We start from the raw sequence: 57,671 nt of genomic DNA, 5'->3' as shown, positions 1-57,671 counted from the left end.
AAGTAATTTGTCCAAAATAATATTTGTCAGTAGCACCTCAATTTACGGAAAAATAGATGGAGAAGTTAGCGAAGAAACCGAACCATGTCCAGTTTCAGAATCTGGGAAGCAGTTATTGGCCAGTGAAGAACTTTTAGGCCAAGATGGGGCTTTGAAAACAGCCATTGTACGATTTGGCGGTCTCATAGGTCCTGATAGAAATCCCGTAACCATGCTTTCGGACAAACAAAACCTATCCAACGGAAATCAACCTATAAACCTTATTCATTTAGAGGACTGCATACAAATGCTAGATGCAATAGTCACAAATAATTACTGGAACCAAATCTTCAATGGCGTATACCCATTACATCCTACCAAAAGAGAATATTATACCGCCGAAGCTCTTAAAAGAAACATTCCTCCACCTGCTTATCAAGATGACTTTTCCAGTAAAACAGGAAAAATTGTAATAAGTAAGAATTTTCTTGATAAAAATCATTTTTTCTATACCTCTATCGTTTCTTAGTTTACCATCAAAAATTGAGATTTCACAACAATTGGGAGTATTTTAAGTTAATAAATCAAGTGATATTCAATACTTGGAATTCATACTTCTACCTTTGTATAAATTTATTTATTTAATGTGATGGGAAATTCAAGATTAACGACAAAAATCTTGATGGAAATGGATAATTTGATTACAAATAGTAGTACAAGAAAAAACATAACCTCAAGATTTCAAGATTTACATAAATCTATTTTAAGGAAGCACTACAACGCAGCCGACGTAGAAATAGATTATCATAGGCACAGAATAAAAATGGATGTGGTGTTGGACGATTATGATTACGATCCAAAAATTATCAATACAGTCGTGCCCACAGTTCCTGTAAACCTATTTTATAAAGACCTGAGCGCTTTTTTAAAATCCTGTCTTATGGAGGACATAAAAACACTGGCATTCTATGCAGGTTTATTGAAACAGTACACGGGCAAGAATGTAGCCATGTTAGCGCTTTAAAATTTCCATTACGGATAAAAAGATTTTTTAGAACATCTTTTTGGTTGGATTCTTATTGTATTCTTTAACAGCCTTATACAAATTATTTTTTTAGTTTTGCCGCACCAAACTCGGAATAAATGAAAAAAATAGTTTTAGTCTCTATATTGTTTATAGGTTTTAGTGGGGTTGCGCAAAACAAAAGTGATCTTTTAAAACATTATGAGGCCTTTTATAAGGAAATGCGATTGCAAGGTGATGTCAATGGCGTCATTAATTCGTTGACCCATCTTAATGTGCTTGCTCCTTCCAAAGAGCGCAAGGATACTTTGGCCTTTGTATACATGAACAATAAACAGCATATGCAGGCCCTAAATACCATTGGGATCGAAAAAAAGGCAGATGATTCCAATTTGGCGGTCCAAGTAAAAGCGGTTTCTTTAAAAGCACTAAATCAGCCTAAAAGGGCATTGGAACATTTTGAAACTCTTTTTTCGAGGACCCCATCAGCCTACCTAGCTTACGAACTGGCAGATCTTAAAATTCAGACGGGTGACAATGCAGGTGCGGCCACCGATATTGAATATGGCATTGCAAATGCCAAAGACGATATGAAATATGCATTTTACGAAAGGCAACAACCTTATGAAGTACAATTAAAGGCAGCTTTTTATCACTTGAAGGGCCTTGTGGAGTACAATCAAGATAAAGAAAATATTGATAGTGCCATCGCATCAATTGATGAGGCCTTAAAAATTGACCCCAACTTTAATTTGGCCAGTTTAAGCAAACAGGCATTGGAATCCAGAAAGGATAAGCCCGAAGGTCAGAAATAATCAAAATTATTTTTTCTTTTTAAGTTCAATAAGCAACAAACTATCCCTTTCTTTTTTAATCTGGATAAGTTCAGAAACATTTTCGTTGGGTACAGCTATGGAAAGTACGTAGTGGGCAATCTTCCAATACCCATTTTCTTTCTTCAATACGCCAGAACCTCTACAAAGTTCCATCTGTGTATCCAATAATTCATCGAACCACGCAATATCCTTTTTATCGTTCAGGTAAATATTTCTTTCGACCGCTGAGAAACTCCAAGCCTTGCCCTTATCAAAATACGGTTTCGAAAACTCCTTGAATGCTTCATTTTGCCAATTTTCCGTAGCATCGGTACCAATAAAAACCCCATCATTTGTCATTTTATCAAAATAAGAGTCAAAATCTGCATTGGCGGCCGCAAGATGCCAATCGTCCAATAATGTATTTACCTTTTCCCTTTCGGTGGTCTGTGCTTTTGTAATTAATGTAAAAATTAAAAGCAGACAACTTATAAAATTATTCCTCATCCAATATCAGTTTTTTGTCCAACGGATTATTTACGATTACATTGAACTGGTTACGAAAAGCATTATATGCCTCCAACATTTCTTTTGTGGGCTCTGTGGTATCGCCATTGTTTAAAATAGTGGCCTTTACTTTTATCAAATATGTTTTGAGAACACGCTGTCTACTTTTGATCTGAAATTTATCAAAAAGTTGTGGGTACTTGCCCTTAGCAAGAAGTTTTTCTTTTTCAATGAGGTCATCAATGGCCAAAATCAAATCTTCATCATTTTTCGCTTGGTACAGCACATCAAAACTGCTTGACAAAGCCTTAAACTCGGGCCACTTTTCTAACGTATCGGTCGCAATCGCATTTATAGCAAGTTTTTTTGGCATTTTTTGATAGTTAAAGAACTGTTGTTTCACTTGGACATCCTCAGTAGTATCAACATCTTTTCTGCATCCTGAAAACAGCATAAGAATAACCAAAAGGCAGGACAATTTTTGCATAGGCGAATGTACAAATTTTAATAAAAGCTATCTTTATGGCCAAATGCAATTAACTCCTTTTTAAATGCAAAAATCCATTCTTATTCTTGGCGCTTGCGGCCAAATAGGTACAGAACTGACCATAGAGCTTAGAAATAAATTTGGTTCCGATAATATTGTGGCCAGTGATATTAGAGAGGGCAGTGAGAGCTTGATGCAGTCAGGACCATTTGAGCTCTTGGATGCCACCAACTACGAAGCCATTGAAGATGTGGTCATGCATTACGAAATCGATGAGGTTTATTTAATGGCCGCTATGTTGAGTGCCACTGCCGAAAAATTCCCCATGAGAGCCTGGAACCTGAACATGAACTCGCTTTTCAATGTCTTAAATTTAGCCAAAGAGAAGAAAATCAGTAAGGTTTTTTGGCCTTCCAGTATAGCTGTTTTTGGTCCAAATACACCAAAGGAGAACACTGGGCAGAGCACCATAATGGAGCCGAGCACGGTTTATGGTATAAGCAAACAAGCAGGGGAACGTTGGTGCGAGTATTATTTTAAAAAGTTTGATGTTGATGTACGCAGTGTACGCTATCCAGGACTGATCAGCTGGAAAACCATGCCAGGTGGAGGCACTACCGATTATGCGGTTGAAATATACCACCAAGCTTTGGAAAAGGGGCTGTACGAATGTTTTTTGAGCGAAGAAACCAAATTGCCCATGATGTATATGGAAGATGCCATTAAAGCTACCATAAATCTAATGGAAAGCCCAGCTGAAAACCTTACCATCCGGTCTTCATATAATTTGGGAAGCATGAGCTTCAGCCCAAAAGAAATAACCCAAAGCATTCAAAAGCACATTCCCAATTTTAAAGCTACGTATGTTCCGGATTTTAGACAACAAATCGCAGATTCATGGCCGAGCAGTGTTGATGACAGCGATGCCAGAAAAGATTGGAACTGGAAACCCAACTTTGATCTGAACAGTACTACAGCGGAAATGTTGGATAATTTAAAAGGTATTTAAATTAAAAAACGGCAGAATTAATTGAAATGGAATCTTGAAATGAAAATTTGTTATTCTTCTTCGTTGGAATTGAGCTCAGTAAATGGATCTACAACAGCTTCAGGATCATTGTCATCAAAATCTTCATAATCGTTCTTGTCATAGTTCTCCATGGTGTACTCGAGCTTCTCACTGATCTTTACCAAATATTTGGTGTCATCGGTCAAAACTTCAACAGCTTCGATGCGTTCACCCTTTGCATTACGGAACGAAATGATATCTCCATCCCCATATCCATCGGGATAACGCTCTACAGTGAGTTTTAAAACTTCTGGGGTCAATTTTTTAAAATCGACGATAACTCGTTTGAGGTCGTTCATTTTTTTTGGATTATTACCTAATCAATCTAAAATTAAAATAAAAAACATTTGATAGCGAAGTTTTTAAAGAAAAAGTTACGCTCTTTTAATATCGGATTTTCCCCCTGTTTTCGTTAAAAGTTTTATGTTGTGGATTTCTACGCCTTTATCTATGGGCTTGAGCATATCGTACATGTTCAAAGCAACGACACTGGCACCGTGCATGGCTTCCACTTCAACGCCTGTTTTGTAGAACGTCTTTACCAAAATTTTTATAATAATGTCCAGCTCATCTATTTCATATTCGATACTGCAATGTTCAACGGGCAAAGGGTGACAATCTGGCAATAAATCAGCAGTCTTTTTCACTCCCAAGAAACCTGCAGCCCTACTCATGGAAAAAACATCTCCTTTGGGAACAGCATCTTTTTTTATGGCATCTATGGTAACCATAGAACTTACTTTGACCACGGCCTGTGCTATGGCCGTCCGTTGGGTAGCTTGCTTCTGTGTAATATCTACCATAAAACTATGTATTTACTTTCCACTGGTATGAATCATCTTCAAAAAGTTCTTTTCCAAAAACCGGTACATGGGCCTTAATTTCCTCGACCACATAGTGCAGTGCTTCAAAAGCAACTTTACGGTGCGGAGAAGAAACGAATACAAATAGGCAAAGTTCTCCCATACCCACTTTCCCCAAACTATGGTAAATATGCATACAAGTAATGTCAAATTTAGAGAATGTATTTTCCCTTATTTCATCAAACTTTAGGTTGGCCATTTCTTCATATGCTGTATACTCAATGGCACTTACTGTTTTACCTTCCATTTGATCCGCCCGTACCTGTCCCAAAAAAATGTCGTGGGCCCCTATCTGGGTTTTGGATTGATGCTTGGCAATAGAATCTGCTATAAAGTTGGGATTTATGGCTCCTTTTACAAATACATTTTTGACTTTCCGCTCCATATAGAATGAGTTTTTGCTAAGGTAGTTAAGAAAAGTTGAAAAGAAATGTGGTTTGTAGCCACAGCAAAAATCGAATTTGCTTCTAAAATAAATACCCTGCCTACCTTTGTAGCCCTACCAGGGCTTAAATTTGAATTTAAAAATATAAAGCTCATTTTAACCCGTAATATCATTAGATAAATGGGCTTATAAGAGAAATTCAGTGCAATGTTAAATTTGTTTAGTTATATTTAAACAGTTTTCTGACCCTGAATTTGACCCCAATTTAAAGACTATTCAACCTTTATAACAGGAATTAAATTAATTCTGTTTAAAAAACATGTTGAATGCTTCAAGTTTCTTACAATCTTAGATATGAGAATATTAATAAGGATGGATTGGTACCAATCCGTCTAATTGTATCCTATAATTCGTGTAGGGTCAGAAAACGTGTCCCTGATGTAAAAGTACTTCCCAAAGATTGGAAAGACCAAAGAATCAAACCCAACCTAAAACACGAGTGCTATAATTACCACTTAGAATACAATCTTGTTCTTGACGATTTAGAAAATAAGATAAAACAATTATACCGTCTTTCCCTTATCAATGGAAAAACACTCACGAATGAAGCCATAAAGCACTGTCTTGAAGACAAAGCTTCCATTCTGATTAAGAAGGACTTTTTTCAATCGTTGGAGGAGTTCGTGGAAACCCATAAATCTGTTAGAGCGAAAGGAACCATAAAAAAATACAACTCGTGTATAGCGTTTATTAAAGCTTTTGAAAAATCAGTAGGATATGGTCTTGGTTTTGAAAGTATAAATCATAGATTTTTAGAAGCTTTCCGGGATTATGCATTTTTGGAGCGGAGCACTATGAACAATTATTATAGTAAACTGATTGCCTTTATTAAAACGTTTATGAACTGGTCGCTGGAAAGGGGTTACCATGATAATTTGGAGTTTAAAAAATTCAAAAGGAATGAGGATGACATTGAGGTCATTTACCTCACTATGAAAGAATTGATGGTTTTATATCATCATGTATTTAAATCCAAAAGACTTTCGAACGTAAGGGATATATATTGCTTCGGGTGTTTTACAGGCCTTCGTTTTTCCGATTTACGAAAATTACGGCCTTCGAATGTACGCGGTGAATTTCTAAGTCTGACTATACAAAAAACAAAAATGACAAATCACGTCATTCCATTAAACAAAATGGCCAAAGAAATTTTGGCAAGGTATAAGAACACAATCTATGAACCATTACCCAAATTATCTGGCCAGAAATTCAATGAGTATATAAAAGAATGCTGTCAGGAGGTTGGATTGAACGAGCCCATTACTATAACCAGATATATTGGTAGGAAACGAATTGATACGACCAGACCTAAATATGCACTAATTACTAGTCATACGGCGAGAAAAACTTTTGTGACCAATAGCTTAATCTTAGGAATGAGCGATAAGGTAGTAAAAAACATAACAGGGCATAAGGACGAAGCTTCCTTTATGAAATACGTAAAAATAGCTGAGGATTTCAAGGCCAATGAAATGTCAAGAACATGGGATAAAATAGAAAAATAAGAAATAAATCAAATAATTAATTAACTCGTCAAATTCAAGAACAATGGATAAACAAAACACAGTATTGTATGCTTTTTCTAAGCAGGACTTGGAAAGAATTGTTGAAAATGTAATTGATCGAGTCCGTAAGACGGAACTCATCGGTGAAACGCACATCACACCTGAGGAAGATAGGTTAACTCAATCAGAGGCTTGTGAACTCTTAGGGGTTTCAGTACAAAGCATTATTCTATGGAAAAAAAAGGGCTTAGTCCCTTTTTATCAAATTGGAAGATCTATCTTCTATTCCAAGACAGAATTATTGAATGTAGCCAGGAATAATCCAAAACTGGCCAAACTTCCTAAGGATTAACTGAAGTATATCATGAATAAATCGAACCGAGTGCTTCAGCCAATGCGGTTTGTGGACGCATATTGTGATTTCACACCGCTTCAGAAAGATTTTATTATGCTTGTGCAGCATAAGACTAGCAAACAAAAAGAGATTGTAAGTGATTTCACAATTGATTTGAAACCATATTTTTTAGCTAAGGGACTTAAACTGGATAGCATTAGACAAATTCATTATAAAGAAGTGACCGATGATTTGATGAAATCCAAAGTTACCTTTAAATATCTAAAAGGTGATTCTTTATATTCAGTATATAATCTATTTAGAAAATGTAAGGTTAACCAAAATCTGTCTTTAGAAATTTCCATTATTGATGACGTACTCCCTTTATTTTACATTAATAAACTGGAAGAAGGACATTTTCAGGGTAATCGATTGGTAAAAGAGCTTTTCCAACAGAGTTATCCAGAATACGACAAATACATATCATATTACCCTAAGACATATGTAAATTTCAGGGAAAGTCAGACCAAAAAACTTTTTGAAAAATTATTGCAGTTTCGAAGGTTGAAAAATTATACTTATGAATTTGCTAAAGACGAAATTTATTTGCTTTTAGGCTATGGCTATTTACGAGATAAATCTGAGGAATCGTTGCAGCAACAGATTTTCCAGATAATGGACCAGGAATTTGTCCAAACATCCTATAAAGGTATTAATGGCTGGAAGAATTTAAGGTCGAAGTTAAATAAATGGTTAAAAGAAATTTCGGAGAATAAAGAAACTGGAATTAAGGTCTTGAAAAGCGGTAATAACTATTTTACTACCAAAGGGCGACCCATAAGAAGTATTTTTATTCAGGTGGAATTTGACCAGGATTTAATGGTCTTGACAGCAGAACAACAAAAGTCAATAGAATTTTTAAAGCGCTATGAGCTTTCAAGCAAGCAAAAATTTAAAATCGTTTGTGATTTCGATTACAAAACGATTGTTTCAAGAATAAATAATATGATTATTGCTATGAATGATAAGGGTAATAGATACTTTGGAGATAAAAGAACCCCCAACTATAATAGAATTCAGAATGTTCCTGGCTTTGTCTATGGAATCATTTTTAATTATGGTAAGAAAACTAATGCATCTAGTTATAAAAGGTAAATGAGAACAATAAAGCTGCTGAATTCGTAGAGGATTTAAAAGGACGGTTTTTGGGTAACATAATCATGTTTTTATTATTAAAGATATACCCATCATATTATATGGATATATTATAACAAGACAAATCAGGAAGATGACTACCTTCCTGATTTATTAGAAAAAAGTGCTATTCTTCTTCGGTGGAAGGGGTGTCCTTAGGGTTCTTAGATAAAAAAGAAAAATGATTTGCAACCACTTCGGTATAATACTTTTTTTCCCCGTTATCTGTATCGTACGAACCAGATTTAAGTTTACCAGTTAAAGCTACGAAATGACCTTCTTTAAGATAATTTTCCACAAAATCTGCATTTTTTCCCCAAGCAACGATTGTGTGCCAATTGGTGTCGGTATGCTTTTCTCCCTTTTTATCCTTGTAGCCTTCATTAGTAGCAAATGAGAAGCGAGCAACTTTTTTCCCGTCGTCAAGGTTTGTAATTGTAGGAGCTTGCCCTACGTTTCCAATTAATTGAACTCTGTTTTTTAATGAACTCATACTATGAAATTTAATGATTATTTGATATATAAATATAAGCATTACTATATTACTGTGCAATATTATATTGCATTAATTATATCTTTTTTCCCTTCCATGCCGCGCATGGGTTTGGGAGCCCTCAAGGGCGTTGCGCTTCCCCCATTGGTGGAATTGGTCGCCCCGTCGATGCCGTGGCAATTGAACGCTGCCCGTGGACAAGGGGTTTTTGTGAGCTTGCGAGCGGATCTTAAGATCGCGGTGGGTTCCCCTGGCAAGGGGGATTCCCGATCTTCGGAAAAAACATTGACGTCCACGTTAGGGCAGCGGGCTATATTTGCCGTCGATGGTAGATAATTTCTCCAAGGGGAAAGGGAAGCCAACATTGTATTTCGGAGTTCCCCGCAGTGAAGGTCTTTGCCCCACATGGCAAAGAATGCCCCCGGCGTGCGTTTTTGAAACAAAAACCATGACGGGGCAGCCCCTTGGGCCGATCGTCCCCGGGGAATGATTCCCTTCTTCGATTTTCTTAAGCACCCTGGAACAAATGCACGGACCGTACAGATTCGGGTTCGTCCACAAATGTTCTCCCCGCAGGGGAAGACCCGGGCGCGGACCAAGAATATTTGTGGACGTTCGCCACCGAAAGCGACAGCTGCGGCCACTCAGGCGCACCCGTTTTTGTAGATAAGCCCGCCCGGACCAAACGAGGAAAGATGATGGCAAGTAGGGAAAAGCGGGCTATTGCCCACTTAATAAATTTATAAAGTACTTTTCTTTTTTTGTGAAAACGGCCTCACCATCATTGAAGAAAAATTCTGGATTGTTCTCTAGCAGCTCATAGCGTTTTTCCATTTTTCTAAAACCAGGGCTGAATTTCCTCAGAACAATTATCTGAAGTTTAGATAGATTTTTTCTCAAGGGTGAAGGCTGAATCAAGTTTTCCGTGCCAGTCGATTGGTAATCTGATATTTGATTTTTCATCATTTTTAAATTTTAGATTAAACAATATTTGCTGACGTCTAAATGCTAGGTAAAATTTCGGCTCAAAAGGAAACGGAATAAAAAGAGGGAGCTCGCGACCCTGGTTATGCCGTAGTCTTTTGATGGGAACATTTTACGGGTTTACCTTTGCATTCATATTGTATTGATATTTTGTATGGAAATCTCCATTTCCAAATAGATAATTTTTTATTTCTACTAACTGGAATTTTTGTGGGTACACATCCTAATTTGTAATTATCTTAAATGTCCGTCGGACGTCTTTGTGCTATAAGAAAAAGATAATGATACATTTTTCCTTATGTAAACCTAGGTCAATGCCCAAGTTCCCTTGCCTAAGTTTTGGTGTAATTCACTTAGTGAAGAAGTAAATTGTTTTTCACTATTTTCTATATTCCAGAAATATAGCTTAACATCTTTTCTTACGGAGTAAATTTCAAAAGTTTCTTTACCTATAGTTATTTTAGTGTTAAGCATTGTATTCGAATTTAAATTGAACATTTAATTTCTTTTTTAGATGCCACTCTAATGTATAAGGGCTATTAAATGAGGCAAATAAAATCGTGGTGGGTTCCCCTGATAAGAGGGATTCCCTATTTTATTTGATGTTTTAATAGTTCTTATATTCATTTGCAACCTAAAAAATGGAAGTGATAAATTTTTTACTTCAGCCTTATACATTTTCAAACTTTAATAAGAAATCCAACTATTTGTACAATATTTTAAACTAATTACACATACTTTGATTTGATTCTATGTCAAGTGTTTATCTTCTATTAAATTTTTGAAAATGAAATGGATTATTTGTTTTGTACTAGCCATTTTTTTTTGTTTTGGATGTCGTTCTAGACTAAATGTTCATGAATATGGAAGAATTCAAATCTCTGAAATAGAAGAGCAGGTTAATTTTCTATACAGATTAAATAAGCTTTCAACAACAGATGAAGTAGAATATATCGCTCTTAATATCAAGATATTGGACTTTATAAATAGTGTTCCAATATATCAACTTGATGAATATACTACTAAAATTTTGGAAATACTGGAAGGGAATCACAACCAAAATTTCGGTAATGTTTTATTTGATTTAGGCTTTAGGTATAATCAGTTAAATTCAGTTCATTCGTTAATCTTGTTTAAAAGGCTACGTAAAGTTCAATCATTGATTAAACAAGAAGAATATAATACAAAGCTTCCTTCTTTAGTTTTAAATAAAGGTAGATTTTACTTGTTTGATAAGTCAAAAATCGAGGTTCTGAACCACCTGCTATTTTCTAATCTTTCGCAAAATTTCAAAAATCTTGCAGTTTATGATAAAATTGATTTGTTAGAATTATCGGAATCCATTTCTCGATTGAACCCGTGCAACACTAATCTGGATGAGTTGAATGATAAACAGTTAGCAATTAAAAATTTATTAGTTGACTCAGGTATTTTGGAAAACAATAATTCCAAATTGATAGACAACCGTGCTAACATCAACTTTTGCGAAATCTTAAATCGAGTAAATCAAAATAACAGCCGAGCGGGGGCGTGTATTAGGGAAGCATTTGATAAATATGAAATGAATAATAGTGACCTCAAGGGTGAAGTTAACCGTCTTGAGCAATCTATGTCCTGTCTTTACGATGAATACATAAGTACTCAAAGCCCTTATGTTTCAAAGCTCAACCAACTAATAGAAGACACCCAGGTAGATATAGATGAAGAACACAAAACTGATGTTAAAAGGGGCCAAACTAAGGATACTGAAATCGAGGACGAAGATGGCAATATTATTAAGACAATTAGAGAAAAAAGAGATCGCGACGGGACACTAACGATTAGAGTTAACGATGTAAAAAATAAGACGTATAGAATCACAATAGTTTCAGCTGATGGCAAAGTTATAAGAACTCAAATTAACACCTCTGAAGGAGAATATCATTCTAAAATATCTATTGATAAAGATGGTAATTATATTGAACAAGAAGCTTTTATCGAAAAAGATGGGAAAACAGGTTGGATTAGTAAAAAAGAAGGTGGTATAACTTCAGAAGCACAGTTTTATATTGATACTCAGACTGGTGAGTATAAATATATTGGTTATACTTATACAGGAGATAATTATGAAAATTTCACTAAAATAGGTGAGGGGAATGTTGGTGGTCCAGTAAAAGCATTAAGAGATAGGGTTCCTAACATTATAACTCCTGACCCCGATAAGGCCAATTATGGCTGTGCTCCGAGAGCCTTCGCCGATGTTGATTTATATGGCAAGAATTTAGGTCCTTATATTATGCCAAACCCTAATGATAATGAAAACTACGCAAAGGCTCAAGAATTGCTTGATGATTTGAGCCAGTGCCTCAGGTCTCCTCAATATTTTGAGACTATTGAATGTGATTATTTAGAAAGATGTTTTAAAAATGGATTGGAAACATGTGATTGCGGCAACACCAATTATTCTAGCAGCATAATAGATAGGTTCAATTGTGGAAACTTAATTGAGTGTCCAATAGATTCGTATTTCAATCCTTCTACATGTAATTGTGAATCTGGGCCTAGAACAAATACGGGCCTACTTGGAAATAGGATGATGAATTTATCAAATATAAAAATTGATTCTTTATCTAATGTAAGAAACCAAATTTTTGAAAGAGTTTTAGGTTCGAATTAAAGTTGCTTTACTAATAAAATCTTTTATTGTATAACATTATTGGTAATAATGTAAGATTTTATTCAGAATGATTGATCATATTGAAGTCTTTAGCAACTTTACATAAACAATACCCTACAAAATTTTGTAGTAATAATATTCATAACGAAACGGTGCATTTAAACGGTAATTAAAGTACACATAGTCCACCCTTTATTTGAACTTTTATTAGTTCACATGTTCATTACTTTCAATAAGTTTAATTTACCGTAGCAATTAAATAGTTTATATTTTGACCTTAATTTAAACTATTAGCTATGGTTTTTGGATATGCTCGAGTAAGTACCACTGAACAAAATCTCGATTTACAAATTGACGCCTTTTTAAAGGAAGGAATTGATATTAAGAATATTTATACTGACAAGGTATCCAGTGCTAGAGAAGATAGAAAGAGTTTGAGTAAACTTATTGAGTATGTTCGTGAGGGAGATACGATTGTAGTTTGGAAATTGGACCGGCTGGCCAGAAGTCTAATACATTTTACAAATTTCATTAATCAACTTAACGAAAAGGGAGTTAAGTTTAGAAGTCTTACCGAACCCTTTTTAGATACTACAGACAAGTCTTCTCATTCACAGTTCATAGTAAACATCTTTGCTGCCTTAGCTCAACTGGAGCGAGATATTATTATTGAGCGAACCAAGGCGGGGATGGCTTCGGCAAGAGCAAGAGGAAAAGTTTTCGGTGCCCCAAAAGGAATTAGTAAGAAAAATCATCAAAAATCCATACTTTGCGCTCAATATTTTAAGGAGGGAAAACTTACAGTTAATGAAATATGTGATCGGGTGGGTGTTTCTCGCGCAACTTACTATAAGTATTTGAGATATCAGGGTCTAGATGGGAAGTTGAGACCATATAAACAAGATTAATATGAAAAAATGGGCTTTTGCTCAATGGTTATTTTCTCGTATTATGTTTCATTTTGAGATAAAAACAAAGATTATTTAATGAGTAAAATATTTTCAAATTGGTTTAAGGTAGACTTACATATTCATACGGATTGTAGCAATGTTACGAAGACTAATGATTATGATGGCGAATTCAATTTATCCACTTTAAAGGAGAAACTGGTTGAAAATGAAGTAAAATTATTCTCCTTAACTGATCATAATATTATTAATGCAGAATGTTATAAGGAGTATTATCAATCATGGAATGAAGGAGACCCTGTGCTGATTATCGGTTGTGAATTTGATATTGAAGTTTTACAAGACGATGGTAGTCTTCGTACTTATCACACATTATTGATTTTTGATGATAGCAGCATTGCAATGGTTGATGAACTTTCCGGCTTAATTGAAAAACACTTTACTGATAAAGGAATTAATCCAGTAGATAGAAAGCTAACTGTTGACGAAATATTTCAATTGTTTGGAAAATATCACTTTTTCTATATTCCACATGCCGGGGGGCATAAAAATATTATTGATGGCTACAAAAAAGCAAACATCACCAAAGCTCAAGAAATGGTTTTGCTAATGGAAAGTGCACATGAAAAGGTCAAAGAAAAACACAGGGAAAAGCATAGACAAGGATTTGACAAACTTAAAAATCCCGATTTTAGGAATAGAAAAGATGAAGCTTTCATAAATTTTTCTGACAATCATGATTGCTCTGTTTATCCCAAACCTAAAAGCGGAGCTGAACATGAATTCTATTGCTTGAAAGGAGAGCCTTCTTTTGAGACTTTACGATTTGCATTTATAGATCCGGAATCCAGAATTAAAAAACAATCTGATGTTGACAGAATAACTAATGTAAAAAAACATATTACTGCTATAGACATAAAAGGTGTTGAAAATATAACTGATAACTTGATTCAATTAAGTCCAAATATGAATGTAATTATCGGAGGAGCTTCTTCTGGAAAAAGTTTATTGTTTAATATGATTGGTGAAAAGATTCAAGCATCCAAAAGGGATTTTACTAAATATGGAAAAAACTCGGAAAATGTAAAAATAAAAGCATCCAACAGTAATACGTTTCAACCTAACTTGCCCTTTAATGTAGATGAAGTAGTATATATTAATCAAGGTGATATTGTAAGGTTTTTCGAAAAAGGTGATTTGAGGAAATTAGTTAATGACTCAGGAAAAGATGAGGAGTTCACTCAACTAAAAACTAAATTAAATAACCAAAAGAGAGATTATATTGAGGAACTAGAATTATTTAAAAATCAATTTGACCGTTTCAATTCATCATGGAAAAAAGATTTTATTCTAAGAGAAGATGACATATCAAATATGCTTAGTGATAAATTTCACTTTATCCAAGTAGATCAGACTATCAGCGAATATGACTTTGAGGACAAGTATGAACTTCTACAGGATATAACTGAAAATGTTGAAGAATTCAAAAATGAAAATTTTTTTGATATTAATGCTGAAGAATTAACTCTAATTGAAAAGTTTGAAGAGTTAATCATTAATAAAAATAGGCTACTCCAACATAAAGAGAAAATATTTGATGCCAAGATTAACTTTTTAGAAAAAGTTTCTACTATAGTAAACAATAAAAATGACGAATTAGAATCTTCTTCGAGAGCAAAGAGTGAAGCATTCAAAAGAAAATCAGTATTGGTTGTATCATGTTCTAATATCTTTTCAGAAGCAAATACGTTTAACGAACATTCTAAATGTTTAGAGGATTACAATTATAGTAATCAAGAAAAATTAGAATTAAATGAATCTGTCGTCCTTGTACTTGAAGTGGAAAAAAAGAAAGAATCACGAAACTATATAATTAACTGTTTAAATCAAGGAAACACCGATGAGACTATATATCAAAACTTCTTGAAATTAGTAAAAGACAATGACGGATTAAAGGATTATGGAACATATACTGAATCTCGTCTTTTACAAAAACTAAAGAAAGAATCCGAGGAAATACTAAATCAGTTTGAAGATCTAAATAATTACTTGGATTACGGCGATAATGGTAATTCTAAAAATAAATCTCCTGGGTATAATGCTGAAATGTATTTAAAAACAATACTTGAACAAGACACCTGCAATTTAGTAATGATTGATCAACCAGAAGATAATCTTGGAAATACATTTAAAAATGAAGATCTCATAAATTTATTGCGAGACTATAAATTCAAAAAACAAATTATACTTGTAACACATAATCCATCAATTGTAGTTTATGGCGATGCTGAAAGCATAATTCTAGCACAAAACACACAAGGTCAAATATCCTATCAACAATTGGTCCTAGAGAACAAAGATTATCAAAAACAAATCATAGATAATTTGGATGGAGGTAAAGTTATTTTTGACATGAGATCTAGAAAATACAACATAAAAAAACTTTTGAATTCATGATTGAAGCCAAAACAAAATTTGAAAAAAATAATTTGATTATTGATATTAATGTTCCAGACGTAGATAATCATCGATTAGAAATACCTATCGCGAATGATGTCAACTTTAAGGAATTGGTAGAACTTCTAATTAAAATAATCCCGGTTCAAACTAAAATATCTATAACTAATGAAGAAATTCCAGAAGGTGATACCGCCGATAAACTTCAAATTATACAAGATACAGTAAATGAGATATTTAAGGGGTTCAATTCGAGCATGGACGAATTACTTGAAGAACCAAAGGAAGATGAAAGTAAAGTTGAAGTTCAAGAGGAGAGTTCAATTGAAAATGACGACCTTCCTTTTTAAAAAAGTAAAAGCGAAGTAAAACAAACGATAAAATTAAAAACAAAAACTATGGCATTGAATAATTTCTTTAAAGTGAATCTTCCGTATGGAATGATGAAAAATGAAAATAGCGAGTGGACTTGCTTTAATAGAGAATATAAGCCATTAAGCAGTAATGACAGTTTAATTGAAGTTGACCAAAAAGATTTTATTTATACCAAATATAAAGGTCTAACTGAAAACGTTCTCAGAAAACTAGCCGATACAGAAGATTCGTTACGTATTGAAAATGGAAAAATCATAAAAGTTTTCTTTTATAGTGATACCACCAACCCATCTAACTTTTCAAACACAGCATTGTATAAATCTTATTTTAAAAAATTAGAAATCTTGTCAAAATTAAAATCTAAATAAACGATAAATACTATGGTAGTAACTACAGCAAATATTATGCTTCTAGCAAGTCAAGGAACAAACTTAGTAATAGATGCGGAGACCAAATCTACGGCTGAGCTAATCAACATAGCTGGGGCAGTCGGAATTGCCGAAGGTCATTTAACAATTAAAAATTGCGGCAAGAAGCAATTTGCAGATTTACTTAGCATTAAGACTGTATACCCAAAGAATATTACATTTGATTTTACTGAAATTAAAGTCTAAATAAAGTATGAATATAATATAACAAATCATATTGCAATTCCTGAAGACGATTCTCTTTGTTATTTACTTAAAAGTAAAAGACCGCGGGAAATGGAAGGTAATGTAATTGTGCAATAGCAACTTTTGACTATTCTGTAATTCAACCAAACCAAAAATTCAATAAAAACGATTATTAATGGTGGTATTGTCAATCACGAATTTGACATGAATTCAAAAAAAAACAGTTCTGAAGTGACTTTTAATCTAATAAAAACCAAACGCAAACTAAAATGAAGAAAAGAGAATCAATCATTGTTTTAGCATTGACCATGCTTATATTTTTAAACAGTTGCGCTTTGTTTCAGGGAGGAGGAATGACACATAGAAGCTTTGATAAAGCGACTGGGGTTACAAGAATTTCTCAATTTGAAAAAGGTGGCACGCTGACATGGGCACATCATGATGCTACTAAGCGACAGTCGCTTATGTTCGTTGATAGCCAAGGAAACGTAAAAGTTTTAGCAGAACAGTCACCAGACGCAGGCATATCAAAGATTACCGAACTATTGGCAAAAGGACAAAAAGACTCGATAAGTGCTGAATTGAATCTAAGTTTTCAGAACACTCTTGAAAAGTTGACTGACAGGACTCCATCGCTGATGATTACCAGAGAGAGTCTTTATACTTTAAGAGAACTTCATTTTAATGGGGCCCTCGATAGTGTAGGCGTAAAGGATTTGTATGAGAAGTACTTGGATAAATTGGTTGAAATCGTAAAAGAGGATTCAAAAACCGTAGAAGCTAAGGCAAAGGTATTGATGCTAGAAATAGAGAAAGAAAAATTACTTGCTGCAAAAAATAAGATGGAACAACCAAAAAATAATAAGGAGGGCTCGAAAGGTCCAGGAACAACCAAGGAAAAACAAGATAAAGAAGCTAGTGATTCCATAAATAAAAAGTAAAAAACCCGTTCCAGATACTTTTCTGATTGCAATAATAAAAACCATAAATGACCAAAAAAGAAATAAGTGTCTATGATATTTCTTCATTCGATGACTATCTAGAACAGATAGCGAAAATGGATAATAATCTCATTAAAAAAAATAGCAGTCATTTACTTTTATTCAGAGGACAGAGCAATCAGTCCTGAGACCTCATTCCAAGAATAGCAAGATTAGGAACTATCAAAGGGGTCATCGTGGAGAAGGAAAAAAGTATTATTGACGATTTTAAATGAAGAGCGATACCATACCTTCCCAATAATTTCAATGCTAACTCCGAATGGGATTGGCTTGCACTAGCACAACATTATTAACTGCCAACAAGGCTCTTGGATTGGACGGAAAATCCTCTTGTAGCCCTATATTTCGCATTTTCAAATTCGAACGATGGTAGCGATAGAACTATTTGGGTTTTCGTAACTTCAAATGGAGATTTCGTGGATTCAAGGGATAACACACAAAATCCATTCGATCAAATGGGTACTAAGGTTTTTATACCAAACCAAATCACACAGAGAATTACGGTTCAAGCAGGGTGGTTCACTCTTCATAGATATTTTAAAAATAAGTTTACTCCATTAAATAAAAATGCGAAGTATTACCAAAGGGGGGTAAGTTTATATTGCCAAATTCACAAAGAGAAGAAATCCTTAGAAGATTGGATAGACTGGGAGTTAATGAATATTCAATTTATCCGAATTTGGATGGATTGAGCAAATTTCTTGCTTGGAAACATTTTATGAAATGACTCGATAACAATATGAATAGTTTATGATATTATATTTAAATAATAGGTAAAGTTTGAAAAAACGATAAAAAATTTCCTTGCCGGCGCGTATAAAATGCGCTATATTGCATCAATATTACTATTAAATGCGCATTCTTATGACTACAATTAGAAAATCCATCACCTTTACGGAACAACAAGATAAGTGGATAAAACGGCAAATCGAGAAAGGAGATTACACAAATGATAGTGAATATTTGAGAGACTTGGTACGCAAAGACCAAGCCGACCGGCAAAAATTAGATGAGCTCAAAGCGGCCATTCAAGAGGGTCTTGATAGCGGAATAAGCGACAAGACAGTTGATGAGATATGGAGGGAAGCGGAAGAGCGACATGCTAAAAAGCATGCTTAGTTTTCAACTGACCACAACAGCGGAATCGGATATAGCATCGATAGCCGATTATACTATTTTCAAGTTTGGTATTGGACAGGCTAGAAAATATAGGGATGGTTTGATAGATTCGTTTGACCAACTGGCTTCAAACCCTTTATTGGGCCGAACTTTTATAATGGAAAATCAACCCGGTCTAAAAAGATTCAGATACAAGTCTCATGTAATATTTTACAGAGAAACCAATTCTGGAATTTTGATTATAAGAATTCTTGGCGGTATGATGAATTTTGAAAGACACTTATAAAGTTCAAATAAACCATGAGTAGAGTTGATATTCCAAAAGATTATCCGAAAGGTTGTTCAGATGATTTGATTAAAAAGGTGGTAGAAGGATGCCAGAATAAAATAGCAAGGGTGAACTATGCCACGAATGTAGTTTTAGGCACAACTTATTATACACAAGTGGCTGAACAAGGTAATGCAGAGTTGAATCGCAGACTCAATGAAAAATTAATATCAAACCTTGAAAAGTCTTCTAAACGGCAACAGGAATTGACTTGGTCAATTATAATTATTGGAGGTTTAAATCTGATACTAGCGATTTTGAAGCTAATTAATCTAATATAAATAAAGGATAAACAAGATAATTTATCAAATGGGAAAGAGAGTGTCAATTATTGATAGATACGGTGTTTTGGAACATGAATTGGAATTGACTTGGAAAATCTATGAATTTGCTCTAAAGGCTTATCACCATGCGGACTATTTATTTATTAATGCTGGGGAGAAAGAAATGAAAATTATAGCTAAATCTAATTCTCTTAGATATTTAAGAGTGGTATGTGCAAGAACTTGTGTGCTAGAAATATCAAAATTGATAACTAAAGGACAAAACAATCATTATAGTTTCTGGAATCTTGTTCAAAGGATTAGGAATGAAAGGTTTGTTGGAAACATTAAAGTGACCAACAAAGTATTAAGTGAAATTGAAAATATTTTGGAGAAGAATGGAGCTAACATTAATAAATTTATAGTTATACGAGATAAATTAATAGCACATGATGATTTTGATAATTATCAGATACCAAGACCCATTTTAGGTGATTTGTTGCCGATACTAGAAATGACTTATAATATACTTTGCAAATTATGTGTTGTGCAATATGACAAAGTGTGTCCTCCTGAACCTAAGAATCTGGGCGGTATGGATATAGAGTTTATATTAAATTTTGAAGGCAAAGTTTAATAAAATGATTAAGAGATTGAAAGAAACTCACTGCCCACTTTGTTATTCGAAACTTGAATTTAGAAATGTAACTCCTTGTGGTGAATGTGGGACAGATGATTCGGAACTCGACCATTTCAAGGAGCATAGATATCATGAATACATTTTATATCATGGTTTAAGATTGGTCCTATGCGATTTTTGCGACGTCGATTTTGGTTCCTACGACCCAACTTATTTTGGTTTTGAAAAAGGTAAAAGAATCGGATATGAGGATTTTGAGCTTGTTCGAGAAATTGTAGATGTTAAAATAAACAAAGGCAAATACTGCTCCGAATGTGGTTATAATTTACCCTTCCTTAAATTCGTAAAAGAATGTAGGTTAGCAAACGGAAAGGAATAACTAAAGCTCAAATAAACGATGAAAACCGAGTATGTGGTTAACGGGACTCGAATAACAAGTGAAAAGGTCTTTTATAATGAAATTGAAAAGCTTTTAACATATGGGTTGAATTGGAAGATAGGAAGAAATTTAAATGCTTTTGCTGATGTTCTTAGAGGTGGCTTTGGCACTTTTGATTGTGATGAGAAAATTGTTCTGAAATGGAAAAACTTCTCAAAGAGTGAAGCACATCTAAAACCTGTATTCTTAAATAGAGTATTAGAAATAATCGAAGAGAGTGAAAATGTTACTCTTATAAAAGTTCATTAAAACGATGATACCTCGGATTACATATTTTTTGATGGGATTATTTCTGTTCTTCTCATGTAGCGAAAAGGATGAAGAACCAACGGCGGTAAACTTTACGGTCTTTTTTGAATCAGTATGTTCCGAAACGTTTTCAAGACTTTGTGTTTCACAAGATGAATTTATTCGTCTCAGAGAAATTTTTGAAGACAATCAAAATGAAGACGATTTGGATTGTTTACCAATTACCGTGACGGATTTGGATGGGACGATTCACGAGGGTTTTCTTAGAGGCCTCAGTTCTACCGGAGCTGATATACCTTGTTTTCAAGAATTAGATATTCTTTATTTAAAGTTCAATTTAACGATTTAATCAGACCAAACAAATGGCCATGAAAATTCTGTACATTGGTTTTTTGCTTTTACTAGCTAGCCTATATTCTTGTAATGGCATTAGTCAACCCAACTACCATTTCGTAGATATCAAGGGAAAAAAACAACATGTTTTGACCTTGGGCAAAGGTGAACCGGTAGTTGTATTTATCAGCGGTGGTGGAAGCGACCTGGAGGATTTTGAGCCTGTTCAAAAAGAAATTTCCAAAATCACCAAGACCATTTCATATGACAAGCTCGGAATCGGGAAATCCGAGCTAGCGGATTCTCCCAGAACACTTGAGAATGTTTCAATGGAGCTTAGGGAACTTATCAAGAAAGAAGGAATCTTGAAATCACCGATAATACTTGTCGGTCATTCCATGGGAGGTTTTGTAGCCCGATATTATTTGCGACTTTACCCTGACAATGTGAAAGGGCTTATCTTAATTGACCCGGGAAGCGAATATTTGGAAGACGAATGGAGAAAGATAAGGACTGAAAAACAGCTAAAATCGGAAGATAGCCTTCTTACCGCACAGATCAAACTAATACCCGAAGGATTTAAAATGGAAGTCTTCGCTTACCCACAGCATGATTCAATTCTGAGGACTTTTGATATAGATACAGATATTCCCGTAGTCCTCATGGAATCGAACATGTTTGAAAAGGGGGACGAATCGGACAGTTTACATATCGAACTGCAAAAAAGACTTTATAGGGAATTTGTGGCGACAGTACCTCAGACAAGGTTGATTTCAACAAAAAAAAGTGGACACTTTATACAATTGGATGAACCAGACTTAGTGATTGAGGCTATAGAGGATATCATACAAAAAGTTCAATAAAATGATTAATTCATAAATTAACTAGATACACTGAATGGAAAATATCGCACCTATAATAATAGGAGGGTCTGCTATTATAGCAGCTATCATTGGTGGAATAATTAATAGGTATGGTTTTGAATTTTGGAAAAATTGGAAAACTATTAATATTCAAGGCTATTTCAATTACATCGGGAAAATGACATTTGAGGGGTCAGAAGAGTTTGAAACAACTATAAAGGAACAAAAACTTACAAACGGTATTCTCAAAATCAGAGGCAAAAAGGTTATTTTTAATGGTTCTTATATTTTACATTTAACAACAAGGGATACTTTTTTGGGGAGCATCAAAGCCTCAGGAACTAGTGATGGTAAGAATATTTATCTAGTATATAATATTGAGCTTGAAAAGAACAAAAATCAATCTTGGCCAGGTATAATGATATTTAATCTTTCTGACTGGGATGACATAACAGGGTATTATATGTCAAAATCACAAAGTGGTGAACACAATCATGGAATAGGTTCAATTATTTTTAAACGTGATTAGTAATCTTAAAGTTCAAATAAACCATATTTCTACTTAAGACGTCAGCATAAAATAATGAAGAACAAAAGAATTGTATATGTATTTCTATTGGTTATTTGCATATTAGGATTCTCCAGATGTGCAAGCACAGGTTTTTTAATGGCTAAAGCAAAAGTCACGCATTTTGGTGATTCCTATCCGCCTAAAGAGGAAGATTCAAAAATTGATGTCTATGTAACAAATAAACCTACTCAAGAGTACACTGAATTTGCACAGATTACATGTGGTGACACAAATGACCAATGGAGTTTGGAACAGATTACAAGAAAGGCACGTGAAATCGGAGCTGATGGAATTATCATAATAGGAAAAGTAGGTAGCTCAGGTGTAGGGGTTCCGATTGGAACTTCGACTTATGTAGTTAACGAAGAATATGGTATGACTGCAGTCGAAATTAGGTATAAATAAATTTGGGCTCATGACAAGAAACTTGAATTACCAGTGCAATAATCCTTTGTGTAATCTTTGTAATATTTATTTGTTATTTCATCAAAAAATACTTCAAAAAATATAGTCGAAGAAAGAAGGTTCAATCAAACGATTGATTTATTTGAATTTTCAGGTAAATGACTCCTGGGGTCGGGCATAATTTCTTGAAAATGAAGTTGGTCCACGATAATACAATAATAGCCCAGTTCTTCCATTACCGTACCTTTTATTTTATAAACTCCCCTGCTCTGAAAACGATATTTTTCTGCAACTTTTGGAAAGTGGACAGTATCAAAAAACATATTGTTGGCGTCTGCGAACGTTCCGAAATACATCAATTTCCCATTCTTTGTATTTGTGCCCTTAAAAGTGACCAGGTTTCCATATATGGTAATTTTCTGTTTATCAAAATTTGGTAAATCATTGGCCAACAATTGGCTTGAGGGTTTACATTTCAACAACTTAAATCTTGACATGAAGGGAAAACCAAAGAACTCGAGCTGGTCGTAAGCCTCGATCAAAAAATTCGTCTCAAGTTCGGGGATATCATATTCGATATGGGGCGTTTTAAAAAGCGTGGGGGCTTTTGGTTTTTTGCCTCCTTTCTGATGTTTTAAATAGGCCTCCCACATTAGACTGTGTTTCCCAATGCCCGTAAAACGAAATGCTCCCACCTTTATCAAAATAACCAACTGCTCTACCCCGATCTGAACCCTATCGTAGAAATCGGCAAGACCCTTGAATTTTCCGTTCAGCTGTCTTTCGGAAAGTAGTCTTTCGGTTGTATTGTTCTCGATGGACTTGACCATTCCAAAACCCAAAAATACCTCTTTGCCAATAACGATGTTCGGATGGTCACTGGTATTGACGCAAGGGGGCAAAATCGTGCCCCCGTATTTCCTGATCTCGTTGACATATGTCTCGGTCCTATAAAATCCCCCGCCATTGTTAAGGACGGCAGTCATGTATTCAATGGGGAAATAATATTTTAGATACAGGCTCTGATAGCTCTCGACGGTGTAGGAAGCCGAATGCCCTTTTGCAAACGCATAACCCGCAAAGGATTCGACCTGGTCCCAAATATCATCTATTGTTCGCTCTGGATGTCCTTTCCTTCGGCAGCTGGCCTTGAACTTGTCCTTCATCCGCAAAAGTACCCCCTTTGTTCTGGTCTTGCCCCGCATGCCCCTTCTCAGGACATCTGCCTCGGCCAAGGTCAACCCCGCAAAATTGTGCGCCACTTTTAAAACATCCTCTTGGTAGACCATTACTCCATATGTTTCCCTTAGAATATCGTACATGATAGGATGTGCGTTGGCCCTTCGTTTCGGGAACCTGTGGCGTAAAATGTATTCATTTTTCATGCCCCCGTTCCCGGGCCCAGGCCTAATGATGGAACTGGCGGCGACCAATCCCAAATAATCATTGGTCCGAAGTTTGGTCATCAATACCCGCATCGCGGGGGACTCGATATAGAACCCACCGATACAGTCCCCTGTGCTGAGCAGATCATTAAGGTTCTGATCTCGGTAAAAGTGATACACATTGTCGATATCCTCGACAACGGCATTTGGCTGATTGTAGGATATAATCTCCAGACAGTCCATGATTTTTGAAAGCCCGCGCTGCGCCAGGATATCAAATTTGAATATCCCGACATCCTCGGCTATGTTCATATCGAACATAACGGTACGAAACCCCTTCGGGGGCATAAAGGTCGCCGAAAAGTATTCGACGGGCCTTTCGGTGATAACAATACCGCAGGCATGGACACTTACGTAATTGGGAAATCCATGAATCAGTTTACCGTATTTACGGACAAGACGGAGATACTTGTCCTTTTCAGGGTCGACATAACGACCTGCCAGGAAGTTGTCCGTCTGTTCCTTTGGCATTCCAAAAACTTTGCTGAGCTCCCTTACGACAGCTCGGTATTGAAAGGTTACATAGGTCCCCATCAAAGCTACGTTCCCAAATGTATCAAATATGAACTCGGTGACGCTATCACGGTCACGCCACGAAAAATCAATATCGAAATCGGGCGGGGAAATACGATAGGGATTGATAAAACGCTCAAAGTAAAGGTTCAGTTCAATCGGGTCCACATTGGTGATGCCCAATATATAGGCGACAACGCTATTTGCCCCTGAACCCCTTCCAATGTGGGGCCAATTATTGGCCCTTGCATTCTCTACGATAAGATAGTTGGCGACAAAATCGAACACGAAGCCCATTTTCTTTATGGAATCCAGTTCATGAACCACCCTTTTAAGAATTGAATCATTCATATGGGGGTACCGCTTGGGCAAACGACCGTAGCATTCTTTTTTGAGGAATTCAAAATCAGCATTTTTACTCCCAAAATGATGCTCTTGGTTTTGGTTGGTCCGTTGGTCGCCAAAAAAAAAATCCACCTTGCACCGTTGCATGACTCTTTTCGTGTTCTCCTTGATAAACGGATAATCCGCAAAAGAATCGGAAAGTCTCTCAATGGGGAGCATGATAGCATCGGGAGAGGCTTCTTCAGATTTGGGAAGTTTGCTCAACAGCGTATTCAAATCGATACAGCGCAACAGCCGATGTGCATTAAAATCCGTTCTGTGCCGAAATGTGACCTGCTGTTGTATGACCAGTTTATCGGTATGTTCAATATACTTGGTAAAGGGGAGCTTCCTCAAATTTTTTATGGACACCCCTATATATTCGTTGTCCCGAAACTGGACCCTTTGGTCCTCCATGACATTCTCCAAAGGATATATTGCGAAGGTATCCCCAAGGCAAGGGGCGGTCCTTGGGAACTCTTTGTTGGAATGAAGGTGATGGGACAGAAATTCATTGATGTTTTGAAAACCCAAATTGGTTTTGGCCAATAAAACGTACTGCTGCTCCACCCCGTTCCTGAAGTCTACCCCGACGACGGGCCATAAAGGAAATTTTGTGGCGTTCTTCAAAAAATTGAGGGTAGCGGAAGTATTGTTTATATCGGTCAGGGCCATATAGCCCACGCCCATTTGAACGGCAAGTTCCAAAAGTTGAACCTCGGTCAAGGTTCCATAACGAAGCGAGAATTGTGAGTGGCAGTTAAGGTACATATCATCCGGTCGGTTCAAGGTTATTGTCTGCGATGTGCCAGGACTATGGGCGGCTCGCCATTGAACGGGTTCCTGTTGCTACGGACCGATTTTACGTCCATGGTCGAGGCCCTCATCAAGCAAGAGGCACCAAAACGTTGTCTCATTCTGTCCATGGCCGTATAGAGTCCTATCCGCTTGGAATCATCATCGAACAGGTTTATTTGATAGTGGCCGCCTACCAGGTCTGAAAAGCGTACGCCGACCAAACGTATCAGCAACCTCCGTTCGTAAAGTTTTTCAAAAAGTTCAAGAATTTTCGGAATGAGCAGATGGTCGGCACTAGTATATGAAAGCCGACCTTGTTTGGAATAGACCGAAAAATCGGAATATTTGATCTTGACGCTTACGCAAGAGGCCAACCTGTCGTCCATTCTGAGCTGGAAGGCCAAACTTTCCCCCATGGCCGTAAGGGTGGCCTTTAGACTTTCAATATTTGCGGTGTCACCTTCATAGGTACGTTCCCTGCTAATCGATTTTCGCTCCGAGTAGGGAGTGATCGGACGCGTATCAATGCCATTGGCACGTTCCCAGATAATAAGGCCGTTTTTCCCTAGAACAGAATGTATGACCTCCTTTGGCATTGACTGCAGTGATTTGACCATATGGATTCCCAGGTCCCTTAACCGTGATGCGGAAACCTTTCCTACCGACGGAATCTTACGGATGGGCAATGGGGCCAAGAAGCTGCGCTCATAGCCCAAATCGATACGCATCTGATTATTGGGCTTTGCCTCGCCCGTGGCCACCTTCGAAACGACCTTGTTCTGCGATAGACCGAAAGAAATCGGCAGGCCCGTATTATCAATGATTTTCTGCCTGAGCTGTTTGGCAAACTTATAGGTGCCAAAATATCTGTCCATACCGGTAAGGTCAATGTAGAACTCGTCTATACTGGATTTTTCAAAAACGGGCACTTCATTGCCTATGATATCGGTCACCAGTTTTGAATACTTGGTATATACCATAGAATTGCCTTTGATGATCAAAGCTTCGGGACACATCCTTTTGGCCATGGGCATCGACATGCCCGAGTGGATTCCGTAGGGACGTGTTTCATAACTGCATGCGGAGACTATGCCCCTGCTGCCCGTACCCCCCACTAGAACAGGTTTATTGATAAGGCCTGGATTTTCCCTCCTTTCGCATTCCACGAAGAAGGTGTCCATATCCATGTGAAGTATAGATCTTTCCATTATTTTTTAATTGAGGACGATAAAACTAGATAAAAAAGATTAGAATTATGGAAATAATCCTATTATTTGGATTAATTCCAATATATTTATAATTTGATAATGGAATTGAGAAAGAAGCTAACCATAAGATAAAACTAGAAGTTGGTTCTTCTTTTGTGATGATTGGTAAGTACAAACATGATGATAATGTGCTATCAATAGAAGTATCGCTTAAAATGGTTAAAGCTTTTGATGCAAGTGTAGATTATATTATTGGCGAAGGTCAGCTCTCTAACTATGATAAAGATGTTTTAAAACGTATTGAGTATATTGAACATTTGCCAGAAGAAGATAAAGCACACTTTTTTTATGTTATTGATAACCTTATTAAAGCTGTAAAACTTAAATCTATTGCATTATGAGGGTTTTAATTCTACTACTTTCTTTAATGATATTCAGTAGTTGCTCAAAAAAACCTGACAATTGTAACCAATTTAAAACAGGAACTTTTAAGTATACTGATTCAGCATATGACGGTTACATAATTGAAAGAAATGATTCTATTCAAATTGAGACTAATGAACTGAAAAACATTAAAATTACGTGTACAGTAAAATGGTTATCTGACTGTGAGTTTATTGTAACTCCTATTGAAACACTTAATCATTACGAAGAGATTTTAAACATACCAATAAACGTAAAGATTATAGAGACTGAAAATAATCGATTCAGATGCAAATCTGTTTCCAATTATAATATCACTGAAGTAGAAATGGAAAAAATTAAATAATTTCCTTTTAAGATATAGCTTATAAAAAAACCACCTCGTTAAAAGTGGTTTTTTGTTAATTCATAATATAATAATCCATATTAAGTTTGTTTAAAATAGATTCTGCATTCTGAATATCTTTTTCATAAAGCTCAATTTCAATTGATTCTCCATCTATCATTCCATCTAACAGGTTTTTAGCATCTTTCAAACCATATCTACCAAACTCCTTTAAAAAGTTGGTAAACTGGATTCTGTACTGTTCTTTGGTTTTAAAACCATTAATAATTAATCTTTTCAATCAAAATAATCTTTAACGTTTGCTTCTATTGTAATAGTCTTTCCTGGATTAGCGCCAGTAGTTCTTTTTCCAGAATTAAAAATAACTTTTTCTACATTACTTGACTTACCAAAACTGGCAAGAGCTTCTTTAAATCCAGAAACACCAAGTGCTCCTTCAAAATCGCCTCCATCTATTGTCAAAACACCATCACTTACACTTATATCACCTTGAAAAGCAAAATCTGTGCCATCAAAACTACCAGAAACTTGAAAGAAGTTTCCATCTGCATCATCAATTTTTAAGCCTTCAAGTTTGCCTGCACCACCAGATTTAGTAAAAGCATCAGTAACATCATCTACACTTGATGAAAATGCGTCAGCAACATTATCCGCTTTACCAAATAATTTTTTAAACCCAAATTCAGCTAAATTCTTTAGACCTTTATAAGCCATTTTGGTGACATCGAAAATATCACTTGCTCCATTTGTTGCTTGTGATAAAGCTTCATCTTTTATCTCATTAGCAACAAAAGCAGTAGTAGCTTCAGTTCCGGCAATTCCCGCAGCAACACCTCCAACCATCGCAAGCTGTCCAACAGTTGCAACTGTATTTGCAACACGTTGAGCTTCTTGATGTCTAGCAAGATTTTCAGAGGTCATCCCTTTTCCAAATGGTGGCATATGAGGAACAACTTCCAGTCCTTCTAATTCTCTACCAATTCCCAACTTGTTTTCCGCAAAGGCATAAGTAGAGTTATAAGAATAGTGTTCCGCTAATGGGTCTATTTGCCAAAACCTACCAATTGCCGGATCGCTAATTCTATATTTCCACTCATGGATATTTAAGCCTAAATCTTCCGTGAACTCTTGACTCTGATAAGTCTTGTAGTTATTCTTTACGCCATTCACAACATTGTTGTACCCTTTATGAAGTAACCCAAAGGGGTAGTAGTTCTGCTCCCTCCTGATTTCGTTTGCGGGGTCAATTGACCCATCGCCGTTGTCGTCCGCATAGGTTAACCTTGTGTTGCCCCATACATCAACATAGCGGTACACGTAGTCATATCCGCCCTGACCATCTGGCTCGATATAGCCCTCTGGTTGTGTAATCTGTTTCAGGCTTCCCCCTTCGTAAACAAAGTTTCCGATGTAATCGGTCGTTGTGCCGTTGCTGTTTATCTTCCTTAGCTTCGTCCTATCTGCCGCATAGATATAGTCCAGAATACCAGCATTTGCACCTGTTACCGTAATCTTTATTGGCATGTTGAGATGGTTATACTCAACGCTCGATATCCCTTTATTGAGGTCGGATGTCATGTTGCCGTTGGCATCATAGGTATATTCCGTGGTGGTATCGATCCCGTCATTAAAGCCTTGGCTATCGTTCCCGTTGTCCAGTACCTTTATAAGCTTGTTGCCGCTGTCATACGTGTAAACCAGATCGTCCATATTGCCAAAGAGCGTGGCATCTGCATTGGTATGCCCCTGCCTTTGCAAAGATAGAATATTTCCATTTTTATCATAGCCAACGCTGTTCAGATGATAGTTGGGACTGTTTGCAGTGGCATTTATGATCCTGTTCAGCGGATCATAGCCGTAGCGGTACCATTTCAGGCCGTTGTCCACATTGGCCGTTTTCCACTCCGTCTCACTGATGTTCCCGTTGTAGAGCGGTGTGCCCCCATGGTCCGCCGTATTGTAGTTGATATCGAACGCAAAGAGGTCGTTGCCCAGGTTTGCGGTATTATTGATGGCCTTTAGCCAGCCCCGTACATTATACTCATAGTCCACCGTCTGTAGGTTGCCGCCCACTTTCTTCCCTACCAGTTGCCCCAGTTCATCATAGGTGTTCTCCACGATGGTCTCGGTATGGGCCCCTATGATCTGGGTCTGTTCGGTGAGCCTGCCCATATGGTCGTACGCATAGTTGTCCACGGTCACTATTGGCGGGTTCGCCCCCTTGGTGTGGACGGTGACCACCTGTTCCGGCCTGCCCACAAAGTCAAGCTTGGTCTCCACCTGCGTAAAGGTCTGCGCCAGTTCGTTCATGGTCCCCTCTGTGATGAGCCTTCCCTTTTCATCGTAGGCCCTGGCCCATCTCACCCATTTATCGTTGTTCCCGTCCAGTACGAGCCTGCCACCGCCCGTGGGCAGGCCCCTTACGTTCTGTGTCACGGCCTGACCCAGTACGGTGGTGGGCACGGTATAGCCGAACAGCGGGAAATTGTAATCATCGTAATAGTTGAGCACCTGTAGCTGGGGAAACGGTGAACCGTTGAATATGGAGGGATAGGCATCGTCCGTATACACTTGTCCGTCCTTTTCCTCGTATTGTACTATAGCATTGTCCGCATTGGTCTGTGCTTGTAACCTTGTCAGGTTAAGGTTCAGCACCCCCGATACGATTATCCGTCCAAATGCATCATATTTGGTATAGGACCATTCATTCTTTGAGTCCTGTAATGCATTCTGTGTCATAATTGGCCAATGCAATTTGTTATAAACGATAAGTTCCCAGCCCTTGCCCGGTACCTTCTTCTCCACCAAACGGTTGCGGTTGTCGTACTTGTACTGGTAGCAGAGCTCGTTGAGCTCAGTACTACTTACCCCGTTGGAAGTGTCCACCTTTGGCGGCAGCACAAAGGTGAGGTTGCCATAGTCGTCGTACACATAATGGGTGTCGTGGGCCTCGACTGCGCTCGGCGACCCCACTTCCCCATACGTCCGCTTGAGCACCACATGGCCCAGCTTGTCGGTATACGACTCGGTGGTGTGGAGCTTGGAGGATGTCCCGTCATGGTTCTCGTCCTTGGTCACCATCTTGTAGAGTTCGCCCTGTGGATAGTGGCCGTCCTCAACAAGGGTCGGCGTATACGTGTTGTTCGCAAAGGCAAGGCTTACGGTATATTGCTGCACTTCGCCCGTTATATTAGTACCGTACCCGAACTCGATCTCGTGACCGCTGCCCATCTTCCAGTCCTCTCCGGGGGCGGCCTGTTTGAGTACCCTATTTAAAGGTGATGGCTCAAATTCTATTTCTGTGAATGGGTTCGAAGTATTTTCATATTTAAAATCATCGTAAAAATCCAATGTGTTGGATTTACTGGAACTGATGTAATGTCCCAAATCAGACCTTTGGACCGTGAAAGGCAGAAATCCTTTCTCCATCAGACCTGTGCCATTATACTCGATATGCCTTATGATATCGTCCTTATCTGGTGATTGTCCAATTCCGATATTTTGGATTTCCCGTCCAAGACCATCAAAGTAAACAACGCGTTGCAACACTCTATCGTCTTGAACAAACAGAGCAGTGCTCGAAACCGAAGAATCTTGGTATACTATTTCATAAATGTAATTGTGGTCGTTTGGATTTTCACTGATAACCATGGAACAAATATTTGTTTCCGAGCTTATATCAGGGCATAAGTCGTTGTTGTTGGTAACGTACTGTATACCATTATCTGGGGGTGAACATCTTGGTGGTGTACTATTGTTGGGGTCTCCCAAACCATCTAAATCTCCATCCGCATACCAAATGGTCCCTGAAGTTATATTCGCTTGAATCACAGTTCTATTATCCGATACGCATCCTGAGCCGAGGCTTATACTTTCTACATAATACGTTTTACTTTCTGTTAGAAAAGGTGTCGAAAAGCTTGAACCTACATGTATGGGAGAACCTCCGGATTCTGTTTCGAACCATCTGACGCTATCGGCATTTGTCCCTGGCGTAGCCGTTAGGTCTATCGAACCAGGGCTACAATTGGAGACATTTGCCCCCACTGCGTTTCCAATTGAAGAACGTACGTTTACAGTGACCACATTGGAATATTCCGTCAATCCACAAGATGTAACTTCCCTTCGGTATTTAGTGGTGGATGTCAGGTTCATGGCAGGAGTATACGAAGTCGAGGTCGCTCCGTTGATATTGGTATAACTTACTCCATCATCAGTGGATTCTTCCCATTGGTATGAATAACTTGTTCCTCCGCTCGCTACAGATTGATTGTTTAACGGAGAAGGCTCGGTTCCATAGCAAATTGTCTGATTGCCCGCTATTGTGCCACCTATATATGGGATTATATTTACGTCGATAAAACCCAGGTCAGGGCTCCATTCTCCAGAATTATTGTCCCAAGCCCTAATATAATAGGTTCCCGAAGCATTCACGTTGTAGGTAGAAGCGCTTCCAAGAGATGTACTTGTTCCATTGACATCGGTGCCCTGCCAATACCAAGTTACTCCAGCTGGTGGGGAACCGGACCTCCTGATAATTGCAGAATTACATGTATTGCTATCTATTACTGGATTAGGGGGATTGTATACATATGCGCTGACGGTCACGTCCAATGAAGCATAAAGCGTTAATTGGTCATATTCGAGCGAAAGTGTGTGGACCCCAATATCATGCCAATAAATTGAAATATTCTGCCCGTCGAAGGAAATAATGGTGCCCCCAGTAATGGACCAAATTGGCGGGTACGCGTTTGGATTGATATATTGTCCCAGCGAATAGTTGGCCGTATAGTTTACATCTACGTCCGTTGGTCCATTGATGGCGATGCTTTGAGATCTGACAAAAGCCGAAAATAAAATGGCGGTAAGGATTATGGCGTTTCTCATGATTAGTTTTTATAGTTGTATCTGTACTCTTTTAATAAATTATTATCTTGATCACGTACCTCTTTCAGTCTGTTTTGACCGTCGTAGATATAGGATGTAGTATAGCCCCTGGAATCCGTGATGCTAGTCATTCCGATCAAGGGGTCATAGGTGTAGGTAGTAACCATGGAATTGGAAAGTAGGGAACGAAGATTTTCAAGATCGGTCATATCGGATTCATCAAAGCTCTTTAATAAAGCAATTGTTGTTCCCAGAGCTTGAGCAATTTCGGTATAAGAGGCATTCTCTACCTTAGCGATTGGATACGTTTGATTGTAGCCCCAGAAGTAACTTGTCCACATACCATCATCCATTGAAACCTCTAACGGTTTTCCTACAGAACTATATGAATGGAATTGAAACTCTTCTTTAAGCGTATTGTCCATCGTCATTTCCCCCTTCAGCGATTCTATACCTGCTGGAAGAATTATTCCACTGTCCCAAGCGCCGTAGTTTGTTCGTTGAACCGAGGTGGTTACTAAACTTCCGTCAATGGTACTGGTTCTTGTTTGAACAGGTTCTGCTATTCGATGCTGGTTGAATTCCTTCAGGGCATCTATGTTTGCCTTTTCTGTAGACGTCAACTCTTCACCTAGGCCACCCAAACTATTCACGTCATCGGGATACAAATAAATTTTTTCGATTTGCTTGCCGTCGCTTTTTTGAATGGAAACCTTGCTGGGAAGATAGTGCTGATTGTAGGAATAGCTTGTGGAATCTGTCAACGCTATACCTTCATGAAATTCTGTAGTGACTGTCCTTATCCTAGGTGTACTCTCTTCTTTTATGTTGTAAATCTGAAATTCCGTAAACACGCCAGAAGTGCCAACATAATTGCAGACCCAATCATGCTGCGTAGATATTCGGGGATAGAGACCTCTTCCGACGGAACGAGGTGGTAAGTAATTGTGGAAATCATATTCGTGTACAGTCTCGCTAACTTTGGAACCGTTTGCATCATATAACGTTTCTTTGAGCAAATCTCCATTGCTTTCTTCGTAGGTCGATTCAGGATAATATGCTACCTGAGAGGTATGTGGTGAGGTAGCCGGAAAAAAATCGATTATACCAGGAATACTGTAAAAGGTATTAAATACGTTCGGTTTATTGGCATAAATGCTTATCCGTTTTCCGTTGCCCTTCCAGAGACCATTCTCGAAAAATTTTTCTGACTCTTCAACCCTTGAATATCCAACATGAGAACTAGGTGGGGCATTTGCGGCATGTACATTGGTGGAATAAACTTCAGTCAGATAGGTATGCCAATCCGTTAAATTTTGTACAGAACAGGGAAGGCCACTTCCATCCCTAAGTCCCATATATTGAGCAAAGTTTGAATACACAGGTGGGTTTATTAAAATACCCGAAGAAAAGCCATCCAATGGGTTGTTACCATCATAGTCCAATAAGTAGGTATAGTCTTTCTTAGATAACATTCCATTGTCATAATCATAATTTTCGGTACTAGCAATCCTAGCACCGCCTATCTCTAGGTCGTACGCATCGTACAACAACGACTTGGGTATTTTCAAGCTGAATCTGACCGCAAACGAATATTGTTTGTAGTAATCGGGATGTGAGCTATTTGCACCTTCATCCTCGTCATAAAAATTGGAAGGATGTTTTAATCCCTGAACCCTGAAATAGTAATTGCCATCAGGTATTTCGCTGAAATTGAAGGAATATTTAAAAACATATCCATCCTGAGAAGTGACGATCAAAGGTGGGCATATTGAACCGCTACCTTGATATAGACACCTTGGAGAGCTTGAGAATGGGCTTTCAAAAACTACCTGTTCTGTATCAGCATTGACCATTTGAAAGGCTATACTGGAAATATCTTCATCGGCCACATCACATTTTCTAATGTCATCATCGGATGAACTGTTCTCAAATTCTTGACCACAGGCAATTTGAAGTGTTCCTGTAAGTCTGGAGAACTCTTTCGCAGAACTATTGTTACTTAGATAAATATTTTGAGAAACTGCGGGTTGGGATTCTTCATAAGAAGTGATTTCCAAAGTGGTTTCTTCTTCAAATGGGTAATTTGTGATTCTGTTTTCATTGGTGAGTATCACGGAATGGGGCTCGTATATAAACTTTGTAAAGCCCCTTGTCGGGTAGTATACTCTCTCCAATAGACCGTTCTGTCCATAAGTAAAGTCGGCCCTACGGTCTGCTCCTAAGATAGTTTGCATATTATCCTCTTCCTGATTGGTATTAGGATTTATCCAAGAATATTCCTTTCTAAAAGATGGATAATTGTAGGCATTGACTTTACCGTTATAATAGCCCCAATAATCCATTGATTTGGAATTTTTTATTGGTAGTGCTTCACTATTGATATAATCAAACCCTCTGAAAAATTCGTTGTTCTTATGTACACTGTCCAGCTTTAGACGTAAATACTTCTTTGAATCACTACTGGAAATTTGGCCTTGATTAAAATAAGAATAACTGAAATCAAATTTCACCTTCTCTTGCCCAGAAAAATCCCTGATACTGATGCTTTCCAACTTTTTGGGGCGATCTAAGGTTCCAGTCAAAAGACTTGGTATATTGGTTATTTCAACATCCGTGTCACCAACCTTTGCAACATCCAGTCTATCGGAAGTATTGAACTGTACCTGAAATCCATCCGATGTCATACTTTCCAAATACAATATTTGGTAGCCCGTCAATTGTTTTCCTTCTTGGGGTGTATTGACTAAAAAACTAAGCTGCGGGTCTGTAAAATATGGAAACCCATAGGCCGTATCAAACAATCTGGGTGTTTCCTGTTGACGTACCATAGGGTAATAGTTAAAATTTAAAACTGCTCCTCGGGGAGAAATCATTCTATCCAACTTCCAGCCCGTAATAAGGGGGTCTATATGAGGGGATTGAACAGCATATAGTGTGTCTGGACCATAAGTGGCGGTGATGGAATAGGTCCTTTGTTCAAAATAGAACTCAAAGCCTCTGTCGTTTGTTACTTTAAAAGATTTTGATGGCTCTATATATTCTACTTTGAACCTCTTATCCGTATTCATCATACTGACGCCTATATTGCCTCCATTTAAAGCTTTTTGGGTAAGAATGAATGAGGCGGTCTCACCAAAAATGTTGAGCGTGAATACATCTGGCTGGGTATCCCATCCTAAAATCCTATTATCATAATCAGTATAGAGCACCATCTTATCGTTCATAGCTTGACCGTAATCTCCTATGTACTGTGGAATTGTAACATCTGTCAAAGCGAACCCGACCAAAGATTGATTTGGTCCACTGCCTATTGTGATATCGCAGTGTCCATTGATTTGCCTTGTTATGACAGGCTCATTGGAAGAAGTCCATCCCAAACCTGTCCAGCCCGCTTCTTGTGAAACCTTAATACCATCGGTACCGTAGGATAATACTATTGGAATGGGAAGGCCATCAAAGTCCAATACTTTTAAAGGCACACTAATATTAGCTTCTCCAGTGTACATGTTTATCGGAATATTTCCATATGAACCCAATGAAGCTACCTCAGGACTTGGGTGGGTTAGCTCGGGAATTGTCATATTAGTTTGTGATAGCGCATTATTCAAGAGAAGAAATAGCGTAAGTATCGTCGTTAGTATTCGTTTCATATTATTCTGCTAATTATTGTTTAGGTATATGTTACTGTGAAGTTTTCGCTCCAATTGAGGAAATAGTGATATTCTATTAAGAAAGGATATCCAATAAAATTAATGGATAAAACATCTCAAAATTTAGTGTATTACTAAACTGCTAACCGAGTGTAGCACCATTTAAGCGTACTAAGAGGATACGCTTAAGTGTAGGTATAAGAATCTATTCAATAATAAAAATGAATCTTATCATTCCAATCGATTAAGTTTTGCTAGTGTTCTTTTCATGTAAAGGTTGTAAGGATTATACTTTAACTATTCTATTATAGGAAAAGTAATAAATTTTTTATAAGTTATTTATTACAAAAATCATATTTAATATCAATTTAATGTGTTGCTTTTTTTATTTAAACTCTCAATTTGTTGATAATCAATTTTTTAAAGACAAAGAATTATTGCTCTAATAAATTTTTAAGCAGTATAATTAACAGTAATTTAACTTACACGCGCTATATTAATAATCTGCTATACGAATAAAATTTTATTCAATAAAATGTAGGATATTAAAACTTTATATTAAAGTCTTTTAAAATTCTCATCACTTACATTGAGAGTTCAACGAATAAATTTGCAGGTGTACATTTTATTTCCGCAAAGATTTTTGGATAAGAATTGAATTTATAAGGAAATAAGCCCAAAGGCTCTTTATACAATAGCATTTTCCTTATGTTTATTAAATAATTCTATAATATTTTACTTATTTGATGTTTTCTAAAAATTTAGCATACTGCTTTTCTTTCTCTAGAAGCTTAATTTTCTTGGACAAGAGTTCTAATGCTTCCCTAATTACATCAGCTTGCGAAACCTTATTAGGCTCAGTCAGCTCCTTAATTTTCTGTATTTTGAGTAAAAGAGTTTTAGTTGACTGTGGTCCTCTAACCGTAAAGGTTACTTGGGGCTCTTTTTTTTCAACTGGTCTTCCTGGTCCTTTAGTGGACTTGCCATTATCAGCTCCATTACCCTTCTGTTTATTATCCCCTTGGTTCTTTGCCAATAAATCATTTAATCCCATACTTAACTGTATTTTTTGATTTTACTTGCTACTTCTCTACCTAATTTACCATAGTCTATTGCTCCCCTACTTTTGTTGTCAAACTCAAATATAGTCATCCGATTGTCTTTGTGTTGTGAATTCTCGATAGCGGTATTCCTTCTTATTCTAGTCTTAAAGAGAGCATCTTCCCAATTATTATCTTTAAAATCCTGTTCAATACTTTTGCTAATTTTAAGTCTCTCGTCAAAATGAGTAACAAGAATGCCCAAAAGGGACAAATTTTCGTTCATATTTTCCTTAACTCCGCTTATAAACTCTATCATGATATTAACCCCGTCTATGCTAAACTGGGAAGCCTGGACAGGAATTATAACATAGTCTGCAGCAGTTAAGGCGTTCACTGTGACCAAATTCATGTCAGGCGGGCAATCCAAAAAAATAAAATCATAACTACCACCGAATTTCTTTATGGCTTTTTTCAAAATAGTTTCCCTTGCAAGTTCCCCCTGTATTAAAAGGTCTATTCCCGCAAAATCAATTGAACTGGGTATAAGGTCAAGATTTTTACGAACGTTTATTATATCGAATGGTTTTCTCTGAAACAATTCATTTATAGATGAGTTAGGTTCCACAGCCCCTATATTTTTGGAAAGATTGGCCTGTTTATCACAGTCAATAATCAGAACTCTATGTTTTTTTGTAAAGTAAGCTGCAAGATTTAGGCAAGTGGTTGTTTTGGCCACTCCCCCTTTCTGATTACTAATAGCTATTACTTTCATGCATTATAATATTAATTGTGAATATATGTAATATAATATTAAATCATATCATTATTAGTAATCATTTCATCTAGGAGCATCAACCTACCATTGCTATAATACAGACTTGCGTCACATTTTAAGCCCTTATTGTTTAATGGTGAAAAGGTTTCAATATGCACGTACGAAATATCAAAAAAACCAATATTGATATTTTCATTGAAAGGAGTAATCATTACAAACATTTCATTCTGCAATTCTTGGCAACGAAGTACAACTACCGTTGTAACACTATTTCCTAAATAAAGTTTGCAAAATTCACGTGCCTTTTCGGTAATCTTAATCCCTAAGTTACCATACGGTCGAAATTCAAGATTGATCGCTTTCATATTAGTCAAATGAAAGTTTAACCTTTTTGTTTTCGTCCAAGATAAGTTTGGCATCGTAGGATTTTCCCGTCTTGCTTTTAAAACCTTTTATTTTATTGGTAACACCATTTTTAATAAGTTCTATCACCTGTTTATCGCTCAGCTTTTTATTGAATGAAGATATCCAAATGGTGAAATCACATTTTGGTTCTTGATTCCAATTGCCGCAGTAAAAGGCTTTCTTTCCTTTTCTTACTTCGCCGGATTGACATTTTGGGCAGTTTCCAAAGCTAACATTTCTGGCTTTTTCTTCAGGTGTTTGAAATTTGGCTATTTGTTTGGCCGACTCCAATAAAGTTGGAAATATGTCATTTACGTAGTTTCTAATCTCCCTCATAAACTGTTCATAATCCAATTCCCCCTTTTCAATAAGTTTAAGTTTATATTCCCATTCCGCAGTTATTTCTGGGGAAGAAATAGAGATTTCCCTTAAGGAGTTGATAAGTTCGACACCTATTTCAGTTGGCATTAACTTAACCCCTTTGCGCTCAATATATGCTCTTGATATAAGGGTTTCCACAAATCCCGAACGAGTGGCGGGAGTACCTAATCCTTTCCCCTTTTCTTTTAAAGCTTCCCTTAGTTTTTTATCTTGGACCAATTTCCCCTCTGTCTCCATATACCCGTACAAACTGGCTTCTGTAAAGATTGCTTTTGGTTTGGTAGATCCTTCATGAACCACCACATTAGAAATAGTTTTCTTTTCCCCTTCTACTATTTCGGGCAACATTGGACTATGTTCTCCCTCTGGGTAAAGTACGCGCCAACCTGAAGATATGATGTTAAAGCTCGTTGCTGAAAAGACATGTTCCTGATGGTCAAAAGAAAGTTTTCTGTTTATTTTCACACAATCAGGAAGGAATGTTTGCAAAAACCCTTTTGTAATCATTAGAAAAATATTCTTTTCGTCCTCTTTTAAGGTAGAAAGGTCGATAGGTTCCCCTGTTGGAATAATGGCATGGTGGTCTGAAACCTTTTTATCGTTAAAAACTTTATTCTTATCAACATTGTTCAATAAATCTTTCTTAAGGCTATTGGTTTCAACATCATTGATGGAAAAATTTTGCAATCCCTCCAAAACTTCTTTGACTTCATCAATTTGCATTTCGGACAAATAGCGGCTGTCGGTTCTAGGATAGGTAACGGCTTTATGCCTTTCATATAAAAGCTGAACAATATCCAAGGTTCGTTGTCCTGTGTACTTAAAAGTGCTATTAGCCTGACGCTGTAAGGTGGTCAAATCAAAAGGTAAAGGAGATTTTTCATTTGTCGTTTTGTCCTCTTTTCTAATACCAGGGCTTAGACTTCCCTTCAGACCATTTACAAGTGCTGAAGCTTCTCCTTTATCCTCAAAATTTTTATCACAACTTAAGACAAAAGGGGTTTCATCATGCTCCAGGGTAACTCTTGGTTGGAAAAAAGGAGTTGATTTAAACTTGGAGTTTTCCAAGTATCTATCAACAATTAACCGAAGGGTGGCCGTTTGAACCCTTCCAATGGATAAAGCCTTGTTTTTACCGCTGGCCAGCGTATAGCCTTGGGTGAAATTAATTCCTACCAACCAATCAGCTTCACTCCTAGCCTTAGCAGCATAAAAAAGATTATCGTAATTCGTTATAGGTTGAAGCTCATTAAGAGCTTTTTCCACAGCTTTATCAGTATTAGAGGATGCCCACAACCTTTTGATAGGAACTCCCACGGGAGTTTTAATTAATTGTTGGATATAACGATAGATTAATTCGCCTTCCCGAGCCGCATCTGTGGCCACTATGATTTCGTCAGCATTTTCAAAAAGAGTTTTAATGACGTTGAACTGTTTTTGAATGCCCGGGTCGTTCTTTACCTCTAACTTAAATGGGTCTGGATTGATGGGTAAATGGTCCAATGACCATTTTTCAAATCCATAGGCTTGGGGCATGGACAGCCCTACAAGGTGGCCGATTGCCCATGTTACCTGATAACCATTTCCTTCTAAATATCCATCTTTACGGGCAGTAGCTCCGACTACTTTTGCTACAGCTTGGGCAAAACTAGGTTTTTCAGCAATTACTGTTTTCATTATTGACGAGTTTAAAATTAATTATTTGATATATAAATATAAGCATTACTATATTACTGTGCAATATTATATTGCATTAATTACACCTTTTTTTCCCTCCTTCCATGCCGCGCATGGGTTTGGGAGCCCTCAAGGGCGTTGCGCTTCCCCCATTGGTGGAATTGGTCGCCCCGTCGATGCCGTGGCAATTGAACGCTGCCCGTGGACAAGGGGTTTTTGTGAGCTCGCGAGCGGATCTTAAGATCGCGGTGGGTTCCCCTGGCAAGGGGGATTCCCGATCTTCGGAAAAAACATTGACGTCCACGTTAGGGCAGCGGGCTATATTTGCCGTCGATGGTAGATAATTTCTCCAAGGGGAAAGGGAAGCCAACATTGTATTTCGGAGTTCCCCGCAGTGAAGGTTTTTGCCCCACATGGCAAAGAATGCCCCCGGCGTGCGTTTTTGAAACAAAAACCATGACGGGGCAGCCCCTTGGGCCGATCGTCCCCGGGGAACGATTCCCTTCTTCGATTTTCTTAAGCACCCTGGAACAAATGCATGGACCGTACGGATTCGGGTTCGTCCACAAATGTTCTCCCTGCAGGGAAAGACCTGGGCGCGGACCAAGAATATTTGTGGAAGTTCGCTACCGAAAGGGTCAGCTGCGGCCACTCCAGCGCACCCGTTTTTGTAGATAAACCTGCACGGACCAAACGCGGAAAAATAGTATATTTATTAAGTTACCTGTAATCATTTGCAATTAAGTTTTTCTATAATTTTTTCCGTTGTTGCCTGAATTGCGGGAACTGCAACTGAATTTCCGAATTGTTTATATGCTTGTGCGTCTGAAACCACAATTTTGAAGTCATCTGGAAAGCCTTGAAGTCTTGCCCATTCTCGTGGTGTCATTTTTCTAATTCCTTCTCTATTTACTTTTCCTGTAATGTTGGTAATTGGTTTGAAATTTGTTAGTCTATCATCGTAAACTAAATTCCTTTCTCTTCCCATTCCTCCGCAAACAACTGCGTTTGCAGTTCCGTCGTTTGGAATGATTTCATAACCAAATCCATTTCCTTTGCTTTCGTGTCTTGCTCTGTGATTTTTTAAAGTTTGAAGGTAAGTTGTGGAAAGATAATATTTTACAGAAACCTCTTTTTGCTCCAAAACATCGTCTAAAACTGCATTTTCATTTGTTGGTTCTGGATATTGAAAATCTTTTATTCCTAAATCCTTGCGAAAACCTACAATGAAAATTCGTTCACGATTTTGGGGAACTCCAAACTCTTTTGCATTTAGAATTTGTGGTTCAGGAACGTAATAGTTTAAATCTTCTCGTAGTACATTTAAAATTGTGGCTAATGTTTTTCCTTTATCGTGATTTCGCAATCCTTTTACGTTTTCGAGGAATATAGCTTTTGGTTGTTTCTTTTTAATAATTTCGGCAACATCAAAAAATAGTGTCCCTCGAGTATCTTCAAATCCACCACGTCTTCCAGCAATTGAAAATGCTTGACACGGAAATCCAGCGCAAAGCACATCAAAATTATCTGGAATATAGCTTTTGGTTTTATCTTTAGTTATGTCGCCAAAAGGGATTTCTCCAAAATTTGCTTTATAAGTTTGTTTTGAATATTTATCCCATTCGCTTGTAAAAACGCATTTCCCTTTAAGATTTTGAAAAGCCATTCTAAACCCACCAATTCCAGCGAATAAGTCAATAAATTTAAATTTTGGTTTTTCAGGTGCTGGAAATCGAACACTTTTGTTTAAACCAAAGATTAAATACTGAAGAGCATCTTCGGCAACTTTGTTTGTGATTTCTTCTGTCGGATATTCTTTTGTAAGAATTTCTTTTACAAATGCGAGGGCATCTTTTTTGTAGAATTGCGAAACTCCATTTTTGTGGTTGTGTAAATAGTGAGTAAAAGAAGCTGGTTTAGAGTTATCTGGTTCAACTATTTTTATTTCAAATAGCTGTCCGTCAATGTTTTCTATGTCAACTTTTTCTTTTATCATACCATTGCAAATTCAACTTCACAAGTTAAAAAAGATTTGTTCGGTTTGTTCGCTTTTTTGTTCACATTTTTTGTAGATAACCCTGCACGGACCAAACCCGGAAAGATAAAGGCCTTGAGAGGTTGAGTCAGGAAAATGTATTTTCGTATAACAGCATGGCCCGGTAAAAAATAAGAAATAATGAGAAATTTGATTTTTTTTCTATTGGCGCCTATGTTGGTTTTTGCCCAAATCGAGGGCAAGGTCGTTAAAGTCAAGGATGGCGATACGGTCGTGGTTCTAGATCAAGACAAGCGGACACATACGATAAGGGTAGCGGATATCGATTGTCCAGAATATGCGCAACCCTATAGCAAGGTGGCCAAAAAGTTTACTTCAGACGAAATTTATTTTAAAGAAGTTATGGTGATTAGTAAAGGGAAAGACCGTTACGGTCGTACTATAGGGTTTATTCGGTACGGAGAAGGGAAAGACCTTTCCAGGGAATTACTGAAGTGCGGTTATGCCTGGCATTATAAAAAGTACTCTAAGGATAAAAGCTTGGCCGATATAGAAGTAGAAGCAAAAGAACGGGGGTTAGGATTGTGGCAAGATACTGCGCCTGTTCCACCTTGGGAATGGCGTAGAAATCATTAGTTTATTAATCTTAGGTTGACTAGGTTGGAAAGAAAACTGTATTTAAGGCGGGAGTTACCCGCCATAAATACGGTTATGCGGGTTACCGAGGATTTTGAGACAACCCGAACGAAGGACCGAAGGGTTGGCCAGGGTTTTTGGCCACACAAAGGTTCCTGTAGAGCAGGGGAGGAATCAAGTTCCGCAGGGATATGGCAAATACATCAGGGATAGGTGCGGAAATCCATTTTTTGGGGTTCTCTAGCGAGAATTTACGAGGAAGCGATAGAAGAAGCTACCGCAGAACAAAACGAGGCTTAGAGCGCCTTAAAATGATTGGAGGGATAGCCCGTTAAGATGTCCCAAAAATACTGCGTACATTAAAGTTTATACACCTCTAAAGGAAAAAGAAATATTGCTAAATAATCAGATTTCATTTTATCTCCAGCAAGTTTAAATTCAGAATCTACCTTAAAAATACCAAATCCTGTTTCTGAATTTGTCAAACCAGTAATCACATGGTTATCCATATTATCGCCGAAAAGCGTTACAAGCTCTTTATTGTTCGATGAAGTTATTTCGAGAGGGTCGGACCATTTTCCACCGTCCAGAATTTGTCCATAGTAAATATCCTTAGTTTTCGAAATGCGAAACTCAGGAGCTCCATCAGGTTGGGTTGAATATTCCCCCAGAAGCTCATTATTGGTATCAACCATTTCCATAGAAGCCTTAGAACTTGAAGAAGAATTTTCTTTACAGTTCATAAATATAAATGCGATACAAGCCAAAAAAACAATTTTAAATCTGTTCATAATAATGGATTTTGTTACGAAAGAAAATAAAAATTTCAAAATTTGAAATGATTAATTTACAGATGGCAGTTATGGATTGATAGATAAACAAAAAAGAGGGCTTTTAGCCCTCTTTGATGCATAAGTGGAGATATTATAACAGATTTAGTTGTAAGTCAGATTATACGCGTTGGGTGATTGAACCTGAAACCAATCGCTCCATTGGTCGTTGGCATCCTTAACCTGAATCTCGTAGGGGGTGTTAGGTGGAATAGTAACTGCACCGTCGTTCACATTGTTGTCGTTACTAATAACAACTCCCCCTGCTTGAATTATTACAGAAAAATTGAAAAGAATCGGGGATTCTGCGCTAACCATATTATTAAATCTAGTTCTATAGGACTCAATTACAAAAATGTTATCGATGGCTAAAGAAGATTTAATCTGTAGTCCGCACTGCTTAAAAAATCCAAGTTGGTTACAACTATATTTTTCATAGGCGGTACTGTTAATTCCCGTTATAGTCGGACCATTTCCTGAGACCGTAAATTGTTTTTCAACACTTTTGCTATACCCATACCCATCAGTAACGGTTAAGCGTATGTTATGATTTCCATCTACGGTCGGGGTGTACTGTCTTGGTACGTTGTTCCCCTTACCAATTCCATCTCCATTTTGGAACCCGAAATTCCCAGATCCTTGAAGAACTTCCCCAGAGAGTGTAAAACCAGATGCAGCTCCAGAAAGGGCAATGGATAACACGTGAGAAATATCGACTACCCCATTTGGCGAACTAAAGTTAAAATTGAAAGGAGTATTGTTAACGGTTACCTCACTAACAGCCTGTTTTTCAGTATCGTAATTGGATGTTACGGTAAAAGTGATGGTATACGCTGCGGCTTCGTTAAAATCAAACTTGAAGCTGTACTGGGACGCATTAAGTTCGGTATTCTGTGCCAATACATTGTTATTATATTTTAAAACCGCTCCATTATTTGGGGAGATACTATAGGTTATAAAATAATCCAAATCATTGGTACCGTCAATATCAAAATCAATATCCACATCATTTTCAACCGTTAAAATTGGGTTGGGGCTAGAAGCAGTTATATTGAACTCAGGAACCAAAACCGTTAGATTGACGGTTTGTGTTTTTTGGATTCCAAAATTATTTTCAACTGTAAATTCTATTTCAATATCACCAGGAGCATTTGGTTCCAAACTCCATTGTGAATTCCCTGAAGAAATATCATAGAGAATACCCTGATTTCTTACTTGGTTCCCCTGTTTCAAGACTATATCGCCCTCAATAACATTATACCGAATCTTGAAGGTTTGTTCTCCGCCTTGAGAGGTTATAGTATGGTTCACCATACCATTTTCCGTGATATTTTTAAAGTTATCCAAACTATTGGAAGCATAGGAAAAATCAGGGATTTCAACAGTAATCTGTTCGGAATCCTCACCGAAAGCTCCCAAATCATTTTCCAAGGTAAAAGTGATATCATGATTCCCTTCAGATGAACCTATATAGTAAAATGAAAATTCATCATTGGGTATGTTAATAGATTCACCAGGAAGATAATCCACATTATTATAAGAAATGATTCCAGCTGAGGAAGTTGTAAATTTTAAAATATATGGGGGAGACTTTTCTGGGTCTTCAACAATATTTGCATTGAAAAGCAATTCTTCCCCAATACTTGCCTGAGCTGCGATGGGAACAGCATCAAAGACAAGTCCTGAATCTTGAATATCCACTTCGATATTCCTAGAAATTTCAACCCCTTGCTCGTTCTTTAAAATAAACGTCAACTCAACAGTTCCTGTTTCAGTTCCAAATGCGGTCCAAGTAAAACCACCAAGATTTACATTGTATAGAACACCAGGACTTAATTCTACATCACCATTAAAAAGTGATACAGTTCCCTCGTCAACTGTATAACGCATTTGGTACTGTCCTCCTTGGCCTTGTTCTTCGGAAATATCAAAGTTAATGTCGAAAGCCTCACCGACGAATGCGCTATTTTTTTCTGTGGCTGCATTGAAGGTTATATCAATTGGATCAATATTAAATTCGAGCGTATCGCTCTTGACCTGTAAATTACTGTCCCTGGTTGTTACAATGACGACCGATTCCCCAAAATCAGAGAAACTTATATCATAGTTAAAAGTTCCCTGTTCAATGGGTTCAAAAGTTTCAAGGGGAATTTCTTCATCTGAATTGGGAAGTTTAAGAGTCCCATTGCCCTGAACAATATAAAATGCGCGCTCATAAGTAACGTCTTTGTCCTCTCCAAGATTGAACAAGCTCAAACCGACAGGTTTTGTTTCATTGACCTTGGCGGTATTGACAGGCGTTGTGAGATTTACGGAATAAGGATTGTGGACTATTTTATACTCCAAGTCCAAGGTTTCAGAAACAGCCCCATTATCCTGTATCGTGACCCTTATTTTTTCATCACCTATTTTGGATGAACTAAACAATAATTTGGGATTTAAGCCCTCAAGACTCACGGGTGTTTCCGGGGGGATTGAATTCCCTTCAGTATCAAGATACCCACCATTGCCATTTAGTACTTCGTAGCTAAAAGTATAGGTGTTTGATTTCACCACTCTTTCAGGAGTTATTTTAAAAGCAGTTAGCTGCGGAAAATTAATGGTAGTGGAATCTGGATGTATCTCTGTAATGGCAAATGGAAAAGTTGAGATAACCTCCGTATCCTTATCACACGAACATATAACAGCAATAAGAATAAATGCTAAAATTGGAAATTTTGACGATAAATTTTTCATGATTATTTGATTATTTAGTTAATATGATATCGGACCCCAAGGCCAGTAAAAAAATGAATGTTCCCCAAGTCACTTCCAAAGTGATAAAAAAGGTCTATGGGAAGAATAAGGGAGAAAGAATCCGACAAAAAGTAATCGGCATTTATACCCCCATAAAACCCATAGAGCAAGCCGCTTTCGCTAACCAAAAGAGAGTTGTCTTCCAAATCAGGTTCATTCCCGTTAATGCTTTCATAGCCAAGGGAAATGCCTCCACCTGTGTAAAGCGAATTACTATTGTCCTTGCTTTTTATAACAGGAGTAAAGTAAGCGGCGTTAAATAGAAAAATGTTGTAAGGAACAGTAACAGCTGTACTGGTTTTTTCCTTGGAAAAAGTGGCCAATATATTGGCATGTAAATAATCGGTCCGATTATGGTAATAATTAAAGGCTCCTTTTATCCCAAAACCTTCTTGGGCGTAACCAGGTGCAAATTCAACAGCTGTTTTGCTGCGTTGGCCCTGTAATGATGCAAGACCTGTAAATAATAGAAAGGCAAAGGCCAATCCGTTTTTCCTCATAATTTTCATTTGACGAGTTTTTAGATTATTTGATTTATTTATTTGGGTTATTTATAAACTGGTCCCCAACGGCCAGTTGAATGTTCCGTTCTCCCTTGAGTTCGTTGATTTCAATGTTAATGAGTTTGTTCTTGTCAATGGAAAGCTTTTCAAAAACATAAACTGCACGTTTGGTTTCCATGGAAGCGACACGTTCAAACTTTTGGTAAGAGTAATTTGGAATTGGTTTTATTTCTATGGCCTGATAATTGGATTTTCTACTGGCCTTTTTTGCCACTTTGTTGAACTGAATAAAATTAAGGTCGTAATCAAGTGTGGAATTGTTTTCAATGGCCAGGCAAATAAAGGTTTTGTCCTTTCTATATCCAATATTTGTGAGACGTAAGACAACATCACTTTGTTTTTTATAGAAATTTTTATAAAAATCTTTCCTGGCTAAAAGCTCCTTACAAAACTCAAAATCAGTTTGCTTGCTATCGGTTTCTCCGTAGTAGTCTGAATCAATAATTTTTTTTCCTTCAATTGACGAATCCGATATATCATCCCTAGAATTTGGTTTCTGTTTTTTATCAATGTTCCCGACTGATTCGGAACCATCAAAGAAATATTCGAAAATTGAGGTATTTGGATTATACCTGACCACGAAAGAATACACAGATTGGTCATCGGTAATTACGTGCAACGTACTTTCACCGCGTGGACCAACTGCTTTAAGGACTCCGAATTTTTCGGCTGTTTCCTGATTATATCCAAATCGAAAGTCGGCATTACCTGGTAATGCTTTTGTTATTGGGGACGGAAAAAAAAGGAATACGTTCTTATCCGTGGTCGCTTCCAATACAAAAGGTTCCGATTGTGCCATGGCTGACAAGGAAAAAAGGATTGATATTAAGCTGATTCGTATCATATTATCGTTTTTTAGGTTTAAGAATCAATTTTGTGTTATTTAATAGCGTAACCGTAGGTACTTGCTGCTTTCTTTGAAAAACATTTTTAATGGTCTGTCCAACAGGAACCCCTCCGACATCAACATCCTCAACAGCATCCCTAGATCCTTCATCTGTAATTTCCCCGACCATTTTTGCTCCCTTAACATATAAACCAATAGCACTATCCTCAGTATCAAAAGCGGTTATATGTACTGGAACATGATTGATGGAATTTATGTCCAATAAAACCCTCTTTTCCTGAAATGTAGGAAAGGCATATACATAACTATTTGTGCTAAAATCCATCCCTGCAATAATGGCCTTCTTGGTTAATCTTAATTTAACACGTTCCCCTTGTCTTATGGTGTGGTCGCCATGAATAACAGCGTATATAAATGGGTCTGTTCTTTGATTAAGGCCGTTGGGTTCTTTGCTTTCAGGTGTTGATGAAAAGAAATTCTGAAATTCAGAACTAACACTGGAGCTTTTTTCAGAATGGTTTCGAGCTTGTCCTGAATTGGACGGGGTTCGAACAGTTTTTGAAGAACGGTGAGTCGTCTTTTTGACATTGGATGTACGGTTGCCCGTATACTCCCTTTTATTTTCGTTCATCAAACTATCAATTTCCTTCTCTAAAATATCCTCGTCCGAATTTTCATCATCATTCTTATAATCGTCTAAATTGAAGTCCAGGGAAACCTGTTCGCTCTCGGACCTTTCAGCATCGTATGCTTCAAGTTTTGAGTTATAATCCTCCACCATATTACGGTTATCGGGAGTTTCCAATGAGTCAAAATCTTCATGGTTTTCATTTTCTTCTTCAGTTCCCAAGAAGAGGGGGATGGATAATACGCATAAGATTGCCCCGACGATAAGAATTTTTTGGGACGTTTCCATGGCCTTGAATTTTTCCAATAGATTATTCATTCTTCAGTAGTTTTTTATTGATTTCTTTATAATTGGTAATGACATATCCGTAGGGGTTCAATGGATAATTTTCTCTGGTCTTATGGAGTTTTCCACGTGCGGTCAAGAGATATTCCTTGGCCGTTTCCTGATTTGTTTTATTGATTTGAATGATTGCCGAAACTTCAAAATTCCCTTCAGAATCAAAGCGCGGTTGAATTTTTGTAATCGATTGGCTGGATGTGGTTTGAACCATTCGATTGAAATGCCCATCCTGACGGTAAAAATTAAAGAGATCCTTCCCGTCCTCGTCTATGAGCCAAAGCGCTTTTTCAATCCTGTCTTTATAGCTCCATTGGTCATAAGCATAGAAATGTTCCAAGAACAATTTTACATGGGATTTACGGTAGATTTCTACTACCTCCTTTTTTTCGATCTGTTCCAAGGGCAGTAATTTCTCGTCCGATGATATAGTGTATATATAGCGCTCTGCATCGGCACTTACCTGCTGGACTGTCCAAATCGCGAATATGGACACAAGTCCAGATGATGCAACAACAAGCCAAACTATAAGATTGTTGCGTTTTAACTGTTTATAAATATTTGATTTAACAATTTCCATAAATCATTAATTTTTAAGTAAATACCTTATAGACGATATCATATGATTTTTTGAACAAGCGCAGTTTAAGCCAAATCATAATAGTCAGGACAACGATATGAATTTGACTTTCAAATAGGGGTACGTCAATATTTTTTTTAAAATAATCTGTGACAAATGCACTAAACCCAAGAATCAGAAAAAAGGGTAGTATCAACAGGTAAATTGATACGTAAAGCTTTACCCATTTATAGAACAGGTCCCTGAATTTTTCAAACACGGCCAATACTATTGCGATGCCTCCCAGTACCTTCAATAGTCCTATGAAGAAGAAGCGTTCCAAAAGAAACACGCCATAAATGGCAGTATCAATAATCCATGCGAAACCTTCCAGTAATTTCAAGAAGATATATGTTGGGTCAGTAAAAGCATGTAGGGCTTCAGCAGCAAATAATTTCAACATGCCCATTGCGCCAGGGTCTTCTTGTTCTTCAATCTCTTTTTCTGGAGGTGAAAAATCAGTTGGTGAAAAATGACTGTAGGTTTGGTCGACTCCAAGCAATAGCGTATCTAAAAAATCAAGTAATTTATCATAGAATATGATTGCAAGAACCATGGCAACGGAGCTAAATAACTTCTGCTCATCAAAAGGCAGTTTAGTTGCTCCGAATTTGTCCGTCATTCTTGAAAAAAAACTGCTATAGACATTTAGTAGAAAAAACGCAATGGCTAGAACCTTAAGTCCGTTTGTGATTTCCTGTAACTTCAGTTCTTCGGTGAAGAATTCTTTGTACAGCGCCAGAACAACCTCATAAGATATATCCATGCTGATTTTATTGAGTATTCTTGAAATAATCGTTTAACGCTCTTCGCTCGGCAATGCGCAAGAATTTTTTTCTTGCAATCTGTGTATCTACAAGAGCTTCGTTTAAATCTTCCCTTGATTGTTTTAATAAGGTCAGCCTTTCGGCGTCGTTCATTTTGAACATTCCACCTCTTAACAGATCATTGGCCACATTTAAAATAGTACTCCCTTGTTCCATGCTTTGAGAGAAGCGACTGGATATAATGGACATTTCCTTATTGGAAAACATATTGGTACTTTGGATTTCCTGAAGGAATTTGCCAGAATTTTTTAGAATTTGGGTTGTGGTACTTGACATTTCAGAGATATACCCAAAAGTTTGCAAGGCAGAGTTGACCTGATCATACATTGCTTTGGTTTGTTTTAATAAGTTGACCGTTTTGGTTGTTTGCTCAACAGTTTTAACTCCTTGTGCTATCTGTTTTGCAAGTTGGGCATTTGCATTGGGGTCATTTACAAGCATTTGGGAAAACCCAAAACAGGAGTAGGTAAAAAATAAAATGGTGACGAGTTTTTGCTTCATGATTATTTGATATTTTAAAGATTAGTTTTCTTTCATTTGAACAAAATCGTTTATGGCCGTTTCCATGCTTTCGTATTGATCATAGAGTTTCATAATGGCTTCATATTCTTTGCCATCAGTTTGATAGGCATAAAAACTTTCCTTGGAGAGCTCTAGACGCATTACCCAAATCTCCTTTCCAATGATTAGGGCAAATTCCGTATACGGATTTTTGGCCTTAAGATTTGGAGTTATTGACTTTAAGATATTATGTTGGTGGTCCGATAGGTTAAAGCGCTTTACAATTGGTTCATATCCCTTTTCATTATGCAGAATATAGACCACTTGTGAATTTTCAATCATGGCATTGGTATCTGGTCCTTCAGGTAATTGCTCGGGGGTTTGAAGTGCGGTTCCTACGGATGCGGAATGCTTCCTGTTGGTTTGGTAGTAATGCGTAACCCTGTTCCTAATGCTACTGTCCTTGATAAACTTGGCCAACTCATCATAAAAAACGATGCCGTCTATACTTCGGTCCTCCAGGATCATTTTATCTACGGCCTCGTTGCCTAATTGAAGCAATAGTGAGAGCAAAACGACATTATTATTTGCCTTTTCAAATTCAAATATGACCAAATCCTTGTCCTGTAATCGGTGGCTGAAATCCTCGGATTGATCAAACAAAAAACTATATTCTCCCGTAACATATTTGTCCGTTATTAGAAGGAAGGATTCCATGTCAAAAAAACGATTGTCGATACCTAGTTTTTCAAGAAGTGAGTTACGATTTATTTTCAAAAAATTGTAAAAGCTTGGAAAGGATTGATTTTGCTCTACATTCATATAATAGGTATGTAACAGCTTTGTTAGGATTGTTCTATCCATGTTTTCAGGTGATTTATCAGGGTGCCACAGACTAAAGACAAAATCGGCAAGGGCATTTTGTTTATCAGTGTCCAATTCTGTAATGTTGTTTACATGAAACGGGTTCAATCCAAGAGGCTGTCCATGTTCATATGAAAAGAAAATAACTTTATCTTTTGGTACCAGGTAGGACAACTTTTTAAAAGAGCCACCAATATCAAAGATGACAAGCTTTTTTCCTTGTTCGTTAAGTTGCCTAAAAATATGCTGCGCCAATACAGATTTCCCCTCGCCGGTAGGGGCAAAGATGAAAAAGTTCCAAGCCTTTATCCTTTTCTTTCTTTCGTCCCGAATGTCCCTTTTAATGGGAATGTTGAAAATTCGGTCCGAAAAGACGATACCCTCATCATCTGATTTATAAGAGGTGATGTTCAAGAAAAGAGAGAGGGCAATTTGAAGTTCGGTTCTGAAAACATTGACATTGCTTAATGATGATATGTATGGAAAAATTGATTTGAGATAAATCTCTTGCAATGTTTTTTTATTGGGGTAGTGGGGTTTGAAATCAAGGGTGCGATATACCGTTGAAATGGTATTGGTATAGGTTTCGAACGCACTATCTGAATCCGCATAATAAATGATATTGGAGTGGCCACGGACGATTTTCTTACTTTCGTCCTTGGATAGCTCCTGAAGATATTCTGTTAATCCTTCAGCAGCCGATTTGTTGTCAGTACCAAAGCCTTTAGCACCAATAAGATGTTCTTTTCGATTTTCAAGCTGCTTTTTGTGCTGGGAGTGGTCATCAATAAAGATTACCTGGTTGTAGATGTGGTCGAAAGGCATTTTAAACCCAAAATCATCAGAAGCCCCTTTAAAAATTTTAAACTTCTTGCTGCTGTAGTCATTATCCAGTTTATGTATATCCACATAATCGGGAAATTGTTTGATGTCGTTCAAGGTAAATACACCGACCCTTCTATTGCCGACACCAACAGCATTATAATTTTGTCCCGATGTCTTGACATTTTCATCAAGAGTAGTATCTACATACTTGTTTGGGTCAAATCCATTGTAATAGTTTTGAATTAAGGAGTGTATTTCATCCTCCATAATCGGGTATGCCTTGATGTATTTGGAACTGTTCAAAAATTCGATGCTTTTCGTAACTTCTGAAATAAAAGCATTGTCCCTATCAAATTCTTCCAACAGTTTTTTCTGATTCGGAAGGGATTTAAAAGGATTTTGAGCTGCGATTTGATTTAAGGTTCCATTTGGGGTTTGCCCAATAAAAAGATAGGAAGAATGAGACACGTAGGCCCGATGTTCAAAATGTTCCTTCGTGGATTTCTGCAGAAAAGTATCATCGGGCAATTCATTGCCTTGGTACTCTTTCTTCAAAAAAATATCCTGTTTGTGAACGAAACTTTTGGCGGGTAAATATTTAACCGTCCTATACCAAAAATCGTGTATGTTCTGATAATCCTCTGGGGAAAGCGTAAAGATTTCAGGAAGGTCCAATTCGTAGCAAAGAATTATGTCACCATTGTTCGATAAAATAATATTGTCCTTGACCGCTAGAATCGGATAATATTCACTCAGATTGATTTGCTCCACTTTTTAATTTTTTATAGAGATCGTTAATTAGAATTTTAGGGTAATTCATAGGGGATAGTTTGTCGAGTAGATTCTTATCATCCGCGTATTTGACGAACATGAAAGCTGCGGTGTTTATGATGATAACAAAGACCACCATGTTAAAGCTTACCCCGCCCATAAGTGGAACGAGGGAAAGAAAAAAAAGAACCCCAAAAATACCAAGATATTTCAGGCGAAAACCCAAGACCATAGCTTGTCTTTCGAGGCCTTTTTCCACTTTCAAACGATTTGGATTTTCGTTTTCGGAATTGCCCAATCTAGAAATTATAACCTACCAAAAAGTTAAAGATTGCGCCTACCATTACCACTCCGAGAATCCAGAGGCCAATGCTGATAAAAAAACCTTTGTAATCTCTATCCCCACCAGTAATCTTACCGATGTTGAATAGCGCTGCGACCAAGAATATTAGCCCAATGATAACAGGCGCTGAGTCTTTTACTTCATCCAGTAAATTTTGGGCAGCTTCTTTAATGCCAAGGTCGACCATGGCAAAAATTGGGGTTGATGCCAGGAGAAAAGCTCCTAGGAAAATTTGACGAGTTTTGGGCAATAGGCCCTTTACATTTTTCATGTATTTTAATTATTTGGTTAATAAAAATTTGGGGCATGCTGTTCATTATTAGACGATTATTTGATGTTTTGCAAATATACAATTATTCGTTATACGTATAATTTAAAGTGTTTTGGCCTGTTGTAGGACCAGATTAAAAAAGCTTTGAATTTCTCGTTCGGTGGTCATATTGATATCTCTAAATTCTGTGGCCTCGTATTCGGGAAGCTTAATTTTAGCGTCAAAATTTTCTCCCTTTTCGTTAAATACGAAAAACTCCCCAGCGTTGCGTTTGAACATTTCGTGGGATTTGTGTTTCTTCTCGTCTTTTTCCGCTTCGGACACTCTTTTGTCGCCACTTCCCCACCCAGCCTTTTTACTGGTGCTTTTGGTTTTAACTTTGATGGTTTCAAAATAACTTTCGAAAAATTTTGCTGTATCGGGGTCATTGGTTTTTCCAAAGAATAGGGTAGAGAGATTCGCCAATACTTCTTTCATTCGTTCAGCGCCCATCTGAACGGTTGCTTGTACCTTGTCCTGTAGCATATAAATAGTAGCAATATCAAAGCTTCGCATGGTTGCTGGAACTTTGCCAATTCTATTGATGCGCAACGTTGGGGCTTCATCCAGAAGAATATAACAGGGTTCCTGGTTCCGCTCGCTGATGGAGGACAATACCGCTTGGGTTACAATCGAAAGAATGGGAGAATAGATTTCATCGTATTTGGGAATATTTACCAAACAAAGCACAGCAAGATTATCCTTATTGTTGATATTGAGCTTAATGCTGTTGCGCTGCATACAGTAAAAAACATTGGGAATAGCAAATACCCTGAATGCATTACTGATACTGGCCTTTACCCCAGCCATTTGTTTTTCTGATTCCTTACCGTCCAAGAATGCCCTGGCGTGTAGGCTTGCGGTAGGAGTTTGTTCAATGAACTCCACCAATTCCTCGGCATCCTTGGTCAGGAAAATAGCAGCGAGATAGGGAAATGAACAGTATTCTGGGAATTTGTCCCTTAAAACGTAAATAGCTCCAATAATCGCCCCTTCGGCAGCTTGAGTAAAAAAATTATCCCCAGATTTTGCATCTTTGACCAAAATGTTTTGTACGATACATTTTACCATTAATGAAACATCCTCGTCTTTCCTTATAATCAAAGGGTCAATAGGATTAAGAAAGATACTTTTATCGGGGTGGTGGGGTGCAAATGCATGGATTTTCAATGTGCTTTCTTTATAGAACGACTGTACAACTTCTACCAGTTCGAAGTTCTTGTAATCATAGACCAAGGAAGCAACACTTCGTTCTCCCATCCATTTTAAAATCCATCCAGCGACTGACGCTGTTTTTCCACTCCCTGCCGCGCCTTGGACGCTGACGCCCCGTTTTATATTGAAGGTCAAGCGCTTTCCTCGGTTGTAGGGAATGGAAACATCGAAAACATTCTCATACTTTGGTTCTGAAGGTTTAATTACATATGCAATAAGAACTTTGAGAACGAAACTTAACAATAATGAAGGAACTACGTAAAGCACTAAGAAATAAGCAATTGGCAAGATGGTTCCCATATACTTCAATACATAGAAAAGCATTGTATATATGACCATTATGAAAATGGCTCTTATGGGCCAGTTTCCAACATTCATAAAGATGCCAAGCATAATCGCTACGATTAAATTGACAGCCATAATGATTAACTGGGTTTCTTGGGAAGCGTTTAGAAATGCATCTAGGATATTCATAATTAAAGTGACGAGTTTTAATGATTTTTTGATGTACGTTAAAAAGTTTTAGTTCATATTCCAACCCCTTTAGAAACTGTTTTTACTGCAATAGAAATAGCTTGTTTGGCAATTTGCACCCCTGCCGTAACGGGATTTGTATACGCTCCGGCTCCCATGGCCTTGACCACGGATTCAATTGCCTTTTCTTCGAGCTTCTTAATAGTTTTCATTGGTAGTTTTCTTGGATCCTTGGTGACATATCCCAATTGTTTCTGTAGGCTCTTATCGGTTATCATTTCGTTCAGGGCTTTTTTGACGACCGTCTTTGCAAATGCTTTTGGGTTCGTAAGATGCATTAAATTGGAAACACTCCGTATCTTTTTTGCTTCTTTATAGTAAGTGTATTGGTATTCAGGAGGTCTATCATATTCAAATTTTGTATCAAATAGCTTTTCACCCGATGCAACAAAAGCATCACGATTGAACCCAATATCAACCTTTTGTCCGTTCAATTCATTTTGGCTTTGCTTGTGGTTGGCCATGGGCGAAAGCTTCATGGTCTGTTTTTTGTCCATGCGGCTTACTATGATATGCACATGTAGATTGTTTCCGTCCTTTAATGCCCCTTCCTTTATGATGGTTCCTTCGCTATTTCGGACATAATCCTTTTCAAGTTTTTCTACTTGTTTCAATTTTTTTTCTTTTCTTGAAGGTGTGTTCATTTGATTTGCTTCTTTTTTGACTTGAAACACCCTTTTTTCTATTCTTTTGTTATAGTCCATTACTTTGCTGAATCTTTTTTCACCATGCTTGTAAGTTCGGTCATGCTCGATTTTAGCGTAATAGAGTATATCATCCCCTGTAAGAGGCTTTCCATCTTCATACGTACGATTGAAGTTTTTAGCATATTCATCCATTAGGTCATTTACATACATTTTTAATAGGCGTTCATCAGAAACAGTAGTTTCATCCATCTTTGTTCTTAAATGCTCAAGCTCTGGCTTGGATGGATTAACGGTTAGCATATAAAATTTTGTTTCCTCTTTAGAAAGCTTTCCCTTATTGTTGTCAATTGCCATTTGAACTTCAGCAGCAGTAACATTCTTATCGTCTTTATTAAAAAATTCCTCATGCTCATCTACTCCTTTTCCCGTATTTTCTTTTTCTAGGTAATCCACCAGATTTGATACTGAACCTCTATTTTTATCAGCCATTTTACTGGGTCTATGGATTCTAATTACCATCTACCAAATGGTTGATTCTATCAATTTCTTTTTGGGGTAGATTGCACGTAAATTTTGGTCCTGAAATACTGTTGCTTGGCACTATGTTTTTTAGCAAATATTTGAGTTCTTTTTCAAAGGTTTTTTTCTCCTTTTCAGCACGTTCGATTTTCACCAAATATTCTTCTTTTTTTTCTTCAGTAAATTGATTGGTTTCCTCTGAT

The 57,671-nt window shown here is 37.2% G+C and carries 62 protein-coding genes (2 of these 62 only partly in view); 30 read left to right on the top strand and 32 right to left on the bottom strand.

What is annotated here, in order from left to right:
* The 3 genes from HME9304_RS09060 to HME9304_RS09050 all read left to right on the top strand — a co-directional run.
* Positions 1–508, top strand: partial view of an SDR family oxidoreductase gene (locus HME9304_RS09060; protein ID WP_112378286.1) — the 3' portion only. 302 nt of this gene lie to the left of the window's left edge; 508 of the gene's 810 nt are visible here — the last part of the coding sequence; the start codon falls outside the window, past its left edge; the stop codon is at positions 506–508.
* A 159-nt stretch (positions 509–667) separates the two neighbouring features.
* Positions 668–1,003, top strand: a complete 336-nt coding sequence (locus HME9304_RS09055) for a hypothetical protein (RefSeq protein ID WP_239023227.1) — start codon at positions 668–670, stop codon at positions 1,001–1,003.
* A gap of 119 nt (positions 1,004–1,122) precedes the next feature.
* Positions 1,123–1,818, top strand: a complete 696-nt coding sequence (locus HME9304_RS09050) for a hypothetical protein (protein ID WP_112378284.1) — start codon at positions 1,123–1,125, stop codon at positions 1,816–1,818.
* Between the two features lie 6 nt (positions 1,819–1,824).
* Here the strand turns inward: HME9304_RS09050 and HME9304_RS09045 are convergent, their stop codons facing one another.
* Complete coding sequence (locus HME9304_RS09045; RefSeq protein WP_112378283.1) at positions 1,825–2,325, bottom strand: nuclear transport factor 2 family protein; 501 nt, start codon at positions 2,323–2,325, stop codon at positions 1,825–1,827.
* The gene (locus HME9304_RS09040; RefSeq protein WP_112378282.1) at positions 2,315–2,812 is read right to left on the bottom strand and encodes a hypothetical protein; all 498 of its coding nucleotides are present in this window, start codon (positions 2,810–2,812) and stop codon (positions 2,315–2,317) included. Before HME9304_RS09040 ends, HME9304_RS09045 begins: the two co-directional genes overlap by 11 nt.
* A gap of 64 nt (positions 2,813–2,876) precedes the next feature.
* Between HME9304_RS09040 and HME9304_RS09035 the strand changes: the two genes are divergently transcribed.
* Positions 2,877–3,821: an NAD-dependent epimerase/dehydratase family protein gene (locus tag HME9304_RS09035; RefSeq protein ID WP_112378281.1), complete on the top strand. Its 945-nt coding sequence runs from the start codon at positions 2,877–2,879 to the stop codon at positions 3,819–3,821.
* 50 nt (positions 3,822–3,871) lie between these two features.
* On the opposite strand, the gene HME9304_RS09030 is transcribed toward HME9304_RS09035, so the two are convergent.
* The 3 genes from HME9304_RS09030 to HME9304_RS09020 all read right to left on the bottom strand — a co-directional run bounded on the left by HME9304_RS09030 (position 3,872) and on the right by HME9304_RS09020 (position 5,129).
* Positions 3,872–4,180, bottom strand: coding sequence for a hypothetical protein (locus HME9304_RS09030; RefSeq protein ID WP_112378280.1), 309 nt, complete (start codon positions 4,178–4,180; stop codon positions 3,872–3,874).
* A 75-nt stretch (positions 4,181–4,255) separates the two neighbouring features.
* Positions 4,256–4,684 carry a cyclic pyranopterin monophosphate synthase MoaC gene (gene moaC / locus HME9304_RS09025; RefSeq protein ID WP_112378279.1) on the bottom strand — a complete coding sequence of 143 codons (429 nt, stop codon included), beginning with the start codon at positions 4,682–4,684 and terminating at the stop codon, positions 4,256–4,258.
* A gap of 4 nt (positions 4,685–4,688) precedes the next feature.
* On the bottom strand, positions 4,689–5,129 hold the full coding sequence (locus HME9304_RS09020) for a molybdenum cofactor biosynthesis protein MoaE (protein WP_112378278.1): 441 nt from the start codon (positions 5,127–5,129) through the stop codon (positions 4,689–4,691).
* A gap of 326 nt (positions 5,130–5,455) precedes the next feature.
* Between HME9304_RS09020 and HME9304_RS09015 the strand changes: the two genes are divergently transcribed.
* From HME9304_RS09015 to HME9304_RS09005, 3 genes are read left to right on the top strand one after another with little or no spacing between them, the layout of a single operon-like run.
* Entirely contained in the window at positions 5,456–6,694 is a 1,239-nt protein-coding gene (locus HME9304_RS09015) for a site-specific integrase (protein ID WP_112378277.1), read from the top strand.
* Between the two features lie 43 nt (positions 6,695–6,737).
* Positions 6,738–7,046: a helix-turn-helix domain-containing protein gene (locus HME9304_RS09010; RefSeq protein ID WP_112378276.1), complete on the top strand. Its 309-nt coding sequence runs from the start codon at positions 6,738–6,740 to the stop codon at positions 7,044–7,046.
* Between the two features lie 12 nt (positions 7,047–7,058).
* Entirely contained in the window at positions 7,059–8,183 is a 1,125-nt protein-coding gene (locus HME9304_RS09005; protein ID WP_123877426.1) for a hypothetical protein, read from the top strand.
* Positions 8,184–8,349: 166 nt separating this feature from the next.
* Here the strand turns inward: HME9304_RS09005 and HME9304_RS09000 are convergent, their stop codons facing one another.
* From HME9304_RS09000 to HME9304_RS16970, 3 genes are all read right to left on the bottom strand, one after another.
* Positions 8,350–8,715 carry a single-stranded DNA-binding protein gene (locus HME9304_RS09000; RefSeq protein ID WP_112378274.1) on the bottom strand — a complete coding sequence of 122 codons (366 nt, stop codon included), beginning with the start codon at positions 8,713–8,715 and terminating at the stop codon, positions 8,350–8,352.
* Between the two features lie 720 nt (positions 8,716–9,435).
* Positions 9,436–9,681 carry a hypothetical protein gene (locus tag HME9304_RS08990; protein ID WP_112378272.1) on the bottom strand — a complete coding sequence of 82 codons (246 nt, stop codon included), beginning with the start codon at positions 9,679–9,681 and terminating at the stop codon, positions 9,436–9,438.
* Between the two features lie 324 nt (positions 9,682–10,005).
* Positions 10,006–10,173: a hypothetical protein gene (locus tag HME9304_RS16970; protein WP_164674824.1), complete on the bottom strand. Its 168-nt coding sequence runs from the start codon at positions 10,171–10,173 to the stop codon at positions 10,006–10,008.
* A 313-nt stretch (positions 10,174–10,486) separates the two neighbouring features.
* Between HME9304_RS16970 and HME9304_RS08985 the strand changes: the two genes are divergently transcribed.
* The 18 genes from HME9304_RS08985 to HME9304_RS08900 all read left to right on the top strand — a co-directional run bounded on the left by HME9304_RS08985 (position 10,487) and on the right by HME9304_RS08900 (position 22,920).
* Positions 10,487–12,355 carry a hypothetical protein gene (locus HME9304_RS08985; RefSeq protein WP_112378271.1) on the top strand — a complete coding sequence of 623 codons (1,869 nt, stop codon included), beginning with the start codon at positions 10,487–10,489 and terminating at the stop codon, positions 12,353–12,355.
* A 296-nt stretch (positions 12,356–12,651) separates the two neighbouring features.
* Complete coding sequence (locus HME9304_RS08980) at positions 12,652–13,263, top strand: recombinase family protein (RefSeq protein WP_112378270.1); 612 nt, start codon at positions 12,652–12,654, stop codon at positions 13,261–13,263.
* Positions 13,264–13,341: 78 nt separating this feature from the next.
* A complete protein-coding gene (locus HME9304_RS08975; protein ID WP_112378269.1) occupies positions 13,342–15,720 on the top strand; it encodes a PHP domain-containing protein in 2,379 nt (792 codons plus the stop codon).
* Positions 15,717–16,070, top strand: coding sequence for a hypothetical protein (locus tag HME9304_RS08970; protein WP_112378268.1), 354 nt, complete (start codon positions 15,717–15,719; stop codon positions 16,068–16,070). Before HME9304_RS08975 ends, HME9304_RS08970 begins: the two co-directional genes overlap by 4 nt.
* A gap of 48 nt (positions 16,071–16,118) precedes the next feature.
* Complete coding sequence (locus HME9304_RS08965; protein ID WP_123877423.1) at positions 16,119–16,463, top strand: hypothetical protein; 345 nt, start codon at positions 16,119–16,121, stop codon at positions 16,461–16,463.
* A 12-nt stretch (positions 16,464–16,475) separates the two neighbouring features.
* Complete coding sequence (locus HME9304_RS08960; RefSeq protein ID WP_112378266.1) at positions 16,476–16,709, top strand: hypothetical protein; 234 nt, start codon at positions 16,476–16,478, stop codon at positions 16,707–16,709.
* A 269-nt stretch (positions 16,710–16,978) separates the two neighbouring features.
* Positions 16,979–17,650, top strand: a complete 672-nt coding sequence (locus HME9304_RS08955) for a hypothetical protein (protein ID WP_112378265.1) — start codon at positions 16,979–16,981, stop codon at positions 17,648–17,650.
* A gap of 353 nt (positions 17,651–18,003) precedes the next feature.
* Complete coding sequence (locus HME9304_RS17305; protein ID WP_112378264.1) at positions 18,004–18,402, top strand: FRG domain-containing protein; 399 nt, start codon at positions 18,004–18,006, stop codon at positions 18,400–18,402.
* 172 nt (positions 18,403–18,574) lie between these two features.
* On the top strand, positions 18,575–18,829 hold the full coding sequence (locus HME9304_RS08945) for a type II toxin-antitoxin system ParD family antitoxin (protein ID WP_112379777.1): 255 nt from the start codon (positions 18,575–18,577) through the stop codon (positions 18,827–18,829).
* Entirely contained in the window at positions 18,822–19,115 is a 294-nt protein-coding gene (locus tag HME9304_RS08940; RefSeq protein ID WP_164674820.1) for a type II toxin-antitoxin system RelE/ParE family toxin, read from the top strand. The genes HME9304_RS08945 and HME9304_RS08940 overlap by 8 nt, the downstream gene beginning before the upstream one ends.
* A gap of 14 nt (positions 19,116–19,129) precedes the next feature.
* Positions 19,130–19,438, top strand: coding sequence for a hypothetical protein (locus HME9304_RS08935; protein WP_112378262.1), 309 nt, complete (start codon positions 19,130–19,132; stop codon positions 19,436–19,438).
* A gap of 28 nt (positions 19,439–19,466) precedes the next feature.
* A complete protein-coding gene (locus tag HME9304_RS08930; protein WP_112378261.1) occupies positions 19,467–20,057 on the top strand; it encodes a hypothetical protein in 591 nt (196 codons plus the stop codon).
* Between the two features lie 4 nt (positions 20,058–20,061).
* Positions 20,062–20,439: a hypothetical protein gene (locus tag HME9304_RS08925; protein WP_112378260.1), complete on the top strand. Its 378-nt coding sequence runs from the start codon at positions 20,062–20,064 to the stop codon at positions 20,437–20,439.
* An 18-nt stretch (positions 20,440–20,457) separates the two neighbouring features.
* A complete protein-coding gene (locus tag HME9304_RS08920) occupies positions 20,458–20,748 on the top strand; it encodes a barstar family protein (RefSeq protein ID WP_112378259.1) in 291 nt (96 codons plus the stop codon).
* Between the two features lie 4 nt (positions 20,749–20,752).
* Positions 20,753–21,097 carry a hypothetical protein gene (locus tag HME9304_RS08915; protein WP_123877420.1) on the top strand — a complete coding sequence of 115 codons (345 nt, stop codon included), beginning with the start codon at positions 20,753–20,755 and terminating at the stop codon, positions 21,095–21,097.
* A 19-nt stretch (positions 21,098–21,116) separates the two neighbouring features.
* Positions 21,117–21,944 carry an alpha/beta fold hydrolase gene (locus HME9304_RS08910; protein ID WP_164674816.1) on the top strand — a complete coding sequence of 276 codons (828 nt, stop codon included), beginning with the start codon at positions 21,117–21,119 and terminating at the stop codon, positions 21,942–21,944.
* Between the two features lie 34 nt (positions 21,945–21,978).
* Entirely contained in the window at positions 21,979–22,473 is a 495-nt protein-coding gene (locus HME9304_RS08905; RefSeq protein ID WP_112378256.1) for a hypothetical protein, read from the top strand.
* A gap of 138 nt (positions 22,474–22,611) precedes the next feature.
* Positions 22,612–22,920, top strand: a complete 309-nt coding sequence (locus HME9304_RS08900) for a hypothetical protein (RefSeq protein ID WP_206170458.1) — start codon at positions 22,612–22,614, stop codon at positions 22,918–22,920.
* A gap of 125 nt (positions 22,921–23,045) precedes the next feature.
* Here HME9304_RS08900 and HME9304_RS08895 read toward each other — a convergent pair whose 3' ends face one another.
* Positions 23,046–26,033 (bottom strand): DNA polymerase III subunit alpha, encoded by a 2,988-nt coding sequence (locus tag HME9304_RS08895; protein ID WP_112378255.1) that lies wholly within the window; start codon positions 26,031–26,033, stop codon positions 23,046–23,048.
* Between the two features lie 20 nt (positions 26,034–26,053).
* Positions 26,054–27,268: a DNA polymerase IV gene (gene dinB, locus HME9304_RS08890; protein WP_112378254.1), complete on the bottom strand. Its 1,215-nt coding sequence runs from the start codon at positions 27,266–27,268 to the stop codon at positions 26,054–26,056.
* 188 nt (positions 27,269–27,456) lie between these two features.
* On the opposite strand from dinB, the gene HME9304_RS08885 reads away from it, so the two are divergent.
* Positions 27,457–27,669, top strand: a complete 213-nt coding sequence (locus HME9304_RS08885) for a hypothetical protein (protein ID WP_123877417.1) — start codon at positions 27,457–27,459, stop codon at positions 27,667–27,669.
* Positions 27,666–28,037 carry a hypothetical protein gene (locus tag HME9304_RS08880; RefSeq protein ID WP_112378252.1) on the top strand — a complete coding sequence of 124 codons (372 nt, stop codon included), beginning with the start codon at positions 27,666–27,668 and terminating at the stop codon, positions 28,035–28,037. The genes HME9304_RS08885 and HME9304_RS08880 overlap by 4 nt, the downstream gene beginning before the upstream one ends.
* A gap of 55 nt (positions 28,038–28,092) precedes the next feature.
* On the opposite strand, the gene HME9304_RS08875 is transcribed toward HME9304_RS08880, so the two are convergent.
* The 7 genes from HME9304_RS08875 to HME9304_RS08845 form a co-directional block, all read right to left on the bottom strand.
* The gene (locus HME9304_RS08875) at positions 28,093–28,317 is read right to left on the bottom strand and encodes a hypothetical protein (protein ID WP_112378251.1); all 225 of its coding nucleotides are present in this window, start codon (positions 28,315–28,317) and stop codon (positions 28,093–28,095) included.
* Complete coding sequence (locus HME9304_RS08870; protein ID WP_112378250.1) at positions 28,314–32,924, bottom strand: DUF6443 domain-containing protein; 4,611 nt, start codon at positions 32,922–32,924, stop codon at positions 28,314–28,316. The genes HME9304_RS08875 and HME9304_RS08870 overlap by 4 nt, the downstream gene beginning before the upstream one ends.
* Positions 32,925–32,926: 2 nt before the next feature.
* The gene (locus HME9304_RS08865) at positions 32,927–36,577 is read right to left on the bottom strand and encodes an RHS repeat domain-containing protein (protein WP_123877414.1); all 3,651 of its coding nucleotides are present in this window, start codon (positions 36,575–36,577) and stop codon (positions 32,927–32,929) included.
* Positions 36,578–37,316: 739 nt separating this feature from the next.
* On the bottom strand, positions 37,317–37,631 hold the full coding sequence (locus HME9304_RS08860) for a ribbon-helix-helix domain-containing protein (protein ID WP_112378248.1): 315 nt from the start codon (positions 37,629–37,631) through the stop codon (positions 37,317–37,319).
* A gap of 2 nt (positions 37,632–37,633) precedes the next feature.
* On the bottom strand, positions 37,634–38,392 hold the full coding sequence (locus HME9304_RS08855; protein WP_112378247.1) for a ParA family protein: 759 nt from the start codon (positions 38,390–38,392) through the stop codon (positions 37,634–37,636).
* A 38-nt stretch (positions 38,393–38,430) separates the two neighbouring features.
* On the bottom strand, positions 38,431–38,760 hold the full coding sequence (locus tag HME9304_RS08850; RefSeq protein WP_112378246.1) for a hypothetical protein: 330 nt from the start codon (positions 38,758–38,760) through the stop codon (positions 38,431–38,433).
* Between the two features lies 1 nt (position 38,761).
* Positions 38,762–40,858, bottom strand: a complete 2,097-nt coding sequence (locus HME9304_RS08845) for a type IA DNA topoisomerase (RefSeq protein WP_112378245.1) — start codon at positions 40,856–40,858, stop codon at positions 38,762–38,764.
* A gap of 538 nt (positions 40,859–41,396) precedes the next feature.
* Here HME9304_RS08845 and HME9304_RS08835 point away from each other — a divergent pair.
* Positions 41,397–41,588, top strand: coding sequence for a hypothetical protein (locus HME9304_RS08835; RefSeq protein ID WP_112378243.1), 192 nt, complete (start codon positions 41,397–41,399; stop codon positions 41,586–41,588).
* On the opposite strand, the gene HME9304_RS08830 is transcribed toward HME9304_RS08835, so the two are convergent.
* Positions 41,589–42,854 (bottom strand): DNA cytosine methyltransferase, encoded by a 1,266-nt coding sequence (locus HME9304_RS08830; RefSeq protein ID WP_112378242.1) that lies wholly within the window; start codon positions 42,852–42,854, stop codon positions 41,589–41,591.
* Between the two features lie 180 nt (positions 42,855–43,034).
* Here HME9304_RS08830 and HME9304_RS08820 point away from each other — a divergent pair, with 180 nt between their 5' ends.
* Positions 43,035–43,490, top strand: coding sequence for a thermonuclease family protein (locus tag HME9304_RS08820; RefSeq protein WP_239023219.1), 456 nt, complete (start codon positions 43,035–43,037; stop codon positions 43,488–43,490).
* 94 nt (positions 43,491–43,584) lie between these two features.
* A complete protein-coding gene (locus HME9304_RS16965) occupies positions 43,585–43,734 on the top strand; it encodes a hypothetical protein (RefSeq protein ID WP_164674814.1) in 150 nt (49 codons plus the stop codon).
* A 115-nt stretch (positions 43,735–43,849) separates the two neighbouring features.
* Here HME9304_RS16965 and HME9304_RS08815 read toward each other — a convergent pair whose 3' ends face one another.
* From HME9304_RS08815 to HME9304_RS08750, 14 genes are all read right to left on the bottom strand, one after another.
* Positions 43,850–44,281, bottom strand: a complete 432-nt coding sequence (locus HME9304_RS08815; RefSeq protein WP_112378239.1) for a hypothetical protein — start codon at positions 44,279–44,281, stop codon at positions 43,850–43,852.
* A gap of 144 nt (positions 44,282–44,425) precedes the next feature.
* A complete protein-coding gene (locus tag HME9304_RS08810; protein ID WP_112378238.1) occupies positions 44,426–47,056 on the bottom strand; it encodes a TraQ conjugal transfer family protein in 2,631 nt (876 codons plus the stop codon).
* Between the two features lie 14 nt (positions 47,057–47,070).
* Positions 47,071–47,625 carry a conjugal transfer protein TraO gene (locus HME9304_RS08805; protein ID WP_112378237.1) on the bottom strand — a complete coding sequence of 185 codons (555 nt, stop codon included), beginning with the start codon at positions 47,623–47,625 and terminating at the stop codon, positions 47,071–47,073.
* A gap of 25 nt (positions 47,626–47,650) precedes the next feature.
* The gene (locus tag HME9304_RS08800; RefSeq protein WP_112378236.1) at positions 47,651–48,523 is read right to left on the bottom strand and encodes a DUF4138 domain-containing protein; all 873 of its coding nucleotides are present in this window, start codon (positions 48,521–48,523) and stop codon (positions 47,651–47,653) included.
* Between the two features lies 1 nt (position 48,524).
* Positions 48,525–49,472 (bottom strand): conjugative transposon protein TraM, encoded by a 948-nt coding sequence (gene traM / locus HME9304_RS08795; RefSeq protein WP_112378235.1) that lies wholly within the window; start codon positions 49,470–49,472, stop codon positions 48,525–48,527.
* Entirely contained in the window at positions 49,465–50,073 is a 609-nt protein-coding gene (locus HME9304_RS08790; RefSeq protein WP_112378234.1) for a hypothetical protein, read from the bottom strand. The genes traM and HME9304_RS08790 overlap by 8 nt, the downstream gene beginning before the upstream one ends.
* A 13-nt stretch (positions 50,074–50,086) precedes the next feature.
* The gene (locus HME9304_RS08785; RefSeq protein ID WP_112378233.1) at positions 50,087–50,878 is read right to left on the bottom strand and encodes a hypothetical protein; all 792 of its coding nucleotides are present in this window, start codon (positions 50,876–50,878) and stop codon (positions 50,087–50,089) included.
* Between the two features lie 7 nt (positions 50,879–50,885).
* On the bottom strand, positions 50,886–51,440 hold the full coding sequence (locus HME9304_RS08780) for a hypothetical protein (protein WP_112378232.1): 555 nt from the start codon (positions 51,438–51,440) through the stop codon (positions 50,886–50,888).
* Between the two features lie 21 nt (positions 51,441–51,461).
* A complete protein-coding gene (locus HME9304_RS08775; protein ID WP_112378231.1) occupies positions 51,462–53,900 on the bottom strand; it encodes a TraG family conjugative transposon ATPase in 2,439 nt (812 codons plus the stop codon).
* On the bottom strand, positions 53,878–54,198 hold the full coding sequence (locus HME9304_RS08770; RefSeq protein WP_112378230.1) for a hypothetical protein: 321 nt from the start codon (positions 54,196–54,198) through the stop codon (positions 53,878–53,880). The genes HME9304_RS08775 and HME9304_RS08770 overlap by 23 nt, the downstream gene beginning before the upstream one ends.
* A gap of 1 nt (position 54,199) precedes the next feature.
* Positions 54,200–54,514: a hypothetical protein gene (locus HME9304_RS08765; protein WP_112378229.1), complete on the bottom strand. Its 315-nt coding sequence runs from the start codon at positions 54,512–54,514 to the stop codon at positions 54,200–54,202.
* A 102-nt stretch (positions 54,515–54,616) separates the two neighbouring features.
* Entirely contained in the window at positions 54,617–56,242 is a 1,626-nt protein-coding gene (locus tag HME9304_RS08760) for a type IV secretory system conjugative DNA transfer family protein (RefSeq protein ID WP_112378228.1), read from the bottom strand.
* A gap of 53 nt (positions 56,243–56,295) precedes the next feature.
* On the bottom strand, positions 56,296–57,468 hold the full coding sequence (gene mobB, locus HME9304_RS08755) for a MobB family relaxase (RefSeq protein WP_112378227.1): 1,173 nt from the start codon (positions 57,466–57,468) through the stop codon (positions 56,296–56,298).
* Positions 57,458–57,671 carry the final stretch of a BfmA/BtgA family mobilization protein gene (locus tag HME9304_RS08750; protein WP_112378226.1) on the bottom strand. 446 nt of this gene lie beyond the right edge of the window, so only the last 214 of its 660 coding nucleotides appear in the window; its start codon lies off the right edge, out of view; its stop codon occupies positions 57,458–57,460. Before HME9304_RS08750 ends, mobB begins: the two co-directional genes overlap by 11 nt.

It is taken from the genome of Flagellimonas maritima, assembly GCF_003269425.1.
GTDB lineage: Bacteria > Bacteroidota > Bacteroidia > Flavobacteriales > Flavobacteriaceae > Flagellimonas > Flagellimonas maritima.
The sequence above is the reverse complement of the archived record's forward strand: the minus strand, read 5'-3'. Positions and strand labels throughout refer to the sequence as shown.

Excerpts from the sequence above, each read along its gene's own strand:
- HME9304_RS09055 (WP_239023227.1), top strand. The coding sequence starts at position 668 with ATGGATAATTTGATTACAAATAGTAGTACAAGAAAAAACATAACCTCA.
- HME9304_RS09050 (WP_112378284.1), top strand. The coding sequence starts at position 1,123 with ATGAAAAAAATAGTTTTAGTCTCTATATTGTTTATAGGTTTTAGTGGG.
- HME9304_RS09045 (WP_112378283.1), bottom strand. The coding sequence starts at position 2,325 with ATGAGGAATAATTTTATAAGTTGTCTGCTTTTAATTTTTACATTAATT.
- HME9304_RS09040 (WP_112378282.1), bottom strand. The coding sequence starts at position 2,812 with ATGCAAAAATTGTCCTGCCTTTTGGTTATTCTTATGCTGTTTTCAGGA.
- HME9304_RS09035 (WP_112378281.1), top strand. The coding sequence starts at position 2,877 with ATGCAAAAATCCATTCTTATTCTTGGCGCTTGCGGCCAAATAGGTACA.
- HME9304_RS09030 (WP_112378280.1), bottom strand. The coding sequence starts at position 4,180 with ATGAACGACCTCAAACGAGTTATCGTCGATTTTAAAAAATTGACCCCA.
- moaC (WP_112378279.1), bottom strand. The coding sequence starts at position 4,684 with ATGGTAGATATTACACAGAAGCAAGCTACCCAACGGACGGCCATAGCA.
- HME9304_RS09020 (WP_112378278.1), bottom strand. The coding sequence starts at position 5,129 with ATGGAGCGGAAAGTCAAAAATGTATTTGTAAAAGGAGCCATAAATCCC.
- HME9304_RS09015 (WP_112378277.1), top strand. The coding sequence starts at position 5,456 with ATGCTTCAAGTTTCTTACAATCTTAGATATGAGAATATTAATAAGGAT.
- HME9304_RS09010 (WP_112378276.1), top strand. The coding sequence starts at position 6,738 with ATGGATAAACAAAACACAGTATTGTATGCTTTTTCTAAGCAGGACTTG.
- HME9304_RS09005 (WP_123877426.1), top strand. The coding sequence starts at position 7,059 with ATGAATAAATCGAACCGAGTGCTTCAGCCAATGCGGTTTGTGGACGCA.
- HME9304_RS09000 (WP_112378274.1), bottom strand. The coding sequence starts at position 8,715 with ATGAGTTCATTAAAAAACAGAGTTCAATTAATTGGAAACGTAGGGCAA.
- HME9304_RS08990 (WP_112378272.1), bottom strand. The coding sequence starts at position 9,681 with ATGATGAAAAATCAAATATCAGATTACCAATCGACTGGCACGGAAAAC.
- HME9304_RS16970 (WP_164674824.1), bottom strand. The coding sequence starts at position 10,173 with ATGCTTAACACTAAAATAACTATAGGTAAAGAAACTTTTGAAATTTAC.
- HME9304_RS08985 (WP_112378271.1), top strand. The coding sequence starts at position 10,487 with ATGAAATGGATTATTTGTTTTGTACTAGCCATTTTTTTTTGTTTTGGA.
- HME9304_RS08980 (WP_112378270.1), top strand. The coding sequence starts at position 12,652 with ATGGTTTTTGGATATGCTCGAGTAAGTACCACTGAACAAAATCTCGAT.
- HME9304_RS08975 (WP_112378269.1), top strand. The coding sequence starts at position 13,342 with ATGAGTAAAATATTTTCAAATTGGTTTAAGGTAGACTTACATATTCAT.
- HME9304_RS08970 (WP_112378268.1), top strand. The coding sequence starts at position 15,717 with ATGATTGAAGCCAAAACAAAATTTGAAAAAAATAATTTGATTATTGAT.
- HME9304_RS08965 (WP_123877423.1), top strand. The coding sequence starts at position 16,119 with ATGGCATTGAATAATTTCTTTAAAGTGAATCTTCCGTATGGAATGATG.
- HME9304_RS08960 (WP_112378266.1), top strand. The coding sequence starts at position 16,476 with ATGGTAGTAACTACAGCAAATATTATGCTTCTAGCAAGTCAAGGAACA.
- HME9304_RS08955 (WP_112378265.1), top strand. The coding sequence starts at position 16,979 with ATGAAGAAAAGAGAATCAATCATTGTTTTAGCATTGACCATGCTTATA.
- HME9304_RS08945 (WP_112379777.1), top strand. The coding sequence starts at position 18,575 with ATGACTACAATTAGAAAATCCATCACCTTTACGGAACAACAAGATAAG.
- HME9304_RS08940 (WP_164674820.1), top strand. The coding sequence starts at position 18,822 with ATGCTTAGTTTTCAACTGACCACAACAGCGGAATCGGATATAGCATCG.
- HME9304_RS08935 (WP_112378262.1), top strand. The coding sequence starts at position 19,130 with ATGAGTAGAGTTGATATTCCAAAAGATTATCCGAAAGGTTGTTCAGAT.
- HME9304_RS08930 (WP_112378261.1), top strand. The coding sequence starts at position 19,467 with ATGGGAAAGAGAGTGTCAATTATTGATAGATACGGTGTTTTGGAACAT.
- HME9304_RS08925 (WP_112378260.1), top strand. The coding sequence starts at position 20,062 with ATGATTAAGAGATTGAAAGAAACTCACTGCCCACTTTGTTATTCGAAA.
- HME9304_RS08920 (WP_112378259.1), top strand. The coding sequence starts at position 20,458 with ATGAAAACCGAGTATGTGGTTAACGGGACTCGAATAACAAGTGAAAAG.
- HME9304_RS08915 (WP_123877420.1), top strand. The coding sequence starts at position 20,753 with ATGATACCTCGGATTACATATTTTTTGATGGGATTATTTCTGTTCTTC.
- HME9304_RS08910 (WP_164674816.1), top strand. The coding sequence starts at position 21,117 with ATGAAAATTCTGTACATTGGTTTTTTGCTTTTACTAGCTAGCCTATAT.
- HME9304_RS08905 (WP_112378256.1), top strand. The coding sequence starts at position 21,979 with ATGGAAAATATCGCACCTATAATAATAGGAGGGTCTGCTATTATAGCA.
- HME9304_RS08900 (WP_206170458.1), top strand. The coding sequence starts at position 22,612 with ATGGCTAAAGCAAAAGTCACGCATTTTGGTGATTCCTATCCGCCTAAA.
- HME9304_RS08895 (WP_112378255.1), bottom strand. The coding sequence starts at position 26,033 with ATGTACCTTAACTGCCACTCACAATTCTCGCTTCGTTATGGAACCTTG.
- dinB (WP_112378254.1), bottom strand. The coding sequence starts at position 27,268 with ATGGAAAGATCTATACTTCACATGGATATGGACACCTTCTTCGTGGAA.
- HME9304_RS08880 (WP_112378252.1), top strand. The coding sequence starts at position 27,666 with ATGAGGGTTTTAATTCTACTACTTTCTTTAATGATATTCAGTAGTTGC.
- HME9304_RS08870 (WP_112378250.1), bottom strand. The coding sequence starts at position 32,924 with ATGAGAAACGCCATAATCCTTACCGCCATTTTATTTTCGGCTTTTGTC.
- HME9304_RS08865 (WP_123877414.1), bottom strand. The coding sequence starts at position 36,577 with ATGAAACGAATACTAACGACGATACTTACGCTATTTCTTCTCTTGAAT.
- HME9304_RS08860 (WP_112378248.1), bottom strand. The coding sequence starts at position 37,631 with ATGGGATTAAATGATTTATTGGCAAAGAACCAAGGGGATAATAAACAG.
- HME9304_RS08855 (WP_112378247.1), bottom strand. The coding sequence starts at position 38,392 with ATGAAAGTAATAGCTATTAGTAATCAGAAAGGGGGAGTGGCCAAAACA.
- HME9304_RS08850 (WP_112378246.1), bottom strand. The coding sequence starts at position 38,760 with ATGAAAGCGATCAATCTTGAATTTCGACCGTATGGTAACTTAGGGATT.
- HME9304_RS08845 (WP_112378245.1), bottom strand. The coding sequence starts at position 40,858 with ATGAAAACAGTAATTGCTGAAAAACCTAGTTTTGCCCAAGCTGTAGCA.
- HME9304_RS08835 (WP_112378243.1), top strand. The coding sequence starts at position 41,397 with ATGGACCGTACGGATTCGGGTTCGTCCACAAATGTTCTCCCTGCAGGG.
- HME9304_RS08830 (WP_112378242.1), bottom strand. The coding sequence starts at position 42,854 with ATGATAAAAGAAAAAGTTGACATAGAAAACATTGACGGACAGCTATTT.
- HME9304_RS08820 (WP_239023219.1), top strand. The coding sequence starts at position 43,035 with ATGAGAAATTTGATTTTTTTTCTATTGGCGCCTATGTTGGTTTTTGCC.
- HME9304_RS08815 (WP_112378239.1), bottom strand. The coding sequence starts at position 44,281 with ATGAACAGATTTAAAATTGTTTTTTTGGCTTGTATCGCATTTATATTT.
- HME9304_RS08810 (WP_112378238.1), bottom strand. The coding sequence starts at position 47,056 with ATGAAAAATTTATCGTCAAAATTTCCAATTTTAGCATTTATTCTTATT.
- HME9304_RS08805 (WP_112378237.1), bottom strand. The coding sequence starts at position 47,625 with ATGAAAATTATGAGGAAAAACGGATTGGCCTTTGCCTTTCTATTATTT.
- HME9304_RS08800 (WP_112378236.1), bottom strand. The coding sequence starts at position 48,523 with ATGATACGAATCAGCTTAATATCAATCCTTTTTTCCTTGTCAGCCATG.
- traM (WP_112378235.1), bottom strand. The coding sequence starts at position 49,472 with ATGAATAATCTATTGGAAAAATTCAAGGCCATGGAAACGTCCCAAAAA.
- HME9304_RS08790 (WP_112378234.1), bottom strand. The coding sequence starts at position 50,073 with ATGGAAATTGTTAAATCAAATATTTATAAACAGTTAAAACGCAACAAT.
- HME9304_RS08785 (WP_112378233.1), bottom strand. The coding sequence starts at position 50,878 with ATGGATATATCTTATGAGGTTGTTCTGGCGCTGTACAAAGAATTCTTC.
- HME9304_RS08780 (WP_112378232.1), bottom strand. The coding sequence starts at position 51,440 with ATGAAGCAAAAACTCGTCACCATTTTATTTTTTACCTACTCCTGTTTT.
- HME9304_RS08765 (WP_112378229.1), bottom strand. The coding sequence starts at position 54,514 with ATGAAAAATGTAAAGGGCCTATTGCCCAAAACTCGTCAAATTTTCCTA.
- HME9304_RS08760 (WP_112378228.1), bottom strand. The coding sequence starts at position 56,242 with ATGAATATCCTAGATGCATTTCTAAACGCTTCCCAAGAAACCCAGTTA.
- mobB (WP_112378227.1), bottom strand. The coding sequence starts at position 57,468 with ATGGTAATTAGAATCCATAGACCCAGTAAAATGGCTGATAAAAATAGA.